Annotated in this window: 43 protein-coding genes (2 of these 43 cut by a window edge); 22 read left to right on the top strand and 21 right to left on the bottom strand. The window is 55.2% G+C overall.

Annotation, left to right across the window (positions count from 1 at the left end):
• From C2U68_RS03560 to C2U68_RS03530, 6 genes are all read right to left on the bottom strand, one after another.
• A protein-coding gene (locus tag C2U68_RS03560; RefSeq protein WP_140911119.1) for an NACHT domain-containing protein crosses the window boundary here: on the bottom strand, window positions 1-1,627 show its 5' portion. Its footprint begins 161 nt before the window's first position; only the first 1,627 of its 1,788 coding nucleotides appear in the window; it begins with the start codon at window positions 1,625-1,627; its stop codon lies beyond the left edge, outside the window.
• A 430-nt stretch (window positions 1,628-2,057) separates the two neighbouring features.
• Window positions 2,058-2,585 carry an SRPBCC family protein gene (locus C2U68_RS03550; protein ID WP_140911118.1) on the bottom strand — a complete coding sequence of 176 codons (528 nt, stop codon included), beginning with the start codon at window positions 2,583-2,585 and terminating at the stop codon, window positions 2,058-2,060.
• A 212-nt stretch (window positions 2,586-2,797) separates the two neighbouring features.
• Window positions 2,798-4,588, bottom strand: coding sequence for a sigma-54-dependent Fis family transcriptional regulator (locus C2U68_RS03545; protein ID WP_140911117.1), 1,791 nt, complete (start codon window positions 4,586-4,588; stop codon window positions 2,798-2,800).
• Window positions 4,585-7,227, bottom strand: coding sequence for a response regulator (locus C2U68_RS03540; RefSeq protein WP_186289483.1), 2,643 nt, complete (start codon window positions 7,225-7,227; stop codon window positions 4,585-4,587). Before C2U68_RS03540 ends, C2U68_RS03545 begins: the two co-directional genes overlap by 4 nt.
• The gene (locus C2U68_RS03535; RefSeq protein WP_140911115.1) at window positions 7,224-7,682 is read right to left on the bottom strand and encodes a hypothetical protein; all 459 of its coding nucleotides are present in this window, start codon (window positions 7,680-7,682) and stop codon (window positions 7,224-7,226) included. Before C2U68_RS03535 ends, C2U68_RS03540 begins: the two co-directional genes overlap by 4 nt.
• Window positions 7,679-8,800, bottom strand: a complete 1,122-nt coding sequence (locus C2U68_RS03530) for a hypothetical protein (RefSeq protein WP_140911114.1) — start codon at window positions 8,798-8,800, stop codon at window positions 7,679-7,681. The genes C2U68_RS03535 and C2U68_RS03530 overlap by 4 nt, the downstream gene beginning before the upstream one ends.
• Before the next feature lie 421 nt (window positions 8,801-9,221).
• Here C2U68_RS03530 and C2U68_RS03525 point away from each other — a divergent pair, with 421 nt between their 5' ends.
• Window positions 9,222-9,425, top strand: coding sequence for a hypothetical protein (locus C2U68_RS03525; protein ID WP_140911113.1), 204 nt, complete (start codon window positions 9,222-9,224; stop codon window positions 9,423-9,425).
• Between the two features lie 38 nt (window positions 9,426-9,463).
• Entirely contained in the window at window positions 9,464-9,643 is a 180-nt protein-coding gene (locus C2U68_RS03520; RefSeq protein ID WP_140911112.1) for a hypothetical protein, read from the top strand.
• Window positions 9,644-9,975: 332 nt separating this feature from the next.
• Here the strand turns inward: C2U68_RS03520 and C2U68_RS03515 are convergent, their stop codons facing one another.
• Window positions 9,976-11,997 carry a cache domain-containing protein gene (locus C2U68_RS03515; protein ID WP_140911111.1) on the bottom strand — a complete coding sequence of 674 codons (2,022 nt, stop codon included), beginning with the start codon at window positions 11,995-11,997 and terminating at the stop codon, window positions 9,976-9,978.
• A gap of 326 nt (window positions 11,998-12,323) precedes the next feature.
• Here C2U68_RS03515 and C2U68_RS03510 point away from each other — a divergent pair, with 326 nt between their 5' ends.
• The 3 genes from C2U68_RS03510 to C2U68_RS03500 all read left to right on the top strand — a co-directional run bounded on the left by C2U68_RS03510 (window position 12,324) and on the right by C2U68_RS03500 (window position 18,103).
• Window positions 12,324-14,501, top strand: coding sequence for a putative bifunctional diguanylate cyclase/phosphodiesterase (locus C2U68_RS03510; RefSeq protein WP_260839196.1), 2,178 nt, complete (start codon window positions 12,324-12,326; stop codon window positions 14,499-14,501).
• Between the two features lie 223 nt (window positions 14,502-14,724).
• On the top strand, window positions 14,725-16,512 hold the full coding sequence (locus tag C2U68_RS03505; protein WP_140911110.1) for an alkaline phosphatase D family protein: 1,788 nt from the start codon (window positions 14,725-14,727) through the stop codon (window positions 16,510-16,512).
• A 349-nt stretch (window positions 16,513-16,861) separates the two neighbouring features.
• Window positions 16,862-18,103 carry an esterase-like activity of phytase family protein gene (locus C2U68_RS03500; protein WP_140911109.1) on the top strand — a complete coding sequence of 414 codons (1,242 nt, stop codon included), beginning with the start codon at window positions 16,862-16,864 and terminating at the stop codon, window positions 18,101-18,103.
• Between the two features lie 204 nt (window positions 18,104-18,307).
• On the opposite strand, the gene C2U68_RS03495 is transcribed toward C2U68_RS03500, so the two are convergent.
• Window positions 18,308-19,480: a helix-turn-helix transcriptional regulator gene (locus C2U68_RS03495; protein WP_140911108.1), complete on the bottom strand. Its 1,173-nt coding sequence runs from the start codon at window positions 19,478-19,480 to the stop codon at window positions 18,308-18,310.
• Between the two features lie 172 nt (window positions 19,481-19,652).
• On the opposite strand from C2U68_RS03495, the gene C2U68_RS03490 reads away from it, so the two are divergent.
• The 8 genes from C2U68_RS03490 (at window position 19,653) to C2U68_RS03455 (ending at window position 28,831) form a co-directional block, all read left to right on the top strand.
• Window positions 19,653-20,402 (top strand): VPLPA-CTERM sorting domain-containing protein, encoded by a 750-nt coding sequence (locus C2U68_RS03490; RefSeq protein WP_140911107.1) that lies wholly within the window; start codon window positions 19,653-19,655, stop codon window positions 20,400-20,402.
• A 282-nt stretch (window positions 20,403-20,684) separates the two neighbouring features.
• The gene (locus C2U68_RS03485) at window positions 20,685-21,089 is read left to right on the top strand and encodes a hypothetical protein (protein ID WP_140911106.1); all 405 of its coding nucleotides are present in this window, start codon (window positions 20,685-20,687) and stop codon (window positions 21,087-21,089) included.
• Between the two features lie 59 nt (window positions 21,090-21,148).
• Window positions 21,149-22,120 (top strand): hypothetical protein, encoded by a 972-nt coding sequence (locus tag C2U68_RS03480; RefSeq protein ID WP_140911105.1) that lies wholly within the window; start codon window positions 21,149-21,151, stop codon window positions 22,118-22,120.
• Between the two features lie 1,074 nt (window positions 22,121-23,194).
• Window positions 23,195-24,187 carry an endonuclease/exonuclease/phosphatase family protein gene (locus tag C2U68_RS03475; protein ID WP_140911104.1) on the top strand — a complete coding sequence of 331 codons (993 nt, stop codon included), beginning with the start codon at window positions 23,195-23,197 and terminating at the stop codon, window positions 24,185-24,187.
• A gap of 58 nt (window positions 24,188-24,245) precedes the next feature.
• A complete protein-coding gene (locus tag C2U68_RS03470) occupies window positions 24,246-25,430 on the top strand; it encodes a hypothetical protein (RefSeq protein WP_140911103.1) in 1,185 nt (394 codons plus the stop codon).
• A 273-nt stretch (window positions 25,431-25,703) separates the two neighbouring features.
• Window positions 25,704-26,336, top strand: a complete 633-nt coding sequence (locus C2U68_RS03465) for a tetratricopeptide repeat protein (RefSeq protein WP_140911102.1) — start codon at window positions 25,704-25,706, stop codon at window positions 26,334-26,336.
• Between the two features lie 580 nt (window positions 26,337-26,916).
• A complete protein-coding gene (locus tag C2U68_RS03460; RefSeq protein WP_140911101.1) occupies window positions 26,917-28,119 on the top strand; it encodes a retropepsin-like aspartic protease in 1,203 nt (400 codons plus the stop codon).
• Window positions 28,120-28,156: 37 nt separating this feature from the next.
• Window positions 28,157-28,831 carry a hypothetical protein gene (locus tag C2U68_RS03455; RefSeq protein WP_140911100.1) on the top strand — a complete coding sequence of 225 codons (675 nt, stop codon included), beginning with the start codon at window positions 28,157-28,159 and terminating at the stop codon, window positions 28,829-28,831.
• Between the two features lie 94 nt (window positions 28,832-28,925).
• Here the strand turns inward: C2U68_RS03455 and C2U68_RS03450 are convergent, their stop codons facing one another.
• From C2U68_RS03450 to C2U68_RS03400, 11 genes are all read right to left on the bottom strand, one after another.
• Complete coding sequence (locus tag C2U68_RS03450) at window positions 28,926-29,657, bottom strand: PEP-CTERM/exosortase system-associated acyltransferase (protein ID WP_140911099.1); 732 nt, start codon at window positions 29,655-29,657, stop codon at window positions 28,926-28,928.
• Window positions 29,658-29,977: 320 nt separating this feature from the next.
• On the bottom strand, window positions 29,978-30,928 hold the full coding sequence (locus tag C2U68_RS03445) for a glycosyltransferase (RefSeq protein ID WP_140911098.1): 951 nt from the start codon (window positions 30,926-30,928) through the stop codon (window positions 29,978-29,980).
• A complete protein-coding gene (locus C2U68_RS03440) occupies window positions 30,925-32,121 on the bottom strand; it encodes a glycosyltransferase family 4 protein (RefSeq protein WP_140911097.1) in 1,197 nt (398 codons plus the stop codon). The genes C2U68_RS03445 and C2U68_RS03440 overlap by 4 nt, the downstream gene beginning before the upstream one ends.
• A gap of 15 nt (window positions 32,122-32,136) precedes the next feature.
• Window positions 32,137-33,003: a glycosyltransferase family 2 protein gene (locus C2U68_RS03435; RefSeq protein ID WP_140911096.1), complete on the bottom strand. Its 867-nt coding sequence runs from the start codon at window positions 33,001-33,003 to the stop codon at window positions 32,137-32,139.
• Window positions 33,000-33,791 (bottom strand): glycosyltransferase family 2 protein, encoded by a 792-nt coding sequence (locus tag C2U68_RS03430; RefSeq protein WP_140911095.1) that lies wholly within the window; start codon window positions 33,789-33,791, stop codon window positions 33,000-33,002. The genes C2U68_RS03435 and C2U68_RS03430 overlap by 4 nt, the downstream gene beginning before the upstream one ends.
• 7 nt (window positions 33,792-33,798) lie before the next feature.
• A complete protein-coding gene (locus tag C2U68_RS03425) occupies window positions 33,799-34,755 on the bottom strand; it encodes a class I SAM-dependent methyltransferase (RefSeq protein WP_140911180.1) in 957 nt (318 codons plus the stop codon).
• A gap of 54 nt (window positions 34,756-34,809) precedes the next feature.
• Entirely contained in the window at window positions 34,810-36,144 is a 1,335-nt protein-coding gene (locus tag C2U68_RS03420) for a lipopolysaccharide biosynthesis protein (RefSeq protein ID WP_140911094.1), read from the bottom strand.
• Window positions 36,137-37,378 carry an O-antigen ligase family protein gene (locus tag C2U68_RS03415; RefSeq protein WP_140911093.1) on the bottom strand — a complete coding sequence of 414 codons (1,242 nt, stop codon included), beginning with the start codon at window positions 37,376-37,378 and terminating at the stop codon, window positions 36,137-36,139. The genes C2U68_RS03420 and C2U68_RS03415 overlap by 8 nt, the downstream gene beginning before the upstream one ends.
• A 7-nt stretch (window positions 37,379-37,385) precedes the next feature.
• Window positions 37,386-39,737, bottom strand: a complete 2,352-nt coding sequence (locus C2U68_RS03410; protein WP_140911092.1) for a polysaccharide biosynthesis tyrosine autokinase — start codon at window positions 39,735-39,737, stop codon at window positions 37,386-37,388.
• Window positions 39,738-39,811: 74 nt separating this feature from the next.
• Window positions 39,812-40,915 carry a polysaccharide biosynthesis/export family protein gene (locus C2U68_RS03405; RefSeq protein WP_140911091.1) on the bottom strand — a complete coding sequence of 368 codons (1,104 nt, stop codon included), beginning with the start codon at window positions 40,913-40,915 and terminating at the stop codon, window positions 39,812-39,814.
• A 12-nt stretch (window positions 40,916-40,927) separates the two neighbouring features.
• The gene (locus tag C2U68_RS03400; RefSeq protein WP_140911090.1) at window positions 40,928-42,349 is read right to left on the bottom strand and encodes an undecaprenyl-phosphate glucose phosphotransferase; all 1,422 of its coding nucleotides are present in this window, start codon (window positions 42,347-42,349) and stop codon (window positions 40,928-40,930) included.
• A gap of 485 nt (window positions 42,350-42,834) precedes the next feature.
• Between C2U68_RS03400 and C2U68_RS03395 the strand changes: the two genes are divergently transcribed.
• Window positions 42,835-45,159 carry a PKD domain-containing protein gene (locus C2U68_RS03395; protein ID WP_140911089.1) on the top strand — a complete coding sequence of 775 codons (2,325 nt, stop codon included), beginning with the start codon at window positions 42,835-42,837 and terminating at the stop codon, window positions 45,157-45,159.
• A gap of 125 nt (window positions 45,160-45,284) precedes the next feature.
• On the opposite strand, the gene C2U68_RS03390 is transcribed toward C2U68_RS03395, so the two are convergent.
• Window positions 45,285-48,731 carry a hypothetical protein gene (locus tag C2U68_RS03390; protein WP_260839195.1) on the bottom strand — a complete coding sequence of 1,149 codons (3,447 nt, stop codon included), beginning with the start codon at window positions 48,729-48,731 and terminating at the stop codon, window positions 45,285-45,287.
• A 513-nt stretch (window positions 48,732-49,244) separates the two neighbouring features.
• Here C2U68_RS03390 and C2U68_RS03385 point away from each other — a divergent pair.
• The 7 genes from C2U68_RS03385 to yeiP all read left to right on the top strand — a co-directional run bounded on the left by C2U68_RS03385 (window position 49,245) and on the right by yeiP (window position 55,676).
• Window positions 49,245-50,705 carry a sensor histidine kinase gene (locus C2U68_RS03385; RefSeq protein WP_140911088.1) on the top strand — a complete coding sequence of 487 codons (1,461 nt, stop codon included), beginning with the start codon at window positions 49,245-49,247 and terminating at the stop codon, window positions 50,703-50,705.
• A gap of 7 nt (window positions 50,706-50,712) precedes the next feature.
• Window positions 50,713-51,288, top strand: a complete 576-nt coding sequence (locus C2U68_RS03380) for a hypothetical protein (protein WP_140911087.1) — start codon at window positions 50,713-50,715, stop codon at window positions 51,286-51,288.
• A gap of 5 nt (window positions 51,289-51,293) precedes the next feature.
• Entirely contained in the window at window positions 51,294-52,874 is a 1,581-nt protein-coding gene (locus tag C2U68_RS03375; protein ID WP_140911086.1) for an ATP-binding protein, read from the top strand.
• 12 nt (window positions 52,875-52,886) lie between these two features.
• A complete protein-coding gene (locus tag C2U68_RS03370) occupies window positions 52,887-53,615 on the top strand; it encodes a response regulator transcription factor (protein ID WP_278211193.1) in 729 nt (242 codons plus the stop codon).
• A gap of 82 nt (window positions 53,616-53,697) precedes the next feature.
• Window positions 53,698-54,387, top strand: coding sequence for a leucyl/phenylalanyl-tRNA--protein transferase (gene aat, locus C2U68_RS03365; RefSeq protein ID WP_140911085.1), 690 nt, complete (start codon window positions 53,698-53,700; stop codon window positions 54,385-54,387).
• Entirely contained in the window at window positions 54,351-55,106 is a 756-nt protein-coding gene (locus C2U68_RS03360; RefSeq protein WP_313901396.1) for an arginyltransferase, read from the top strand. The genes aat and C2U68_RS03360 overlap by 37 nt, the downstream gene beginning before the upstream one ends.
• A 3-nt stretch (window positions 55,107-55,109) precedes the next feature.
• On the top strand, window positions 55,110-55,676 hold the full coding sequence (gene yeiP / locus C2U68_RS03355) for an elongation factor P-like protein YeiP (RefSeq protein ID WP_140911084.1): 567 nt from the start codon (window positions 55,110-55,112) through the stop codon (window positions 55,674-55,676).
• A 14-nt stretch (window positions 55,677-55,690) separates the two neighbouring features.
• Here the strand turns inward: yeiP and C2U68_RS03350 are convergent, their stop codons facing one another.
• Window positions 55,691-55,900: a hypothetical protein gene (locus tag C2U68_RS03350; RefSeq protein ID WP_140911083.1), complete on the bottom strand. Its 210-nt coding sequence runs from the start codon at window positions 55,898-55,900 to the stop codon at window positions 55,691-55,693.
• A 643-nt stretch (window positions 55,901-56,543) separates the two neighbouring features.
• Here C2U68_RS03350 and C2U68_RS03345 point away from each other — a divergent pair.
• Window positions 56,544-57,671 carry the 5' portion of a 2-isopropylmalate synthase gene (locus tag C2U68_RS03345; protein WP_140911176.1) on the top strand. It continues 417 nt past the right edge of the window, so the window shows 1,128 of its 1,545 coding nt (coding positions 1-1,128); its start codon is at window positions 56,544-56,546; its stop codon lies beyond the right edge, outside the window.

The following is a 57,671-nucleotide window of genomic DNA, read 5'->3' as shown; positions in this document are numbered from 1 at the left end:
TCACATACTGACCAGGGCTTTTTTGATACTCCTTGTAATCATTAATATCACAATAACTAATATATTCAGCAATCTCCCTGCTTTTTGTTTTTAGGAAGCTTATGACCTGCCCCCTTAAAAACAACGAATAACCTTTATGGATTGCAGAATACAAAGTATCATCCCAATACTCCCTTAAAATTTCTCCATTATCATCTATCGCTATCATAGAATTGCCACCCAATAAATCGCGCACTGATGAATAGTCCATTTTAATTTTATTGGATTGATCCATGCAAAGAGCTTTCTTTTTTGCCGGAACAGAGAAATTCTTAACGTAGCTGATTTCATCAATGGTTTCCAGAAAAGCCAAAGTATTTTGCCACTTTCTAAACTTATTTATATCATTTATTATAGCCTGGTAAAATTCAATCTTTTTTTCTTCGCTTTGCTTTGATATAAATGTCGCTGCAAAGTATTCCTGAATGCTTTTGTGAGCATAGGAAAAACTCTCAAACCCATCAGGTACAACAAGCGCGGTTATTGTCGTAAAATCATCAATTAGCCTATCTTCAATATTCTCATTTATTCTGGTAACTGACGCGGATTTTGCGAGATATTCCCTGAATAACGATATTCCAAAGCTCGTATGATTATCGTTTAGAGAGATAAAACTTAGTACTTCAAAAACCCTTTGCATTTGTGAGTCAGTCAACTCTGATTTTCTTTCTCGTTCATACCCTAACTTTAACCTGTCGTGTCTATATAGCATTGTAGGAAATATGATGCTGTAGAACTCAGATAAGCTATCCGGATTAAACTGCCTCGCGTTATATGTGATTGCATACAAATTTAGTAACAAAGGGGTATTTGTTACTTCTGATAAAAACTTACTCTCTTTAAGCGTTCTTATTACATTTCGCGCCAGACCATTTTGTTTGTAAATGTGCTTTATAAAAGCAATCTGCTGCTTTGGCGTAAGATAATTTATTTTATATTTTGCAAAATGAAATGATGCCCCCATCCCGGAATCAGGCCTAGAAGAAACAATTATTTTTAAATCAGGATAAGCACGAGCTATATTTTCAAGATCTCTTGCAGCCTTATTTCTATAAGCGCCTGGTATTTCATCAAACCCATCCAATATAAACATGATTTTTTTTGATTTTGCCAGGTAATCAAAAACATCATTGTCTAGCTGAATTCCAAAATCACAAACTGCCTCCATGATCTCGTCTTTTAATGTCTTCTTGTACTTTAAATACCTTAACTCTATAAATATTGGTATATAACGACTACCCTTAGCCTCTTTGATGCACATATATCTTAAGAATAATGATTTACCCTGCCCAGGCCCGCCTTCAACCAGTACGTGTCTTTCTGGGAAAGAACTTATTGGTTTTTCGGAAAAATCAGAGAAGGCTATCGCTTTCTCGTAATATATGTCGTTTAACTCGACTATTGATTCAGGATTAAGAAAAGTTTTAACCTTTCCAATTTGGTCAATTTTATTCTTTAAAGCCTCCAGTTTTTGAAGGGCAAATGCTTGTTGAATCTTATTCTGTATCTTTGCGCTGGCAGCTTTCACAAGTTCTTTAGCGACTCCGTCTAGACCGCCCGCTGCCTTTTTTACTAAGTCTTCAAGCATAATTAAATATCTTCAGCCCGCTAGAGTGAGCACGATGTAGTGCCCAAGCAAAATTAATAGAAAACGCGGACAAATTTGTCCGACCTACGCATCAACTTAACTTTTTGCCCAATACAATACCGCACTACCGCGACGAGGTTAATCCCCTTATGCCGCGCCGAGCACCGGAGGGTTTGGGCGGATCAGCCCGTAGGGGCTGATGCAGGGATGCATCGCGTTTTCGGAGGGCTAGGACAGCCCTTCCGAAAACCCCGCTCAAACCCTTCGGAGCGCAGGATTAAAGCGGCATCGGGGTGGCCTTTTCTTTGGATACTTTCTTTTGGCCACGCAAAAGAAAGTATCTCGGCTGTCGGGCCGAGACCCGACATAAAAACAAACCCGTCGCGACAGCGACACAACTGACGCCTACAGACGGACAAAACAGCGGCCGCTACTTCTCCAATTTGGCTTTAAGCCCATTCAAACCGTCTTTAAAAAACCGGGCCATAGCCTCGACCGCGGCGGCATCGTTCAGGTTGTCCGGCGGGGTGTTGCCGGTGTCGCCGCGGTAGAAGCGGCTTTTCAGCGTGACGACAGTGGAATCGGCGCTGTCGCCGTGCGCGACTTTCAGATCGACGGTGTGCGAGCTGGTCGGCAAGGCTTTGACGTTTTCGGTTTTCAGCCGGTAGCTGTATTCGTGTTCGGCGTCGTTGTAGTAATCGAGTTCTTCGACGATGCTTTCGCCGTTTTGGAAGGTCAGTTTGCGGGTACCGCCGGACTGGTTTTTACCGTCGCCCTCGGCCGCCTTCAAATCCGGATGCCAATGGCCGATATCGTCGAAGTTTTTCACCGCTTCCCAGACCTTGGCGACCGGCGCCTGAATCGTCACGCTTTCTTTGGCCTTTTGCGGGGTCGGGCCGTGGGCCTGAGCTTGGCTGCAGAGCAGAGAGAATCCGAGGGCGTAAATGATCTGGCGCATACTAAATACCGGTAAAAGTTAAAACCGGCATTATCGGCAAGCGCGCACATTCTGCCTTGGGAAGAATGCCCGTTATGCGCTAGGCAATTTTCATTTATTAAACCAGCCCTGTGCTGTCTGACCTTGGATTCGGGGCTGTTTGAACCCGATGCGATGCCGCCCTCCCACACACTCGGGGCGAACGGTTTCAGGGCCGGCAAGCGCCGGCCGGCTCAGGCCGGCTTGCTGATACCCAAACGCTCCATCCGCGAACGCAACGTGGTTGACGGCACACCGAGGATTTTGGCGGCGCCCTGGTTGCCGGCGATGCGCCAGGAGGTGGCTTCCAGCGCTTTCAGAATGTGCTGGCGTTCGGCTTCGTCCAGCGTCACGATCGGCGCTGAGCTCGTCGCCCCGACCGGCGCGGTGGCGTGCACGCATTCGACGTTGGCCAGTTGCGAGCCGTTGGTCAGGATCACCGCGCGTTCAATGATGTGCTGCAATTCGCGGATATTGCCGGGCCAGATGTAGCTTTGCATGTCCGACATCAGCCGATCCGGAATCGCGGTGATCTTCTTGCCGAATTTGGCGGCGTATTTGTTGATGAAATGCCGCACCAGATGCGGGATGTCTTCCTTGCGTTCGCGTAGCGGCGGCAAATGAATCGGAAACACGTTCATCCGGTAATACAAGTCGGCGCGGAACCGGCCCTCTTGAGAGAACTGGGCCAGATCGCGGTGGGTCGCGGCGATGACCCGCACGTCGCATTTCAGGGTTTGAGTGCCGCCGACCCGCTCGTATTCGCCTTCCTGCAATACCCGCAGCAGTTTGGCCTGCATTTCCAGCGGCAGTTCGCCGATTTCGTCGAGAAACAGCGTGCCGCCGTTGGCCAGCTCGAACCGGCCCAGTTTGCGGTTGATCGCGCCGGTGAAGGCGCCCTTTTCGTGACCGAACAATTCGCTTTCCGCCAGGTTTTCCGGAATCGTGGCGCAGTTCAATTTGACCAGCGTCTTGTCCTTGCGCCCACTCAGATTATGGATTGCCCGGGCAATCAACTCCTTGCCGGTACCGGTTTCGCCGGTGATCAAAACCGTCGCGTCGGTCGCCGCCACCTGCTTGACCAGGGCCATGGCCTGACGCAGGCCGGCCGAGTTGCCGATCAATTCCTCGCCGTCGCGGCTGGCCAGGACTTCCTCCTGCAGGTAGGAGTTGATGCCGCGCAGGGTATGGCACTCGGCTTCCGCCTGCTCCCGCGCCTTGCGTTCGTTGATGTCGCGCAGAATCAGGATGTAGAGCTGCTGCCCGGAGGCTTCGACCCGCGATATCGTGGCTTCGATCGGGAATTCGCTATCGTCGCCGCGGCGGGCGGTCATGCCCTCGGAAATCCAGATCGCCTGTTTGGCCGGCACGCCAGCCCGAAAGTTGGTCACGGTCTTGTACAACTCCGGCGACAGGAAGCGATCCACAGAACGGCCGATGTTGTCGCCGGCCTTGCAGCGGAACATCTGCTCGGCGGCGGCATTGAACATGGTAATCCGCCCTTCCTGGTCCAAGGCCAGAATCGCATCCATCGCGTTTTCGAAGATGCGCGACAGGCGTTGCTCCTTTTCCTGCAGCTCGGATTTGAGCTTTTGCAAGGTCAGATGGGTTTGTACCCGGGCGATGACTTCCTCGTACTGAAACGGCTTGGTGATGTAATCGACCGCGCCGACGTGAAAGCCCTGCACCTTATTCGCGGTATCGGCCAGCGCCGTCATGAACAGTACCGGAATCTCGCGCGTGGCCGGATGGCTTTTCAATGTGGCGCAAGTGGTGAAACCGTCTACACCCGGCATCAGCACGTCCAGCAACACCAAATCCGGCTGCCGGCTTTTCGCCAATTCCAGCGCGGTTTCGCCGGTTTCGGCGCGCAGCACGTCGAAACCGGCATCGTTCAATAAAAACGCCAGCTCTTCCAGGTTCACCGGGTTGTCGTCCACCATCAAGATGGTGGGTTTGGCGTCGGACCGGGCGGGGTTTGTCATACGCTGTGCTCAGCCAGGAAGGTTTGAATTTCAGGCTCCAGACGCCGCATCGCCACGTGCAGCAACGGCAAATCGGTTTCGGCATCGTCGAATGCGGCTTCCAGGCCGCTGCTTTCCAGGCGCTGGGCGATCTGACCGAATTCGAAAGCACCGATGCTGTTGGCCGAACCTTTCAGAGTATGCGCCGACAGGCGCAAGGCTTCGCCATCGCGGCGTTTGATCGCCTGGGCGGCGTCTTCCAACAATCCCGACGACTGTTCCAGAAACAGCGACATCATTCTGCCCAGCAATTGGCCGCGGCCCCGTACCCGGTTCAACGCCTCCTGCCATTCCAGCGCCGGCGGTTCGGCCGCCGCCCCGCCATCCTGCGTACCAAGCTGTTCCGCTGCCATGTTCCAACACTCCACAGTTGCCAATAATTCCTGTTCCTGCACCGGCTTGGCGATGTAATCGTCCATCCCGGCGGCCAGACAACGTTCCCGGTCGCCCTTCAGGGCATGAGCGGTCATCGCCACGATGCGCTGGCGTTTGCCGGTTTGCGCTTCGGCGGCCCGGATCGCCTGGGTGGCCTGAAAACCGTCCATCACCGGCATTTGCACGTCCATCAGGATCAAATCGAATTGGTCCTGCTGCAAAATATCCAGCACTTCCTGGCCGTTATTGGCAACCTGGACGCTGTGGCCACGTTCTTCCAACAAGGCCACGGCCATGAATTGGTTCACCGGATTGTCTTCCGCCAACAAAATTTTCAGCAAGCGCGGCGGCTGGGCCAACATTACAGGCTGGTTGCCGGTTTGCCGGGAATCCGCCTTGCCCAGCGCGGATTGGATCGCATGCCACAATTCGGAGTGTTTGACCGGCTTGCGCACGTACAAATTGATACCCAAATCGCGGCAGCGTTCGGAATCGTCGGGACGGTCGGCCGAGGACAGCATCATGATCGTCACCGGCTCCAGCCGCGGGTCTTCCCGGATCGTTTTCGCGACCATAAAGCCGTCCATGATCGGCATCATCGCATCGAGCAGGATCAGGGAATAGGTGCCGCCGGTTTCGGCCATGCGCTGCAAGGCCTCGATCGCCGCTTCGCCGCTGTCGACCGTGGTCGGCGCCATGCCCCAATGGTGCAGGATCTCCTCGAACACCCGCAGATTGATGTTATTGTCGTCGACGATCAATACCGGCAGGCCTTTGACGTCGATCAGGGCCGGCGCCGCGGCGTCGGCTTCGCTGCCGGTATAACGCTCGAACCAGGCGCTGAAATAAAAGGTGCTGCCTTTGTGTTCCTCGCTTTCCAGCCATAACTGGCCGCCCATCAATTCGACCAGCCGCGACGAGATCGATAGCCCGAGTCCGGTGCCGCCGAATTTGCGGGTCGAGGAGGCGTCGATTTGAGCGAAGGCCTCGAAGATTAATTGTTGTTTGTCGTGCGGAATGCCGATGCCGGTGTCCTGCACCGCAAAATGCAGCCGCACCCGATCGTCGTTGACCGCCTCGGGTTTCACCTGCAATACAATCTCGCCGTGCTGGGTGAATTTGATCGCATTACCGACCAGGTTGATGATGACCTGATTCAAACGGCCGATATCGCCCATCAGATCGTCCGGGGTTTCCGGGTCGATACGCAGCATCAGTTCCAGGCCCTTTTCATGGGAATGGCCGCCCAGCAGCTTCAAGGTGTCGCCCAGACTCTCGCGCAATTTGAACGGTGCGTGGTCCAGTTCCAGCTTGCGGGCGTCGATCTTGGAAAAATCCAGAATGTCGTTGACGATGCGCAACAAGGCGTCGGCCGAACTATTGGCCATCCCTAAAAACTCGCGCTGTTGCGGCGTCAATTCGGTACGCAAGGCCAAACCGATCATGCCCATGATGCCGTTCATCGGCGTGCGAATCTCGTGGCTCATGTTCGCCAAAAACTCGGTCTTGGCCCCGGCCGCCTGCAACGCCGCATCGCGGGCCGATACCAAGGCCAGCCGCATTTTTTCCAGATGCTCGGTCAAGGCCAGCACTTCGCTGATCTTGGTGCCGGAGCTGAATTGGCGGGCGTGGTTGCCGGCGGCGATCTGTTCGGCTTCGTCGCGCAATCGCTCCAACGGGCTGACCAAACGGCGGCCGAACAAACCGACCACCAGCAGCGACAGGCCCAAATAAACCGCGACGAAATAGGCGCTGCGCTGGTAAATGACGACAATGTCGTGCCGCACCTGGCGTTCGTCGTAACCCAGCCGCAGCATCACCAGCGAACCGTCGCTAGGGTTGGCGACCGGCACGGCCAGAAAATAGATGTCGTCGCCGTGTTCGCCGAAAAAAAAGTCTTCCTGGAATTGCTGTTTGGCGTTGAGTTCGACGTCGGCGTGCAATTCGCCGCTCTCGCTAACGATGTCGGCATAGGCCAGGCGGCCGTTCAGCAAAAACTCGCCCAACAATTCCTGCAGCTCCCGGCTTTTGGCGCCGCCCAGGCGCGGGGCAATCAAATTCCCGAACAACAGCGCGTCCGACCGGACGAAATTAACGAATTGCTCTTCGACGCTGGGTTTGATCACCCGATAAATGCCGAACAACAATACCGGCACCAGCAACAGGTGGATACCGACTACCGCCAAAATCATCCGCCCGTTGAAACTGTGAAAAAACCGCATCATTCCGCTGCTCCTTGCCATAACACGTTAACCGCTTTGATACCTTGATTGGCCCGCACCTGGTCTTCCCATAAGTAGGTCACGGTGCCGGGGTGCTGTTGCAATGCCGCCAGCAAATCTTTCAGATCGCTATAGCTCTCCGGCCGCTTGCCGCCCAAGCGGAACACGACCGAGATCGTCTGGTTTTCATAAGCGTTGGCCGACATGAATGCGACTTTTTGCAGAAATACTTCGTAAATCAGCGGATCGCTGGTATTGAGCAGCGGCACCGGCCGTTCGCCGTCTTTTTCCAGCGGCACCCCGAGAAACAGTTTCCTGGCTTCCTGCACAGTCAGCACCGGAATCGTCGAGGCCGAGCCGGTCACCAGCACCAAAGATTGTCTGGTAACCGCCTTCAGGCTTGGCACGCCCAGCAGAATCACTAATCCGAACAGGTACAAGCCCCGGCGCAGTTTCATGGGAATACCGCGCTCCACTGAAACATCACCACACCGAAATGGTCGTCGCGCAAATGATCGCGCGAGGCCTCGACCTTCAACGCCATGTTGTTATTGACTTTGTAGCGTACGGCGCCCATGAAACGGTCGTCGACGAATTTGGGGAACATCGCCAGATAGGGGTCGCGGTTGGCGCCGAAAGTGCCCTCCACCCGGCCGACCAGGGTCCAGCGCGGCATCACCTCCCATTCCACCTGGCCGTAGGCGCTGAGAAAGTCGTCGTTCTTGGCGCCGCCGTGCGGATTTTCCAGCCGGTTATTGACGTAGACCAGTTCGCTGAGCAGCGTGACTGCATCGATCTGGTGATTGGCGTAGGCGGTGGCGACGTACTGGGTGACGTTGTTGACCGCCAATTCGTCGGAATGGATCTGGTTGTAAGCGCCGGAGATGCCGTACTCGTCGACGCCGAAACTGACCGGTTGATAACCGAGCCGGAACGAAGCGGCCGGCCGGTGCGAGCCGGCCGGTTCGACCAGATTGAAGGCTTCCAGGCCGCGGTTGATTTGCGGGCCGGCGCCGGCGCCGATCGTGTAATAAACCCCGCCTTCGCCGAGCTGGTGCACGCCTTCCCACAGAAACCCGGTCAGATGGTAGGGAATCACGCCGCCGGCGGTTTCGAAGGCCATGATGCCGGGCCGGCTGATCGTGGTCTGCAAAAACGCGCCGTGGTGGAATTGCATGTTCCAGTAACCGATCGGGTTATGAAACCGCCCCAGCCACAGGCTGGATTCGTCGCCGAGGTGCAGGCCGAGTTGAAAGCGTTCCAGGTTATGGGTTTTGCTGCTGACCAGCCATTCGCCCAGAAAACGGAAACGCTGGTAATCGGCGGTGTAAAACACGTTGATCGCGGGGATCACGTCGCCGGTACTGAGCTTCTTTTGCGGCTCCTGGTCGTAGCGGACGATGCCGGTCAAATCCGGAAACAGCAGCAGATCGCCCGGCAACAGGCTGGAATCGGAACTCGAGGGATGGCCGGCGTGACCGGCGTGGCCGAGGCCGGCCGCTTGCACCGAACCGCCAACGGCGGCCAAGCCGCAAATAGCCGCAGCCAGCATTCGCAGGTTACGGGAAAAGTTCACTAAACGGTTCGGTCGCCGCATGTTGGGGAGTCTCTGCCGAAAGCAGCCTGGCTCGATTGCTATTGGTTGAAAGTACAAGTCCGGGTAAAAATTTAGCGGAATGTATCACATTTCCAAACATTGTTAACGCGATTTCGTAATCGCCGCCGCCAGATACTGCCATCCCGTGGCTAAGCGATAATATTTACGAAATGTCGTATCCGCTACGAATATTAGTAACGACTTTCGCCATTCCCACTCGGCGCCGACCCCGAAACACCCCCACTAAAAACCAATAAAACCTATTGGGTTCAAACACTTAAAAAAACACAGCCCGGGACTGGGTTATTTGGCCCGAGATTTGCCACAAGTGAAATAGTTCTCTTATCCGACAGCGATAAAAGTTGTTAAATCCTATTCAACCGAACCGGAGCCGATTGCCATGACCAGATCACGCCATCCTCATTTTTGCGACAGATGCGGTGACCCGCTATCCCAACACGAACAAAGACTGTTCAGCGGCGACGAAGCTTTGTGCGGATTCTGCGAGCAAATGCGCTGCGAGGCTTTGGAAATCTACCAGCAAAATTTGGCACGGAAAGCCGAGACCCCGCGCCTGCGGCCGGTCCGAAACGCTTGCTTGTAAGCCACCGGCAAACCACCCGCACCACCAGGAGCCTGCAAATGAATCATTCCAAACTATTGGCAACTTGCCTGCACGAATTGAAACGCTGCGCCATCAGCCTGCTGTTCATAATCGTCGGTTTGTTTCTAGCTACGGCCAATGCGCCGGCGGCGGAACGCACCGAGTCGATCTATGCAGCACCATCAACAACCTTAAAGCCCCCATCGAATTTTGTTTAGTCAGCGGTAACAGCAACCTCCAGTCGGACGAACGCTAACCAGCGTCCGTCCGGTTTTTTTTGCAAGCTCCCGGTTTGACTGCGCCGATGCACGCGGTAAGCTGAAAACCACGGGGTTGGCGTCCGGTCAAGACTGTATCCCTCGTTGCGCATCCGAAGGCGATCGCCGCCATCCCCACCCGAAAACACGCCGCGACTTGACTACGCCAAGTTGCAAGGTAACTTTCCTTCGGTGGTGCTCGTGCTGATTCGGTTTAGGTTGGAGATAGCTAAAACGGACACATTAGCGCCACTGATTTTGCAAAAACAAGCCCGCGCCGGGCAACGCCGCGTTTACAACGGAATGAAAACGAAAGCCAACACATCGTTGCGGTAAGCGTCCGCGGTTTTGAATTCCCGATACCCCTTTCCGGCCGCAACTCCCAATACATAATTCGCCCCCTCGTGGCGCAACAGCGACGAGCTGGTCTGGCCGTTTTTCAGTGCAAAGTGGACGTCGTCCAGCAGCAAGCGCTCGCCGATGCGGTAGTGGTTGTGGTTGGCAAGCCCCAGAATTCGCCCTTGGCGATCGGTAAAAACCGCAAAACTGTTTTTCAGCGGCGCGCCGCCGGCTTCCTGCGGCAGGATTTCCCGCAGCATCGCGCTGAATTGCGGCTCGCTGTCGAATACGATGCCGATTCCGCCGACCACCCGACCGTTATCGGTCGGATCGGTCACCGCGGCGTTGTATATATAAGTGTGGCGACCTTGATAGAAGCGGGTCGGCCCGAAACCGGAGACCCCGTAATGCTGACTGTCCACGCGGCCCATGACGCTTCGGTAGCCGGTGGCCTCTTCGACCTTGCTGCCGATCAGCGATGTTTGCGTGGCGTCCGAGACCGCGACGATCTCGCCGTGGGCGTCGTACAGATACAGATTGGTATAGACCGTGTAGAGCGCATTGATATAAGCCAGAATTTCGCACATTTGCCGCTTCTCGGCAGCACTAATTTCGGCTTTCGCCAGATTGCGGCGGAAAGCCGAAGTCAAGGCCCACCAACGGCAATCGTTGGCCCGCTCGTACAGATTGCGGTCCATGATGTTGACCGCCAGCGACGCCAGGAAACCGGCGTTGTTCAGATGCGACGACATCACCGTCACTTCCTGCAAGCTATTCACCGACGCCGCGAAAATGCCGGCGATGTCGGTACCGACTTGCTTGATCGCTTCCAGCACCGGCATGAATTCGGCCGCGTTCTGTCGGGCGGAAGCGATTTTCCCGTTCAACACCAGCAGCCCCAAATCGGCGTTGATATCGACCGAAGCCTGACGGATTTCCTTTAACTCCTGCGGAAAGCTGTCCGATTGCCCAATAATCTCGCTATAGTCGGCACCGCCGCACCCGCCCGTCTCGCGGCCGAAGGCAACATCCAGCCGCGTCATCATCTGCCCGCGCCAGCCCAAACCGCAATAACCCTGATAACCGTTACCGGGCAGGCTATTGACGATGTAATCGTGACCCTGGAAATTGATCAGGCCGATCGCGTCGTCGCGATGGAAGCGGGTATCCACCGGCAACAACTGTTCGTTACTGCTGGCAATCACCCGCCGCTCGGTGTCGAGGATGGCAATGATGCCCCGGTCGCCCGCCGCCAACAGATCGGCAAAGATACCGCGCATCTCGTCCTCGAACCGAAAACACAGACACAGTACGCCCAGTACCCGCGAATTTTTTTGGTCGGTTTCGGTGATCTTGCAGGAATAGATCAGCGAGCGGCGGCGGTCGGCTTGCAGCGCACTGTAACGGAAGGTTTCCAGATAAGGGCTATCACTGCGTAACGTCTCCGCCACCAGCGGATCAGTATCCTTGATCCGGTTATCGGCGTCCAAATGCGCTCTGAGCCAACCTTGCGCATCGAATATGGCGATTTCGTCGTAGACGCTGTATTTTTTAACGTATTCGCGCAGCCGGTTTTCGATGAAACCGACCTGTTCCGGCTCCGGCTCGGCCTGAGCCAAAAACACCCGAATGTCGTCGTCGGTGGCCAGAAAGCCGACATCGGCGGTGCGCTCGAACAGGTTGCGCACCAGCAGGTCGATCGCCACCTGCGCTTTCGACGCATTGTCCAACACCAGTTTCTGCAAGTTTTCCACCAGCAGATTACGCGTCAGCTTGCGCTGCAACTCGCCGAATTTGTTCTGGGTGCGCGCCATGTCGTCCAGAATGGTCGGCGCGACATTGTGGCTGTTGATCTTGCCGATCAGTGTGATTTTTCCCCACCAATTGTTCAGTTTCGCCAGACGGGTTTCGAAATTTCTGACGTCGACCATTGCATTCAGCAGTTTGGGCGTGTGTTTCTCGATCAGTGCATTCATTGTGGTTCAATCCCTGCAAGGTTACCGGTTACGGAACGGCAGCCGCGAATTTGCCGCGTCCTCGGCGGAGTTTGGGAGCAGGATTTGTACCACTACCAATGTCAGCGGCTTTTGTGAAATGCATCTCACCCCCACCCAACAATGCACCAGACCGACGCATCACGCACCAACAATGACGCCGCTGCTTTGCCCAAATTTAGGCCCAAAGCACTATAACCGAGCAGAAAAGCGGGGATCGGATGTGATTTGCCGGCGCCAATGCCCGACTTTTGGGGCAGGTACGAAATGTGCTTGTCACCTAGCTGGTTTAATTACCGAACACCTGCATGGCAGCCGACTCCGAACCCGCTTCCGCTGTGGTCGAATTTTCGCCGCACCTCAGCCCGAAATTGCGCGCACTGATCCAAGACCGCGAGCGTATGCTCGGCATGTTGATGAGCAATTTGCAGGGCATCGTCTATTGCTGCCTGCTGGACGCCGACTGGACCATGGTCTTCGTCAGCGAAGGCTGCCGGGCGCTGACCGGCTACGCGCCAAGTGATTTGCTGTTCAACAAACGCATTTCCTACGAGGAATTGACTCTGGCGGAAGACCGGCGCTGGGTGCGCCAGCTGATCGAAACCTCCGCCCGGACCCGGAAAAAGTTCGACCTGGAATACCGTATCGTCCATGCCAACGGCAGCATCCGCTGGGTTCAGGAAAGCGGATTTCCGCTGTTCAACGAGCACGGCGAGCTGGTCGCTTTGGAAGGCTTCATTCAGGACGTGACGGCCCGCAAACACAGCGAGCAAGCGGCCCGCGACGCCGAAGCCCGTTACCGCTCGATTTTCGAAAACGCCATCGAAGGGATTTACCAGACCACGCCGAGCGGCCAGTACCTGGATTTCAACCCGGCCCTGGCCCGCATCTACGGTTACGACTCGATCCAGGATTTACGCAACAGCATTTCCGACATTCAACGCCAGCTCTATGTCGATCCGGAAAAACGCGCCGAGTACATCGACATCATGCAGGCCCACGGCGAAGTGCGTCACTTCGAAGCCCAGGTCTACCGCAAAAACGGCGACATCATCTGGATTACCGAGAACGCCCGCGAAGTGCGCGACCGCGACGGCCGCCTGCTGTTTTACGAAGGCACGGTGGAAGACATCTCGGAACGCAAATATTACGAGCAGCAAATCGAATACCAGGCCACCCACGACACGCTGACCGGGCTGCCCAACCGCACGGTGTTATCCGACCGGCTGCAGCAAGCCATCAATTTCGCCGCCCGCTACGGCAATATTCTGGCGGTGGCCTTCGTCGACCTGGACCAGTTCAAATTCATCAACGACAGCATGGGCCACCATGTCGGCGATTCGCTGCTGGTGGTGATGGCGGAACGGCTGTCGCAGTGCGTGCGCGACTCGGACACGGTGGTCAGGTTGGGTGGCGACGAATTCGTGCTGCTGCTGTGCAGCCTGCAAAAGATCGAAGACATCAGTCACAGCATGCAGCGAATCCTGGCTGCGGTGGCGGCGCCCTGCACCATCGACGGCCTGGAGTTTGTGGTCTCCTGCAGCATCGGTATCGGCGTCTATCCCGGCGACGGCCACGACGCGGCCACGCTGCTGAAACATGCCGACTCGGCGATGTACAAAGCCAAACAACTCGGCCGCAATAATTTCCAGTTTTACACCCGCGAGTTGAACCAGGTTTTGACCGAACGCATGGCGATAGAGTACCGGCTGCGCCATGCCATCGAAAATGCCGAGTTTTTGCTCTACTACCAACCCAAAATAGAATTGGCCAGCGGCCGGATTTGCGGTGCCGAGGCCCTGATCCGCTGGCAACCGCCCGATGCGCCGCTGGTGTCGCCGTTGAGTTTTATCACGATCGCCGAGGAAACCGGCCAAATCGAGCAAATCGGCCGTTGGGTGCTGCATCAAGCCTGTCTGGCCGCCAACCGCTTCCAGCACATCCTGGGCCGGCCGCTGCCGGTCGCGGTCAACGTCTCGCCGCGCCAATTCCGCCAGCGCGATTTGATCGACACCATCGCCGAGACCCTGGCGGCCACCCAAGTTGCCGCCCACACCCTGGAACTGGAAATCACCGAATCCTGCCTGGTCCACGACACCCCGCAATTCATCAAAACCCTGCACGGTTTGAAAGCGCTGGGTTTGACTTTGGCCATCGACGATTTCGGCACCGGCTACTCCAGCATGGCCTACCTGAAGGACTTTCCGGTAGACCGCTTGAAAATCGACAAGGCTTTCGTCGGCAATCTGGAACAGGAATCCACCGACGCCGCGATTCTGAAAGCCATCATCGCGCTAGGTCACAGCCTGGGCCTCAAAGTAGTGGCCGAAGGCGTCGAAACCGCCCAGCAGTCGGCATACCTACTGGAAAACGCCTGCGACGAAGCCCAGGGTTATTGGTTCGGCCAACCGCTGCCGGAAGCCGAATTTTGCGCCTTGCTGGCCGGCCGGATTGAAGCCGGCTCATGTTCGCAACGCCGGACCTAAAATCCTATCGGCGCTGCCTTCCGGGTTTAATACCGAACCATTGCCCTGATATTTAGCCGGCGCTGCCGATGCGCTGCCAATCGCAACAGCTCCATTCTCGACCAGCGACGCTCCTAGCGCGGCTGCCTCGCGTCCAGCCTTCATCAAATTGTCACCGAGCGCTTTTAGACTCCGAGCCTGCGAACTTGGTCACGTTTTTTGTCTTAAATCCTCGGAGACGTTCATGAAATTCCCTGCATTTCAACTAACTGCGGTCGCTGCCGTGCTCGCAATCGGCGGCAATGCACACGCCGCATTGCCCAACGGGGTCGCTGCCGGCGATGTCAGCCAAACTTCCGCCGTGCTGTGGGGCCGGTCGGATACCCCGGGCGATATATATTTCGAGTACGCGACCGACAGTGCTTTTACGCAGAACATCGGCTCCAGCTTTAAAGCGGTTAGTGACCCGTTGGCGCCGGTAAAATGGGATGTGTCCGGCTTATCCGCCGATACATCTTATTATTACCGTGCTACCGATAGCGTTGGAAATGTCGCTAGCGGCCAGTTTAAAACCGCTGCGGCACTGGGAAGCACTACCGGCTTGCGTTTTGGTGTATCCGGCGATTGGCGCGGCGAATTGCTGCCCTATCCGGCCGTGAAAAACGCCAGCCAGCGCAATCTGGATTTTTTCGTGGCGATGGGCGACACCATCTACGGCGACGTAGCCTCCAACGTCAACGGCGGCCAGCAACAAGCACAAACCTTGGCCGACTACCGTAATAAGCATGCGGAAGTCTATAGCGCCAAGGGCGGTTTGAACGGTCTGGCCGATTTACGCCAATCCACCGCAGTATTTGCCACGATAGACGACCACGAAGTGACCAACGACTTTGCCGGTGGTGCCGATGTGGCGATCGACGCGCGTTTCAATGCAGATCCGGCCGGCACCCGCATCAATGACAGCACCTTGTACAACAACGGCATCCAAGCCTTTCAGGAATACAACCCGATTCGCACCGAAACCTACGGCGCCACCGGCGACGCCCGCACCGCCGGCGAGATCAAGCTCTACCGCAATCAAACCTTCGGCAGTGACGCCGCCTTGATGGTGCTGGATGCGCGCTCGTTCCGGGATAAGGAGCTGGCCGATGCCAATCCGCTCAATCCGGTTTCGGTCGGCGGCTTTTTGGCCAATTCGTTCGACCCGAGCCGTACCATGCTTGGCAAGCAACAAGTCGCCGATTTGCAAGCCGACTTGCTGTCCGCCGAACAAAATAACGTCACCTGGAAATTCATTGCCGTGCCGGAGCCGATGCAGAATCTGGGCGTGGTTGGTGCGCCCGACCGCTTTGAAGGATACGCCGCCGAACGGACCGAAATTCTAAAATTTATCGACGACAACAAGATCGATAACGTGGTGTTTTTGTCAGCCGACATCCATGGCACTTTGGTCAACAATCTGACTTACCAACTCACGCCTTTCGGCCAGCAAAAAGCCACCAGCGCCTTTGAAATCACCACCGGTTCGGTGGCCTATGATGCACCGTTTGGCCCAACAGTTGCGCAATTGGCTGCAGCGGTAGGCTTGTTATCTCCGGCACAAAAAGCCTTCTACGACGCCTTACCCAGCATTGCCGCCAAGGATAGTTTCATCAAAACCGTTACCAATGGAGCCTTGACCCCGCTGGGTTACGATCCGCTGGGGCTGGACGCCAATTTGGCAGAGGCCGAAGGCAAAATCCAGGCCGAACTGCTGCAAGGCGATTATGTGGCGACGCATACCTTCGGCTGGACCGAGTTCGAAATCGACCAAGTTACCCAACAGTTGCTGGTTACCACTTATGGCATTCCGGCCTACAACGTCGGCGATATTGCCACCGATCTGACCGACATCCTTAATCGCAAGCCGCAAATCGTCAGCCAATTCAGAATCACACCAACCTCGGTGCAACCGGTACCGGTTCCAGGCGCGGCCTGGTTGTTCGGCAGCGCGCTGCTGGGTTTGGTATTTGGCAAGCGCAAAAAAGCTTAGTTAGACAGCAGGCTGAGGATGTCAATCAGTTAAGCGTTGGCGTTGTTTTCTCCCCTCTCAGCAAAAGAGGGGCCATGGGAGATTTTCTATATAAATCCCCCTTTTTCAGAGTGGGAAGCGCCTTAACTATACGGAGCTTTTAGAAATCCCCTCTCCCTCCGGGAGAGGGTTAGGGTGAGGGGGTAAAGAATTGATTTTAATCCCCTCGTCCCGCCTTCTCCCGAACGGAGAAGGTAATTGTTGAATTGTTGGGGGTAGAGGCTCCTTAAATGGCATTTGGCCTTATCAAACAATCGATTGGAAAAACTTTTAGATAAACAGCCAACTTAATTTAACCCGGAGAAACAACATGAAACTTAGCTATCCGCTGACCGCCGTAATGGTGGCCCTACTCGGCAACACCGCTCACGCCGCGCCTTTTTCCTTGGACTACATCGGACAAAACATTGTTACCAGCGGCACCGTGTTTAACGGCACCACGGTAGGCGGCTTGTCGGGTATCGACTACGACAGTGCTAACGGTAGATATTTGGCAATCAGCGACGACCGCTCGACATTCAATCCAGCCCGATACTATGACTTGAGCCTGAACCTGGCTCAGTTCAACAAGAATGTTGCGCCGGGCGCGGCGGGCGTGACATTTAATAGCGTTACCACTATTTTGGCCCCGGGCGGCAGCCCATTTGCGGCCAACACCGTCGATCCCGAGTCCATGCGTTTGCATAAAGGCAGCTTGTTCTGGACTAACGAAGGTCAGCGCTCAGGTACTGGCTTTCAAAATCCGACAGTCCGGGAAATGAATTTGAACGGCAGTTATGTGCGGGATTTTGCCGTGCCGACTTACTACAATCCCAGCGGTAGTGCCATCGCGCTGACAGCGGGCGACAAGGGTATTCGCAACAATCTGGCCTTCGAAAGTCTGACCTTTTCCAACAACGGTAACACGCTCTACACCGCGACCGAAAACTCGTTGGCGCAAGACGACCCATTACCGGCTACAGTTGCAAACGGCTCGGAAAGCCGGGTGCTGGCATTTGATGTCGCCAGTGGCAACGCAATCGGCGAGTATGTTTATATGACCGACGCTGTAGTGGATGCCCCGAACCCGACCAATGCTTTCGCCACTAACGGCTTGGTGGAACTGTTAAACATACCTGGTTTGAGCGATAGCTTTATTGCAGTCGAACGCTCATTTTCGGCGGGTATTCCCGGCACCGGTAACAACATCCGTCTCTACCTGACCAGCTTGAGCAATGCCAGCAACCTGCTGGGAGTTGACGATTTGGATAACACGCCGACCTACACCAGCATGAGTAAGGAATTGTTACTGGATTTAAGCACGCTGACCAACAGCGACGGCTCGGCCTTGGCGTTGGACAATATCGAAGCCATCACCTGGGGCGAAACCTTCAACGGCAATCCCACCCTGATCCTGGCATCGGACAATAATTTTTCCGCTACCCAATTCACCCAGTTCCTGGCCTTCGAAGTAAAGGCCGTCCCGCTGCCGGCGGCTTTTCCGCTGTTCGGCACTGCGTTATTGGGATTGGGCATGAATGGCTGGCGGAGAAAAGGCCGGAAACTAGCATAAGTTCTTTACCAGAGCTCGGGAAGGTGGGCAGGATGATGCGATTTAGTTAAGCCCAGCGGTTGTCTTAGAGCCGAATTTTTCTCGCACCCAAGCTCTTGCTTGGGTGCCATTTCTTGAAAGCTCCGGCTTTCATTCAACTTGAAGGGAAGCTAGAGCTTCCGAGATCGGGATTCCCAAGTTGGAGCTTGGGAATCAGTTGAGGCTTTACCGGAAACTAAAAAACAGCCGAACCAAATCCTTTTGGCTGTGACAGTCGGTTTTCTGCATCAGGCTGGTTAGTTGGGTACGCACGGTGTTGCGGCTGACGTCGTCGCGCTCGGCGATTTGCTTAGGCGACAGCCCGTCGGTCAAGCCTTGCAACACTTCCGTTTCTCGCCCGGTCAACTGATACGTTTTGGCAAAGCCGGCAACCGGATCGCATTTAGCCATGTCCATTGACGGCCAATCGCCAAAGTCCAGATCAAACGGCTTGGAGCCGCTCAGCATCTCGGAATTTTCAGCAATCAGCACCAAGGCCAGCGGCCTCTGCCAATCCTTGATCCATTGGCTTGCTGCTGGCAGCGGTGCCACCAAAATTCGAGCGCCAGGCAAGGCATGCAAACACATGCCGCCGCCAATAGCCGGATGTTTTGTTGCTTGGCGGACTAAAGCCGCCAATTCGTCAGCGGCGCTGGGCTCAAAGCAGCTTAAGTGACCAAACCGGCACGACAAGCCACCAAAATGCGCCGTCAAAAGCTGCTCCGCACGGGCGTTCAAGTGCTGGATGTGGGCATCGCCATCGACAATCAGTAAAGGCCATGCTATCGCCTCAATGGCCTGAGCACCAAGCTCGGCCTTGGCTTGCAGATGTTGCGTATGCGAATGCAGTCTGAAAGCCCGTTGTAAGTGAGGGCTTAAGCGCTTGGCAGCGGTTTGCTCTTGGATACCGAACGGCGATTGCTCCTGCGTTCTGAAAAAACCTAACATGATCTTGCTGTCATTTGACTCGTCGACCAGTCCGCCCATCGTGAATCGCACCCCGATTGGAATCAAAAACTCCTGGTAAAGCGGATTACGTGCCACAAAGCCTTCATCCAGGAAGGTGTGGCAAAATCGCCACTCATGAACGCCGATATTAGTCATCATTCCCGATGTCATGCGCGGATCTTCAAGCAAATAGCCATTGGCCCAATCAGTAAAATCCTGACTTTCGATATAGCGTCCGCCATAAAATTCTTTTTGTATCCTGCCGCTGGATTTATCGATTACCAGTAAATGGCCGCCATTCGCGCCGACGTAATTAGAGCAATACTCCAACGCGTCAGGCCAACATTCCGGCGCCATCACCGCCTCATAGAGCATTCCAATCAAATGCGATAGTTGTTCATCGTCCGCCATTTCGGCTATCCAAGTCCAAAGAAAATTTTCGTTTTTTCATGCAAATGCATGATGACAAGCATTTGTGGCCTGAATCACACTAGACCATGAAAGTTTAGCTTGACATTGAAATTAATGCGCCACGTCAGCGTGTATTGAAAATATGAAAACTTGATGACAAAAGGAGAAAAAGATGAAATCGTTAGGAAAAGCCTGGATGGCGGGCATGACGTTGAGCTTGAATATGGCGACGGCGGATGCTGCGTTGTTTGATCGTGGCGGTGGGTTGATTTATGACGATGCCTTGAATGTGACCTGGCTGCAGGATGCCAATTACGCCAAGACCTCGGGATATGACGCCGATGGTTTGATGACTTGGCAGAGCGCGAAAACCTGGGCAGAAAATCTGGTCTTCCACGACAGCGTGCGAAATGTCGATTACAGCGACTGGCGATTGCCGGGCGTATCACCTGTAAACGGCATTAGCTTTAACTATGACTTATCAAATGATGGCTCAACTGATAGAGGCTACAACATAACAAGTAGTCAACATGAGTTGGCCTATATGTACAGCGTCAATCTAGGGCTCAAAAGCCAATTCAACGCATCCGGTGTGGCTCAATCCGATTACGGAATATTCGGCAACGGAACTTGGAACGGGTTCAATCAAAATAGTTGGGGGCAAAATAACATCGGGTTAATAAATAACCTCCAAGCCTATGCATACTGGTCTGGCGGCGAATGGGCGCCCAATTCTGGCAACGCTTGGGATTTTGCTACCTTCGTAGGTTATCAAAGTGCTAGCCCGTTTTTTGCCCAAGAGTATGTTTGGGCTGTTCGTGACGGCGATGTTACCGCTGTGCCGCTTCCAGGGGCGATGTGGCTAATGGGTGCAGGCTTGATCGGTTTGAGTAGCCTGAAACGACGTTTGAAAGCTGCATAGGTTCCATTCTGGCGGTTGCTTTTTCGCCGGACGAATCCAAATCAGTTTCGTAGGCGGGTTGCGTAACGCGAAATCCAGAGTTGACCGCTTAAGCTAGATTTCATTTAACTCACCTAGCAGCCTAATATATTTACGATATTTTTAAGCCAGAATTAGCCACATGGTTATGTATTGCCTAAACTAGTTTATTACGAAGACTTTTATATTATTTTAAAGCAAACGCTTTTGGATTTTTCTAGAAAAACAAACAGTTGTTTATATAAAAATCGCCAGGACACTCCGATGAAAGAAATTATACCTGATTATATTATAGAAACACGCAATAGCTGGTATCGAAATTGCATTAACATCCAATCTGGTTTCATTATTTTAGGGATTGTTTCAATTCTTGCATCTTTAGTAGTGTCTACTTTTGAACCGGAGTTGGGCAGCTTTTGGACTAGAGCTGTCGCGTTCGTTGCGGCTGCAACATCAGGAGTTCTCTCCTCATTCAATATGGTTCAGAAAAATAAAGATGTATGGACCGCATGGCGAATGTTGACAGTAGCTATCCTGCGCTATGAGCGTCAACCCGAATTCACCATGCAACAGTTAATTGACGTTTACGAGCAAGCCGAGGCCATAAACGGGAATCCAAGCCTCGTTACAACACCCCCTGAAAACCGCGCGGATATAGACGCTCCTTAACGCCTAGTTGTTATAAGCCCGGTTTATTCGGAAAAATATTTTTTAAATGGAGAGATGTCGTGAATAATACCCATAAAGAATCGTTAGAAAATATTCAATTGGAAATTAGAGGCAAAGCGGAATTATTTGGACAAATCGAAAAAGTTAGAAATGATCGAAAGTGGTACAGGACTGCGCTCAAATCCACTACAAAGTTTTCTGTCTCAAATAATAGCAAAATATTGGCGCAAGGAGATTCATGGTTCGACTATTTGCCAGGCAAAGACTTAATCGATTGTCTGGAACTAGATTATGGGTATGAAATTGATGAAATTGCGGTCGCCGGATCGACCTTAAATGACATTGCTTACGGCAAAGTGCCGCGAGAGCTCTGGGGAATACCAGGCGTTGGCCCCCACCATGTGGACGCCCCGTCTCGAATCGCTGAACTTGTAATTAAAATCAACTCCATCAAACCACGTGCTTTACTGCTTTCGGCAGGGGGAAATGATATAGCAGGTAGCGAGTTTTTCCCCTACATCAATAATTCCCGTTCGGGTCTTCCCCATGTTAACGATGGGGTCATGAACAATTCTTTCGGCGCTCTTAAAACGGCTTATGAATACGTCATCGACATGTCTCTGAAAGCCGCATTAGAAAACCAAATTGACATGCCCATATTCATTCATGGATACAGCTACCCCTGGCCCGACGGCAGAGGATTGTTACAGTTTTTGGGTTGGAAAGTAGGTCCCTGGTTTGGACCGAGCTTAGAAGACAAGAATTTTCCTTACGACGAATCGCTCGACAAAAATGTCAGACATAAGCAACTAGAAATTAGATATGAAATCGTCAAGACTTTTATCGACGCTTTTAATGAAATGGTGCAATCATTGTCAGTGCAGTATCAAGAGGTTTTTCATATTGATCTTCGCACTGTACAAATTGCACATGAGCTATGGGATAACGAGTTACATCCCTATCCGGCGGGATTTGAGCTGCTTGCTGAAAAATTTGCTTTCGAACTTAAAGCCCACAAGATTATTCCATAACTTGTAAAGCGTATTTCCGTAATATGAGAGCGCGATGGGTAGATACAGCCGACGGAATTGATTTGTCTCAGATTGAAAGAGTGGCTCTGTCGGGTATCTCTGTGATACGAAATTAAGTGGCATTAAATTAATTAATCTCGGATAACCAATTTTCTATTGTTAATTATTGCCGTAAGCTTGATAACTATTGCCACAAAGCAATTGTCGACCATAATAATCCATGAGGATCAGGCAGGTTATTTAAACTCCCCTAAAAACGTTGCCGGTTATAGATGCTTCAAGAAAACCAATCTTTCAGGTTGGGTTGACGTAAGAGTTTTAGTTGATGAATCAGGGAAATTAATTATATCACACTAGCAGGTTGGTGAAAAACCATATTTCAGGCGCTAATTTTGGTCAGCTTAATCAATATATAGTGTCTGCAGTATCATGCTTCAACTAAATACAGACTGAATCAGGGTCAAAAATGAGTTTTTCACCAACCTGCTAGGCAACAAAAAACTTGCTAAAACAAATCCGTTGCGAACTTTCGAACAGGCGATTGAGCAGTTTTTGATAGACAAATTATTTAAAAACCCGTGAGCTAAATTATTATGAATAACCATAATATCGTTTGAAAAAGTGTTGACAGCCTTCAAAACGCTTACAGTATTTATTTAATATTGGGTATTTTGGCTTACATCTTTACAATGTATAAATTAAATTGGTGGCCGTAGATAAAGGCTGGATGGGAGAAAACGCCCTATTTATGTTTTGGCCTGCCTTGCGCTGCAATCGCATCGTTTGGCATTGTTTTAATGCTTGAGTTGTCTGTAAAAGAACCTGGATATATTCAAATTTAAGTACTCGGCATTGATTTAAGACCCTGCGCCCCGGCAATGTTTTGGATTAGTTGTTTTGGTGTCTTTGTTTGGGCCATCAAAACATTGGCTAAATAAGACGGAACGCGCCGTGATTCTGCCGTATGGCGGCTCCCCGGAGTAAGCTAAGAGCCTTGAGTCAAGTCATAATCAGCAGCGCTCTATAAAAAGACGCGAATAATATCTGCCTGCCCAAAGTTAGGAGGAAATAAATATGAGTGACAACCAAGTTACTACTGAATCAAACGACCGGTTATCGAAAGCATTCTCGGGTATCGTGCCGGATAAATATAAGGATAGCGATGCGTTTTTAAACATAGTGCAATGGAATATTGAATGGTTCGGCGCAAGAAAATCAACAACCAAGGACAAGCGCAGAGTAGCCTTGGTTACCGATATACTCGAAGCGTTTAACGCCGATTTGTTCGTTTTTCAGGAAGTCGCCGGTCCGTCGGAAGATGGCCGCTATAAGGGAGTTTTTGACGCGATAGCCGACGAATTGACCGGTATTCGCGGTGCTGGAGATTATGTCGTTTATTATACGCAGGCGGGCGGCGAACAGCGTGTTGCGATGATGTGGGATCGGGATTTTATTAGAGCAAAAACTGCTGTGAAGGATTTATTTCCTGTCGGCACGCACAGAACCGAGGATGGTAAAGACGCTTTCGCAAACAGAACACCTTTGCACGGGCATTTCGAAGCGAAAGTAGGGGCAGCGGGACGGTTTGATTTTCAAACTGTTGGCGTACACTTAAAAGCCATGGCCGAAGGAGCTAGCCGGCGCCGCAAATCGGCAGAGGTTTTAGCTGATTGGATGGCGCAATCCATACGGGAAGTCGATGCGGACATTTTAGTAGTCGGCGATTGGAACGCGCCACCGACTGCCGATGAATGGGAGCCGATAAAGTCGCAAGAAGGAGTTAACTTCGAAGCGATCAATGATCCTTCTGACTTTTCTTATTTATGGCTGGAAAACTCCACGAACAAATATGTTTCTAAAATTGATCTAGCGGCTTTGTCTTTGTCTTCTGAAACACCACCTCCTGAACACGTAGCCAAAACTGTTCGCTGGCGGCCTATTGAAGAGGCATTGGCTAGATCTGCTAATTTGAAGGATGCTGAGGTTAGGTCAATATTGGCGGAAATCAAAGACAATATCAGTGACCATTTGCCAACAATTACGCAATTTTATTTTGATAAAAAATAAAACATTGCCGCCCTTTGCCTCCTTGCATTGTTTAAAACCCATTTGACTGGAGAATGTCATGAAAATAAACCGCATCGGTTTGTTGCTATTGTTTTTTGCGTCGATTAACGCCAACGCGACCCAGCAAATTTCTTATACCGGCCATATTATTTCAAGCGAAGGTAGTGTGGCAAATATAGGCAATTTGTTTTCAGGTCAATTTTTGTTCAATCCCGAGCAACCGGATAATAGTCGATTTAATCCAGACACTCTGCCTTATACCGAGTGGGAAGGGGATTATTGGAACAACGCTTATTTGTCGACAGCGATTACAAACAAATTTTCGTTTGTCAGTAACAGGGGCATAGGCTTTGCCTTCCAAGATAACAGGGATGTTACACAGGCGGAAATCGACTTAAACGGTTTTCATGGGGTTGTGAATCAGGGAAATTACGACGTTATTTCGTTTGAGGCGATTAATCTGGGAAATGACACAGCGGCCCTCACAGGCTCCGAGTTTTCTATAACTGCCTTATTTGATCCATCTCAATTCGGTATAGGGTCTTTTCAAACGAACGATCTGAAAAGCGTATTTCAAACGCAACCGCTTAAATTTGGATATCAAATAAACAAAGTGACCAATGGTTTGATGGATTTTCGTATAACGGGCCTGATTGATAGTTTTTCTGTTAGCGATTCACTTTCAGGGGTGGCGTTACCCACCACTCCAGTCCTACCAGTATCCAGCGGTGACGGATTTAGTTTTGATGCGCCCCCACAACCAACTTTGGACCAAAATGGAAAGCCTAAGCCCGGCGGATTCTATGATCCGGATGTTGCTGTTGCCTATACCTACGAAGCGTTGAATCAGGATACGTTGTTTGGTGATGTGATGATTCCGAACCAATATGGTGATGGCAAATTTGAACTGCTGATTTGGGATGAAACCAGTGGTCAATACGTGGACAGCGGTATCCGATTGCTTGCGGGTGTCTGGTTCAACTTCGGCGAACTTGGTTTTCAAAACGGCATTGGCAAGTTCCGCATAGCCGGCATCGAAACATCCGCCGTGATCGATCCCGGCGACCCGCTGGGTTTTGTCACCGGATTGACGTTTACCGGTAGTGGCAGCTCTTTCAAAATGACGCCGTTGAGTGCGCCCGTTCCGGCGCCGGCGGCTTTCTGGTTATTTGGTAGCGGACTGTTGTGGCTGATGTCTAGCAGTAAAAGAGGATTTTTACGCGCCGTTCGTCGTTATTCCTAGTGATTTTCTGGTCGCGCACTTGTTCTCTAAATGTCGGCAATAATCCCTCTTGGTTCCAGCCTAGCAGGTTGGTGAAAAACCATATTTCAGGCGCTAATTTTGGTCAGCTTAATCAATATATAGTGTCTGCAGTATCATGCTTCAACTAAATACAGACTGAATCAGGGTCAAAAATGAGTTTTTCACCAACCTGCTAGGTTTGGCTAGTTGAAGATTAAATTATTCAAGGTCGACTAATTGCTGTGTTCTCAAATTCTCGATTGGAACTTACTGATGCGGAGATTATTCTTTTTTATTCATTGCTTTTCGATTTTGATTGGCACCTTGCCGGTTCGTGCGGATGAATTTGAATCTAAAGTGGTTTCAATCAAAGCTATGGCAAACCTCGGTGACGCGAAAGCGCAAACTAAATTGGGTGTAATGTATGCTAAAGGCGACGGAGTGCCACAGAATCTTGATGAATCAAAAAAATGGATTGAAAAGGCTGCAAACCAAGGATTTGAACCAGCCCGATTATTACTCGATGTAATTGATAATCACGGCAAACCAAGCGATCCTAAAAAATCAAGAGCTCTGATTGAGGAAGCAGCTAGAAATGGCAGTGTTTCGGCTTACTACATTTTAGGAAAAATGTATTTGAACGGTGAAGGAGTGCCCGAAAATCATCAAGCGGCAATAGTATGGTTAGAAAAAGCCGGCGTAAATGGGCACTTAAAGGCGCAAATCATGCTTGGAGAAATGTACTCCGAAGGAAGAGTTATTCCTCAAGATTCAATTCAAGCATACAAGTGGTTCAGCCTTGCTGCCAACCAAGGCGATGCTGATTCCGAAAGATTTAAAGAGCAGGTAGCTCAAAAACTGACCCCAGCACAAATTGCAGAGATACAAATCCTATTGCGGAAATAAACTCGTCGATAATCCGCCAAAACATAGAAGCCACGCGGCTTTTTCTGGCGCGAAACTGCTGTAAGGCTTATTGTTCTGAACAATACAACAATCTTCCCTGGGGACAATCATAGTTGAAATCCCACCAATCAAACGCATCGTAATTTTAAAAAGTAAAGTGGTCTTGAAATCTCAAGCTCTCAGTCTGTTATTTGATAAGCAAGAACTTCCGAGCCGCTTGCGCCTGAGTTGGCGCTTAAGCGATACACCACTGACACAGACTTGCTGTTAGAATGCGCTAAATCTCAAACAATTGCATACTTATGTTTTGTTACAACTGCGGCGAAAAAAATAAATATATTGCTATTTTTTGCAAAAGATGTGGCGTTAAAATGGCAATTGAAGAATCTATTTTAAACGTTAAAACTAGTAAGGATAGTTCTGGATTTTTGGGGGAAATTTTTAGCTTTTTTCGTAACATGGTGGAGTACACGATACAAATTATCATATCTGCAATAGTGTCTTTTGCCGTGCTATATGGTTTACTTTGGGCGTGGGCCAAATACGGTACTCAGAACTAGAAAGCCGGACCTTTAATAATATGAGCAACACAATATATTGTTCTAAATGCAAAAGCGAAAATGAAATCGACGCCAATTATTGTATATTCTGCGGTAATAAAATTCAGATATCGGTAACGAGAAGATATTCGGAAGCACCGGTAAATACACGCACTCAATTCAGACCGAAAGCCTTTTTGTTAAACCAATGTTACGGGTGGATAAAATCCAATTCACTTGTTGTTACAGTGGGTACGGTGCTGATACTGTTTATGGCCATTGGCAGCCAATATAACTTTGCTAAAGAGATTCGCACCAAAGTCCGAGCCAAACCCGGCGGTTACGGCAGTAAACTACAAGATAAACCAGCGGAATTGTGCGATCGAGCGGCGGTGATAAGACACTGTAACGACATGATTTTGACTGATGACTCTCGATCCTGCATTAATCTGAGCGAGCATTTTTTCCAAAACTGCGGCGAATATGATGAATTGCATATTTACCGAAATACCGCCGCCAGAAGACTTTCAGACTGGAAGATTGCGATGGACTCGGCCGATAAACTAGTTGAATTGTTTCCACTGCAGCCTAATCCCCATTTTATTCGTGCGCAAACACAAAGCGAAATGGGGGATTTTAAAGCAGCGATTGGCGAATACGAGCAAACACTGGCACTGATGCCGGGAGAAATACAAACGCCGTTTGAACTAGCCAATCTGTATCAAAGAATCAATCAACCTTGTGCCGGCATACCGCCGCTTGAACAGTATGCTTATCTGCATCCCAACGACGCCGTAAACGCGGAAAACCTGTTGAGTGTTTTATACAAGAATCCGCAATGCTCAGAAATGCACGGCAAGGGTAAAGCCAAAATACGACTTAACAAACAAGGCGCGGCCATACTTTCTCAAGTTAGTGTTAACAAACAACAACGAGGCAGTTTTGTGGTCGATACCGGCGCTACGCTGGTCACTCTTTCCAAATCGTTTGCGGATCGCTTGAAGCTGGATTATGCAAGTTGGCCTAAGATGCTAACCCAAACGGCCAATGGCATCGGAGTGGCTTACCGGGGTTACGTCGACTCAATTTCCGTGCAAGGTCTTGAGGCCAGACATATCGAAGTTGCTATAACCGAGGAACTCGGTTCATCAGATGGATTGCTCGGGTTGAGTTTTCTTAACCGATTTAAAATTGAACTGGATTCCGATAAAGGCTATATGCTTTTAACTGCTAGATCCGGTTAGAAATTTCCATGCTTTGTCTAAACTAAAAAACATTCTTATGAGCCCGAAATATAGCGTGATGCTAGCCTGCTTGTCGGCTTTGATGTTAAGCGCATGCCAAACCGCACCGCAAAAGAGTGTGGAAAAGCCTTTAGAAACACAATCCAAAGAGTCTGACTTAGTCATAATGCCAAGCAAGGCTTCAGGTAAGAAGGTCAACTCGTCTTACCAATTAAAAACCATGACACTTGATGAGTTAAGAACTTGCGCCAAAACTTTATACGACATTAAAGAAATGAGTACCGCTTTGACGGTGAAAAACACGGAACTGGAAAAGCGTAAATTAAATTTGAGCCAAACGGAACAAAGCCTGATAGATCGCAGATTAAAAATTGATACACACAATACCAAGCTGATCAAGGAGTTTAACCAGGATGGCAAGAAATATATGGAAAGTGTTAAGCAGTTACAAATGGATATTAATAATTACAACAAGCAGGCAAATAAAACTAATTTAGAAAATAATGCTTACTCCGCTAACTGCACTAATCGCACTTATAAAGCATCTGATTTGAATCAACTCCCTCCCGATTTGATCGCTGTAATGCAGAGCGCCTCTCAAACGCTGGATATTCCAATTTTTGAAAATACTTCATCACATAGGGAAAGCGATAACTCCACTAACAATGGACAAAACTCGACACTACATTTGCCGGGTTCATCCAGAAAATAACGGTCTGTTTTCACCAACCGGACCTACAACAGGTCGTTTTGAATGTGGCCGGCGGCGATAACTCGATAACCGCCGCGGCCAAGCAGAGTAGCCGCTAAGCCCTCTGGCGAACGGCAAACTCGCCTTGCTCCAGTTCTGAATAAAGTCGGTAGCCGATTTGGTAGTCCTCGTCCCACAGCGGATTTTGCAGAATGTGGTCGACATCCAGCATATACGGCGTGCGCAAACCGCGGTGTTCGCAGGGTTCTGCCACTTGGCGCATGTCGAAACCCTGTTTTTTCACGGCATAAGCCAAAGCCGGCGCCACTAGAATGAACCAGTGCTTGATGCCGTTTTCCGCCGAGTAGTCGACCGCAGCGCGGTACAGGCCCCACATGATGCTGCGGCTTTGCTGGCGTAAGGTGTTGAGGTACTTGACGTTGCTGGCCGGATCGGCGTCGACGGCGGCTTGGGAGCGGGGAGCGAAGCGCCGGGCTTCGCGCAGTACGCAAAGGCGGGAAATTTCGATAGAGTCGCGATGATGGGCATCGGCCAGCGGCTCGTCCTGTTCGTATTTTTCCGCGAACGGAAAGGTTTGCCCCTGCGGACTGACTACGCGCAATGCACCCAGCCATTGGCCGGTGAAACGGTGGCGGACAATGAAATGCACCGCATGCTGGTCCCAATCGTCGAATTCCAATTGCTGCGGAAACAGTTCCTTATCCTCGTATCCGAGTTCGTCGCAGTAAACTTGATACCTGAGGTGGTAGTGGATTCGCTTGCTTTCCGGCGTATCAGCTAAAAAAACCTCAAAACAGTTGTCGAAAGAATGCTTTTCAGAAATCAAGGTGAAACTCCATAACAAAATTAATCAAATCCCTTATGTTCAGGCGCTGGTACAACGCGTCTCTGTCTTGACCGCAAAGCGGCTTTCGCATGCGCCGTGTCGGGGAATAATGTTTTCCATTCAGCTATTTGCGTGTAGTTCTGCCGATAAATCGCGATAGCGGTTTGTAAACTACAGGCCTAAGATTAAAGAAATCCTGCAATTTTGATTAAGGAAAGATTAAGAAACGGTATTTTCTAAGCAAAAAAGCCCGTCAGGAGTAGGAAATTTACTAGAGCTGCAAGCCTTGTCCGACCTGGGTTTGCAGCGAATTGCCGGAATCAGTCCGCTTCCGGCGGTATGGATGAGGCAAACGGACTCGACCAGTAAGCCCGGTGCAAACTGAAATAGCGGTTGAGGCCGGCCGGCAGACGCCGGTGGCAGGAACGGCCGATTTTATAGCCCGACCATTTCAACAAGGTTCTGACAAACGCAGACGGCAGCATTGCCGGAGCGTGTCGCAGTAAATAGCGGATTTCCGACACGACAAAACGCTTGCCCTCGCCGGCAGCGCCGCCGAAAGTCCGCTGCAACCACGGCACCCGGTTATGGAACACGCCGATATCGAAATAGCGGCGGAACTCGTCGGCAAAACCGTAATCGTGGGAATGAAACACCCTGGCGTCGGCGCAATATTTTATTTTCCAGCCGCACAGCAACATCTTCCCGGCCGCGAAGGTATCTTCGTTCATCACCGTATGCCGGGGAAAGCCACCGGCTTGCACCAGCGCGCTACGGCGGTAGCCGGCAAAAGAATTGGAGATGAATACGGTCTTGATGCCGAAGCGGTCGCGGTCGGCCAGACCGCGCAACTGGCTGTGCTCGGGATAATTGAACAACCGGGCGTGAGCGCCGATCGGGCCGGCGCCGACGTGCGGCAATTGCCGGCCGTAGGCGGCACCTACTTCCGGATTCTCGAACGCCGCCAGCAAATTGGCCAAAGCCTCGGGATCGGCCAGCAAGGCATCCTGGGTCAGAAACAGCAAAATCTCGGCATCCGCCAGATAGTCAACCCCAAATTGGCGGGTACCACCGTGATTGAATTCCTGGCGGGCGATGATTTTCACTTCAAATCCGGCCGCCCGCGCCAGTTCGACGGTCGCGTCGCTGGACGACGAATCGATCAGCAACAGATAGTCCGGCTTGCGGCTTTGCCCGGCCAGCGCCCGCAACCATTCCGGCCACATCTTGCCGGCATTCAGCGTCGGCACGATCAGTCCCACTTTGCTCATGGGCGCTGCTCCGCCAAACCGGCAACCGGACCGAGTTCGGCCGGTTCGGTCAACGCCCGCCAGACCCGGTCGCCCAGCGACACGGCATCCAGCGCTTGTTCGGCATGGCGCCGCGCGGATTGCGACATCTGCCGCCAGCCGTCGGCGTCGGTCTCTTGCGCCGCCCGCAATACCTGGCAAACGGCAGTGTGGTCGCGTTCGAACACCCAGCCGGCGCCGATCTGCGGCAGATGATCCCAGGCCAAACCTTTGGCAACCAGCGCCGGCCGGCCGCAAGCCAGGGCTTCGGCGACGACGTTGCCGAAATTCTCGCGCATGCCGCCGGCCTGCTCCAATCCGGACGGCAACACCAGAAAATGACTTTGCGCCAGCAATGCCTTGACTTCGTCGGCCGCCAAATAACCCCGGTACTCGATCGCACCGTCGGCTGCGGCGACCAGTTGCAAAAACTCGTCGAAATAGGCGCCGTCGACGCTACGACCAGCGACCACTAACCGGTCGTCGCTACGCCGGGTTTGCAACCAGGCGCGAATGAAGCCATTGATGCCTTTCTCCTGTTGCACGTGGCCCAGAAAGCATAACTGCATGCCGGGCCGGGCCGGATAATCCGCGACACGAAACGCCCGGCTGTCGATGCCGTTCGGCACCAACAGTATCCGCCCCTGCCCGGCCAAGGCCGCGCTAACGCCGGCAGCTTCGGTATCGCTGGTGCAATGCACCGCCAGCGCCCGGCGTAAGCTCGGGAAGGTCAGCCAGCGGTAAAACAGCCATTTATGCGGCTTGCGGCTTTTGATCAACTCGACGTGTTCCGGCATCAGACCGCCGTGCACCGCAACGATGAACGGCTTGCGCAGCAGGCGGCAAAACAAGCCGGCCAAGGTCGACGGCCAGGTGGCGATGCCATGAATGTAAACCCGCGGCACTTGCCGGCATAGATTCCAGATTGCCGGAATCGCCCCCAAACCGAAGCCCCAGCGGCGCCAGCCGTAACAGCGATAGAGCCGGACCGCGACCGTATCGCCCAATTGCACCTCTTCGGCGTGCAAGCGGCCGGAAATCGACTCGTCGGACGCGACCAGCGCCATGCGATGGCCGCGCTCGGCCCAGGCCTGGGTCAATACGCCGCAAGTCACGGCTACTCCGCCGTAGCCCTTGGCCGGCGGCACGTGCGTCGCGATTATTCCCACATCCATCCTCTTCTCCTCAAACTAAAGGCAACCGCTGTTGCGGTAAGCAAAAAATCCGCGCCAGACGCCGACCAGGCTGTAATACCAGTAAGCCAGCTTGGCGCGGTTGCCGGACAACACCGCCAGCAGCATTTTCAAAACCGGCGCCAGCAACATTTTTCTGGCGATGTAATAAGCGATGAACCAATCCCGTTGATTGGCGAATTTGCGAATATAGGCACCGATACCGGTCGAGTACATCAACATCCGGGCGTTGCCCAGGCGGTAGTGGTCCTTGTCCGGATGGTAGATGCGGATCTCCGGCGTATAAAACGCCTTGCCACCGGCGCGTAGCAGCCGGTACAGCATTTCAAAGCCCTCGCCGCCGGCATATTTGGCGCCGATCCCGAAATCGTGATCCAGATAAAACTGGCTGCGATCGAGCCGATCGAGCGCGAAGAACTGGGTAAACTCCACTCCCATCATGCCCAGGCGCGAAAAATAACCGGCTTTGCGGCTGTTGACGCCGATGCTGAAGCCGCGCGTGTCGGCGTCGTAAGACGCCCCGACCAGAATTGCCAACTGCGGCCGCCGCTCGAATTCGGCGACTACCCGCTGCAACACATCGGCGGCATAGCAGCAATCGTCGTCCGGAAAGGCCACGATAGTCCCTTGCGCCAGGCCAATGCCGTAGTCGCGGGCGCGGGCGTTGCCGGTGAAATCGACTTTGACGTGGACGATGCGCAGCGCCGGCCGAAACGATTCGACGATCGCGTCAATCTTGCCGTCCCGGTTCTGGTCGATGACGATCAGTTCGAAGTCTTGCAAGGTTTGCGCTTGCAACCCAGCCAAAAACTCGGCGACCTGCCAGTCCCGTCCCAAGGTCGCCAGAATCAAGGATACGGTCACGGCCGCGGCTCCGCCCATTTACCGGCTTTGGCTTGCAGATAAATCGTCGCCTCGTACCAGGTAAACATCAACGCAAACTCCAGACCGGCCGCACCGTCCAGAAAACCGCCGCGCAGCAAATAGTGGTAAGCAAACCGCGCCACGATCCGCAGCCAGGAACGCCCCAACCAGACGCTAATCCGGCCACGCGCGGTCATCAAGGCGCCGGCAGTCGGTTGCAACTCGATTTCCTGTGCGGCCTTGCCGACGTGTTTGTGCATCCAGGCCACGATCTCGCCGTGGTAAAAATAATGCTGGTAGGGAATATCGGTCACCGCCACCCGGCAGGTGTCCAGCACCGCCTCGCCATGGCCGGTGTGGTTGCGGACGAACCCTACCGTCTCCCGCCGCACCAGACGCGGATGGTAAATCGGATAGCCCGGCGCGTGTTTCAGGCATTTGCCGCGCAAATACAGCAGCGACGGCACCATCAACACATCCATCTCGCGCGAGGTGGCCCATTCCGCGTCGAATTGCTGGTAAAACAGCGGCGGATAGATTTCGTCGGCATCGACGAACAACACCCACGGCGTCTCGATGCCGCACTGCTGCAACGCAAAATTGCGCTGCTCGGCAAAGCCCGGCCAGGGATTATGCAACACCCGACAACCGCGGCGTTCGGCGATCGCAACGGTATCGTCGCTGCTGCCGGAATCGACCAGCACGATCGGGTAGCGCTCCGGAATCGCCGCCAGACAGCGCGGCAGGTTCGCCGCTTCGTTACAGGCCAGAATCACCACGGTCAGCATAAACGCCTCACTCGCCGACCGCGGTCTTGACCGCATAGACGTTCAGGTAAATACCCATGCCCAGCAGATTCATCAGGCCGTTGAACGGCATTTGCGCATATTTGACCAAACCGTTCAGCACCGCCGCCAGTCGGCCTTTGGCGCCCAAGCGTCGGGACAGCGCATCGAACGGGATCCGGGTAATCTGCTCGGTCTTCACCACCTGCAAACCGTTGCGTTCGAACAATGTGCGCAAGCCCTGCTCGGTAAAGAAATTGACGTGCTCCGGCACCCACAGGCAGGCATTTTCGTTGGCGCCCAGCAGCTTGACCAGAAACGAGGCGTAATTCGGCACTGCGCAGGCCAATACCCCGCCGGTCTCCAACAAGGCCGCCACCTTGCGCAGCGCTTGCTCCGGCGCCAGCAGATGCTCCAACACCTGCGACATCACCACCACGCCGAACTGCTCGTCGCTGCGGTAGTCTTCGAACATCACCGGCAACGGCAAATCGCCGTTCATTTGTTCGAATACATTGTTTTCGTAGGCGCCGGGGTTGATGCTGACCGTGCGGTATCCCAGCAGGCGCAAGGCCCGGGTATAAAACCCGAATCCGGAACCGATATCCAGCGCGCGGTAATTCAAGGTATTGTTGTAGCGGTCGGCATAGTGGGCGATGCGCTTCGCGTCCAGTTTGCAATTCGGATAAAGCTGCTCGCGCCGCAACACTTCGTCCAAGCCGATCTCAGCGGTCAGAGCCTGACCGGAATGTCGATAAATCTGCTGCAACCACTCCCGGTGCGGCGGCTGATTCAGAAAGCCGGTGCCACACACCTGGCAGCGGTAAATCCGAAATTCTTCGGCATCGGCGTCGGCCGTGTACTGGTAGTGTTTGTGTCGCCAAAAGCGGATGCGTTCTCCGCCGCAGGCGACGCAATGGTGCAACAATTCGCCGTAAGTTCGGTTAGCCATGCTGGCATAAGTCATCGTTTTCACAAGCATCCGCCATAAGTCGAAAAGATTTAATGTCAAAAAAACCCATCAGGCCGGCACCCGTAGCGCCACGTCGGCGGCAGCCGAATCAGCCGGCTGCGGACCGGCGTCGCGCAGCCGCCAAGGTTTGGCCAACCAGGCCAATACCAAGGCTTCGATGCCGAAATACACCGGGTTGGCCCAGGCCGCACCGGCCAAACCGTATTGCAGAATCAGCAACGGTAAGGCAGTGATAGCCGCCAGAGCCCCGCACAAGCGCCCTTTCAGCAATACCCGCGTGCGTTTTTCCGCCAGCAGCGGCTGCGCCCAAACCGTACCCAACGCATGCAGCAAACAGCCGCAGCCGATGGCCGGCAACAGGGCCGCGACCGGACGGTAGGCCTCGGCCAACAGCAGACTCACCAGCCAATCGCCCAACCAGGGCAAGGCCAGCAGGCCCAAGCCGCCGCCGGCCAGCAAACTGCGGGTCCATAACCGCAACACGGTATGGGCGCGGCGGTACTCGGCGGCGGAAAACGCTTGAAAATAAGCCGGCTGGAAAGTCCTCAGCAACACCATCGCGCCGCGGTTGAAGGCTTCGTTGACCAGGGTGTAGCCGGCCGCGTACAAACCAACATCGGCGGCGCCGAGGAAGTAGGCGATCGCATAACGGTCCCCCACCCCATTCAGCCAAAACACCAGCTCCATCGGAATCAAAGGCCAGGCGTAATTCCAAATCTTGCCGACAAACCGGCGCACACAGCCCCGAGTTACCGCCCCGCCTGCGCCGGCGCCATCAGGCCGCCACCAGAGCAGATTGGACAACAGGGTCGCCGCGGCATAGCCGGCCAGAATCCACTCCACTCGCGCGCCCAGATAGCTCACTGCGGCTACGGCCAACGCCGGCCTTAAAATTGAGTCGCCGGTTTGCCATAACGCGGCCCGACGTTGGCGGCGGCCGCCGATCGCCAGTTGCACGCCGAATTCGCGCCATACGGTTACCGCCAGCAACGCGCCGGCCAACAAGAACGGCATCATCTGCGTTTGGTTCAGGTGAGCGTAGTAGCCGCCACCGATCAGCAACAAACCAAGTGCCAACAAAGTCGCCTGCAAGGTCAAGCCGGCGACTGCCCGGTGAAGTTGGGCGCTTTGGGCCGGACCGGTACACTCCGGCAGCCAGCGCATGCCGCCGCAGATAAACGGGTAGGAAAACGCGGCAACACCCAGCGCGACGCAGCCGTTCAATAGTGTGACCTGGCCGAACACGTCCGGCGCCACCCGCTCGGTCAAAAGCCGGGTCCCCGCCAACAGCGCGATCGCCGAGGCCAATTGGCCGAACAAGGCCCAGAATGCGTCGCCGCATAAGCGCGATTGCCGCAACCGGATTAGCCTGCGCTTAACCATAAACCCTCGCCGGTTGCAGCCCGGCGTCCGCCGGCGCCGTCGATTCGGGCTGACGGTGGCGTCCCAGCATCGCCCCCCATAAAAACATCAGCACCGCGTTCTGCGGAAAGTACTCCCATAAATTGAAGGTCAAACCGGCGACGAAAATGAACATCGCGACCAAGCCTTTGGCAGGGTGGACCGACATCCTTGTCGTTGCCCATAAAAAACCCAGATAGGCCAGCAAACCGATCAGGCCGTAGCCGTTCAATAAAAACAGATACAAACTGTCGGAATCGAACTGGCCGGGAAAATGCTCGGCGCCGAACAGCAAGTTAACGGTATTGGAACTCAAACCCAGGCCCCAACCGAACAGCAAATCGGCGGCATCGTGCACGTGGTTGGCGAATACCCGTTGCCACAGGGCGATGCGGCCGTCCTCGGTCGGATCGGCATCGTCGCGACCGCTCAACAGCGGACTGGATGCCAGGATCAAGGCGCCGACCGCCAACATCGGCGCCGGCATCCACAAGGCCCAGCGGTCGCGTGGTCGCAGCGCGGCATAAATCTGAAAAAACACCACCAGCAAGCCGCTGAGAAATGCGGTGCGCGAGCCGCTCAACAACGCCAGCAACACGCTCAGCGCCAGCCAGCGGCGCATGCCCGGAACCACGGCGAATACCAGCGCGCAAGTCGCCATCGCCGCGCCGAACAGATTCGGGCTGACGAAGGTACCGAACGGCCGGCCGCCGCCCAGCATCGACACGCCGAACAAGGGCGGCGCCCACAATGCCTGGGCCAGGGCCAGCCCGGCCTGTAATACCAGGTAGTAACGCAAACAGCGGGCGAACCGGCCGATCACCCAATCGGCAACGCCGCGCCGACCGCAGACGAAGCCGATCAGCGCCAACGGCAAATATTCGAACACTCTGAGTCCGGTCAGCGGTACCACCAGCGGCAAGTCCAGATAGAGGGCGTAGCCGATTTCGAACAGAACATATGCCGCCACCACGCTCAAAAACGCCAGCACCGGACCGCTGACGATACCGTTGCGCAAACGCGGTTCGGCCCAGGCGTAGCAAACCAGCAGCGCCAGCATCGCTTCGCGCAGCAAGCGCAGGCCCATGTCCTGTTCGCCGTAGACTTCCTTGATGCCGGCCCAGGCCGACTGCACCTGCGGCAACGCGGCGACGGTGGAAGTACAGACCAAGCCGAACAGCAACAGCGGCAGATCTTTTTCCAGCTTCAGCGGCATGGGCGCCTTAACCCCGCTCGTCGGTTTCGGCGGCGGCTGGTACCCAGTCCCGCTCCAGTTGCTTGGTCAGCCAATCGCCGACGGCATGGTATTTGTCGGTCCATCCGGCAGCGGCGACCGGCTCCTGGTCGGCACGTTGGTAGGCGTAGCCGTAGTAGGGGTAGTAGGACGAGCCTTCCTTCATGTCGTTGATGATGAAGCCGTTCGGTTTGATGCCGACTTGCTGGAAACGGCGGGCGCTGACTTCCAGCTCCTGCGCGGTATAACGGCCTTCCTTGACCACCAGGAAGGTGGCGTCGGCATGCTTGCCCAGAATCGCGGCGTCGGTGGCGCCCAGAATCGGCGGCGAGTCGATCACGATGTGGTTGTAAAAGCTTTTCAGTTGCTCCAGGGTCTCCGCCAGTTCGCCCAGCACCAGCAATTCGGCCGGATTCAGCACCATGTTGCCGCGCGGAATCAGATCGATACCGACTTCCGGCAGACTGACGATGACTTCGCCCAGGCTGGCGCGGCCGGCCAACAGATCGGACAAACCGGGCTGTTTACCGATGCCGAAAGTTTCGTGCAGGCGGCCGTTACGCATGTCGGCGTCGATCACCAGCACCCGCTTCTTGATGCTGGCCAGCAGTGCCGCCAGGTTGGAGCTGACAAACGACTTGCCCATCGCCGGCGCCGGACTGCTGACCATGATGACCTTGCTTTCATGGTTGGCCAGCGTCGCCTCCAGCGTGGTGCGCAGGCCGCGCAGCGATTCGACCGAGATATCCAGCGGATCTTCGTTGACCAGAATGCCGCCGTCTTTGTCGCGGCCGAGCAGACCAGCCAATTTGCGTTGTTTCTTGCTATGCGGGATGGCAGCGAACATCGGCAGCCCGACCTGGTATTCCAGCAAGGCCGGATAATTGTCGTGGCGCTGCAGCGAGTGGCGCAGAAACACCCATGCCGATCCCAGGCTCAGACCCAACAGAGTGGCGATCGCCAACAGCAGGCCCGGCTTCGGCCAATACGGTTTTTCCGGCGTCACCGCGAAATCGACGATCCGCGAGTTGCCCAACGAGCCGGCGGCGGCGATGCGTTGCTCCTGGGCGCTGTTCAGTAACGAGGTATACAGTTCGGTATTAACCTGCACATCGCGCGACAGGCTCACCATGTTTTGCTGGGTTTTGGGCAAATCCTTGATGCGTTTTTCCAGGGCCGCCAACTTGCCATTCACTCGCTTGATCTGGGCGTTGGTAGCCATCATGTCCGGATGCTCGGACTCCAGCCGCTGGCTTTGTTCGTCGTATTTTTGCTTGAGCTGGATGCTCAGGGTTTCCATGTCCGAAGCCTGCTTCAACAGAATCTCGGCCTCGGCGGAAATGTCCACCGCGCCGTGCTGTTGCCGGTAGGCGCTCAAACCCTGCTCGGCTTTTTCCAGGCGCTCTTTGACGATCGGCAGTTGGCTTTCCAGAAAAGCCAATTTTTGCGAGGCTTCGGCCGATTCCCAATTCACCGTGGCGTTGACGTAAATCGCGGCGATGTCGTTGACCGATTTGGCCAATTGCTCGGGATCGCGGCCTTTCAGTTCCACACTCAAAATGTCGGTATCTTTCGACACTTCCTTGACGGCAAAGGCTTTCTGCAGGGTTTCTATCGCCGATAACGCCGTGCGCCGCACCAGCTCGAAATGGGTGCCGGGATGGGCGTCCAGGACTTCGATTTTAATCGCCACCGGGGTTTTCTCGCCGATTTCGGCCGTGACGACCTGGCCGACTTCGCCGCTTAACAACTCGGCGCCGTTCGGTGCCAGGATCTGGTAGCGGCCGTGTTCCAGTGCGATCAGCGTAAATTCCTGTTCCAGGTAACGGTCCGGAACCTCGAACGCGGCCACCTTGGCCTTCTCGCCGCCCCAGGCCCAACGGCCGAAGCCCCACCAAGCACCGGCGACGCCATCGTGGCGATCGTGTTTACGGGCCAGGGTTTCGCCGATCAGCGGAAAATAACTGGGCTCGATTTCAATCGCCAGATTCAGATTGTCGACCACCTTACCCAGCACCGAACGCGAACGCAGAATCTCGACTTCGCGCTGCGCCCGCGGACTCTCGGCTTCGGCCGGAGTCTGATTGTTGTCGCCGTGCAGATTGGCGGCCAGCAGGGCTTTGTTCTTGTCGATGCGCAGTAAGGCATCGGCTTTGTAGGTCCGCGGCGCCAAAACCAGGTAGACCAGCGTCACGGTCAACACCGCGGCGAGAGCGATCAAGAGGGTTTTACGGCCTTCGATCAGCAAATCCACGTAGTCGCGAATGCTGACGCTCTGCTCTTGCAGGCGGTTTGGATTCGGCAACGGTAACACCGGAACGGCTTCATTGGGTGGATACATACTTTTCACAACCTTTTCGCTTGAAAACATTCGATTCCCCTCTACGCACACCAGCAGCCGGGGGCGATTTTTAACTACATTCCCATCAGTGCCGCTTGCGACATGATCGCGGTAAACGATCCGGGCAGAATCTGGTTCAACACCCGCGACCACTGGGTAACGCCGGCAGTACCGACAAACAAGGTATCGTGGGCTTGCAGCGGAAATTGCTCGGCCAGGATCATCGCGTCGGGCGATTCGGCATTGAGCTGGAAGATTTCCGGTTTCATGTCGCCGGCGCGCACCACATAAATGTCGCCCGGACGCGAGGTGTTGAAATCGACGCCGTAGGCCTCGGCCAATGCCTGGGCCAGACTCATCCGGCCTTTGTTGATCTGCACCGCCTGTTGCCGGCCGACCTCGCCCATCACGTAGACTTTGCTGTCCTTCTGGTCGCCGACATTGAGCACATCGCCGTCTTTCAATAGCACGTTCTGCGTGGTCAACCCCTTTTCATACAGGGCTTGCACATCCAGTTTGTATAGTTTGCCGTCGCGAGCCAGGGCAACATTGTTCATGTCCGAATCCTTGGTGGCGCCGCCGGCGCGGCTGATGGCCTCGGCCACGGTCAGCGGGGTTTCGTTCATCGCCAATACCCCCGGTTGCTTGACCTCCCCGACCACCGCCATCCGGTGAGCCTGAAACGACAACACCCGAATGTCGAGTTTGACCTTCTTGAAAAAACGCGACAATTCGCGGGTCAGCTCTTCGCGCACTTCCGGAATGGTCTTGCCGCCGACATGAAGATTGCCGACATAGGGGTAATACAGATCGCCGTTGTCGTCGACCACCTTACCTGCCATCTCCGGCAGAATTTTTTCACCGCCGGGATCGTTCAATTCCGGGTGCTCCCACACCGTAATCTGCAACCGGTCCTGCGGTCCGATCCGGTAACTGGTCTTGGTATTGTCCACCGGCAGCAACTGGCCGACCGCCTGTTGCCGGGCCACTTCCTTCTCGATGATCAGGTCGGCGGTGATCGGCATGACGCGGACTTTCTCCTTTACCAACTGGCCGTCCTTTCGGGCCGGCAACTCGATTTCGGTCAAGCCGTTACTGTCGGTGTTCATGTCCATGCCCGGCGCCAAAAAACAGCCCGGTAGCGCTAACGTCAACAGGATGGGAAGCAGTCTGTACATGCTCAGGTTTCCTTAATAGGCGTTTTTGTTGACAAAACCGGTCAGCACGGTGCGGAAAGCGATCTCGATATCGAACCACAACGACCAGTTCTGGATGTAATACAAATCGTGCTCGATGCGCCGGTTCAAATCGGTGTCGCCGCGCCAGCCGTTGACTTGGGCCCAGCCGGTGATACCGGCCTTGACCATGTGTTTTTTCATGTAGTTGGGCACTTGTTCCTTGAACACTTCGACGAAGTCCGGACGTTCCGGGCGCGGGCCGACCAGGGACATGTCGCCGCGCAAAACGTTGATCAATTGCGGCAATTCGTCCAGGCTGGTTTTGCGCAGGAAGCTGCCGAACGGAGTAGCCCGATTTTCGCCGGGCTTGGCCCAGACCGCGCCGGTTTTGGACTCGACATCCACCGGCATCGAGCGGAATTTCAGCATGGTAAATTTGCGGTTGTTCCAGCCCACCCTGACCTGGCGGTAAAACACCGGGCCGGGCGAACTCAGCTTGACGCCGACAGCGATCAGCAGCATCAGCGGGCTGATCAGCACCAGTAAAATCAAAGCCAGCAAACGGTCTTCGACTTCTTTGATGTAGCGGTTGACGCCGTGCAACGGCGACACCGAAAAATCCAGAGTCGGAATGCCGGCCACGGTGTTCAGGCTGAGAAACTTGCTTTGTTTGAAGGCAAAGCAATCGATCACCAGCCGGATGCTGACCGGCAAATGCCGCAATTGGTATTGCGCCCGCTCGGTCAGGGATTCGCCTTGATAAGCCACCCAGACCTCGTCGATAGCGTGCCGGTCGATCAGGGCCTGCAAGTCAGCCAATCTGCCCAGGCACGGCAGGTCATGGTCGTTCAGCGGCTGCCGGCCAGCGCCGCGGTCGTCAACATAACCCACCGCCTGCAAACCGGCCCAGGGCGAATGGTTCAACTGCCGCGCCACCGCCACGGCCATTTGATTCAGGCCAACCATGATGATTTTGCCCTGCGACCAACCCCGTGACCGCAGCCAACGCAAAACCTGCGACATCACCGAGCGCGCAGCCAATACGCAGACCAAACCCAGCACGCCCCAGGAGGCAATCCAGCGGTAACTGGAACCGAACCAGACATGCAAGCGCACTAGAAATACGATGGAAACCACCGCCAGCAGCGCCAGCAGCCAGGCTCTAACGATGCGGGCGATCTCGCCGCGCATCGCGTCGTTGCGCCAGGGCCGGTAGACTTGGCCGATCTCGAAGAAAATGATCGCGCCGAGTACGCCCAACGCAGTTACGATCCGGTAATGCTGGTCAACCGCATATTCGCGCAACCAGAAATAGTGCGCTGCCCAGGCAGCGGCTAACAGCATGGCCACGTCGATGATCCGTAACAGCAGAATCACGGTATGACCGTATTGGCGAAAGAGTCCGTTGAAGATATTTCCGAAGCCGAGTGGCATAGCGGCGTTCCCCCTGTTGCGTCTAGTTCCGAAGACTTAAGGACGCCATCCTTGGCATCCTCAACCTGTTGCCGGGTTTGCGATTCAGCAGTGCCGGCTTGGGTACAAAGCTTACCGGCGCAAAATGAGAGAAAACCTGGGGGTTTAATTAAGAGCAGATGAGAGGGAAATTAGAGTTGGATAAGCGCGCTGAACGGTTCAGCGTCATCGAGCTCAACCCAATCGCAGGCCCGGAAATGAACCGCTCCCGCTCAGCGAACGGACAGCCAAACATGCATTGAAATGGGCAGTTGCGGGAGCGCCCCTCGAATTCGGCGTTATTTTGTGCAGCGTCACATTGCCGAATCTCGGTTTTGCGGGATGCCCAAAAGCCGGACACAACTCTCAATAAATTGAGACTTAATTTTCTTAAATATCTCCCGAACAGCAACTTCGCCAAAGCTGCAGGCCGATTCCGGCGCAGCAATTTTCAGGGGGATACATCAATGAACAACCAAACCTTCATCGCTTCCGCGCTACTCAGCTCGCTGTTGGGTTGCGCCGCAACGTCCGAACCGACGGCGTCGATAGACGCCGACCCCAGCCAAAGCTTACCGGCCACCGCAGCCGGCATTCCGACCGAGACTATTTACTTTGCGTCGCGCGAAGACGCAGAAAAGGCGTTGGTCGGCTATAACTACGGCCTCACCATGCTCGCTGACGGTCGGGTACAGGCCTTTGTCTCCGGGCTGAACGGTTCCGGTCAGTCCAATCCGTTATCGGATATCAAGGACACTGCCCAAAAATCCTTGTCCAAATCTACCCAAGCTACGCAAGCTGCGGAATCCGAAACCCCGTTTCCGACGATTACCCTGCCCGGCAATGTGAACGGCCAAGCCGCCATCGACGCATTGGGCAGTAACTTGCCGCTGGTGGCTCAGGCTTACGACATGTCCGCCGAACGCCTGGAAAACATTCTTAAAACCGATCAAACCGCGTGGATAGACCAAGGCGGCCGCTTGCTTTACGTCGAATCCGATACCAAACCGGTACCCGCGCCCCAAGACGGAAACAGCGCCGCTAACGAAGCCTACGCAACCGCGGCCGAATCTTCGACCTTTTCGTCGTTGGCAACCTCGACGGCAGATCCGTTTGCATTGCACAGTAAACCCAGCTCGAACCGGGTCATTTATCTGGATTTCAACGGCCACGTCGCCAGCAACACGGCCTGGAACAGCGGCACGTTGACTGCGCAGGCCTACGATACCGACGGCAATCCGGGCGCCTTCAGTAGCGCGGAGTTGAGTAATATCCGCGAAATTTGGCAACGCGTCGCTGAAGATTATGCGCCGTTCGATGTGGACGTCACTACCCAAGAACCGACGGCGGACGCGCTGCAGCGCACCAGCAGCAGCGATACCCAGTACGGCACCCGAGCCGTGATCACCCGCTCCATGCCGGAACTTTGCAGCCAGTCCTGCGGTGGCGTGGCTTATGTCAATGTTTTCTCATACTATTCCTCCACCACGCCGGACCGTTACCAACCGGCCTGGGCGTTCTTCGATAAATTAGGCAACGGTTTTCCGAAATATGTTGCCGAAGCGGTATCGCACGAAGTCGGGCATAACCTGAACCTGAATCACGATGGCACATCGACCGTCGGCTATTACTCCGGCCATGGCAGCGGTGCCACCGGTTGGGCGTCGATTATGGGGGTCGGTTATTACAAACCGGTGTCGCAGTGGAGCAAAGGCGAGTATCCCGACGCCAATAATCTGCAGGACGATATCGCGGTCATCAGCGCGGCCGGCGCTCCGATCCGCGCAGACGACTATCCGAGCACAACCGCAAGCGCCGCGCCGCTGTCGGGCGATGCCGCTGCCGTATCGCAAACCGGCGTGATCGAGCGCAATACCGATGTCGACGTGTTTACCTTCTTTACCGACGGCGGCAACGTGCAGTTCAACGTCGGTTCCGGTTCTGTGGCTCCGAATCTGGATATTTCGCTGAAACTGGTCGACAGTGCCGGCAATACCGTGAGCGCGGCAAATCCGGCGGATAGCCTGTCCGCGGCAGTAACCGCGACCTTGCCTGCCGGCCAATATTTTCTGCAAGTGGAAGGCGTCGGATTCGGCGATTTGACGACCGGCTACTCCGACTACGGCAGCGTTGGGCAATATCAAATCACCGGCAACTACCCGAAAAGCTCGACCACGCTGGTTTCGCCCACCGCGGTAATTTCCGCATTGCCGACCAGCGGCGATGCGCCGCTGACCACCACCTTCAACGGCTCCGGCTCCAGCGACCAGGACGGCAGCATCGTCAGCTACGACTGGAACTACGGCGACGGCAGCAGCAGCGGCAGTAGCAGCAGCGCAAGCCACGTCTACAACACACCGGGCAACTACACGGCAACTTTGACCGTAACCGACAATAGCGGCTTGAAAAACAGCACCACGCAAACGGTTAACGTGACGCAAACACCGGTCGCGGCGAACATGACGGTAGGCAGCACAAAGATCTCGCGTAAATTATTGAGCAGGGGCAAGTCGCAGTGCGTGGCCAGTGTCACGGTCAACTACGACACGTCCGGCGTCGCCAGCGCGACGGTATATGGAAACTGGAGCGGTTCGGTCGCCACAACTTCGGGCTCCACTGCGGTAACGGGCAAAACGTCCGGAACCACGGCTACCAACGGCAGCGTCAGCATCAGCAGTTCGACTTTGCCGAGCAGCACCTCGGGTACCTGCGCGTTCGCGGTCACCAACGTCGTCAAATCCGGTTTCAATTACGACGGTAGCGGTCAAGTTGCTGGCAGCTTTTCCTGGTAAGGCGCCAGCAGTATGCAACGGGCGCGGTTAACGCCGCGCCTAATTTGCGATTCCACTCGCCGCCAACGGGTATCCAAACAGATACCCGTTGGCCTCCAACATTCCGGACTCAACGGCACATCCCCTTAGCCCGCAGTTAAAAGACGGTAAACGGCCTCGGGTAGGACATACACCGGGCTAGCCGAGATCGACACGCCGACGATACCTGACGCATCGGTCGCCAATTTCCGCATCTTCCCGACCACATCCACCAAAACCCATTGCCGCTCAGAGTCGAGTTGTACCGACCACACACCCTCGCCTTGCTCGCGCCAAAGCATCAGGGTTTCGCCGAAATAGCCGGCCTGGACGTTGGCGTCGTGAGTATCGACCGGCCGGTACGGCAGACCGTCGATCAGCGCGCTGGCGGTGTACAGCGCCGCTTCGCCGGGTTTGTGACCGAGCGAATAATCCCAGATTCGGCCGTAAGCCAGGTCGTATTCATGGGCGATGCAAAACGCCACGCCCAGATAATCAGGGCGGCTATTCACCCAAGCCACGATTTTTGCCACCTGCTCCGCCTGCCAGCGCCGACCACTAAAGCCGTGCATGGCCTTGGCGCCGGTTTCGCCCAGCCAGAACGGCAATTTATTGGTTTTACCTAAACTAGCATAAGCCGCCAGCACTCCGCGCTCGTCTTCCAACTCGCCGTTGCCGATCGGCCCGCCGAAGCGCGGCGGCCGTTGCGGATAGGCGTGCACGTCCCAGGCATCCTGGTGATTATCCAAACCCAGTTGCAACACTTGTTTAAACCAGCCGCCCTCGCCCGGCCGCACCAGGCTGCCGCCCAGGTAATGGGCATCGTTGCGGGCTTGATGGACCATTTGGTATTCCGATTTAGCTCGTTCCAGCCAATGCGTAGGTTCGCGCAGTTTTTGCCATTCCGGCTCGTGGCGAATGTCAATCTCGTTGCTGGCTTTGAAGAAGCGGGTAAAACCGGCGACAGCATCGACAAAACGGCGGCCGTCTTCAGGTTTGTCGTTCAGCCAGTGGCTGTCGCCGGCCGAGTCGGCAAACAGGTCCAGACCGCGCTGTTTGGCTTGCTCCCACAATAGCCGGTATTGCGGATCGAAGCCCGGATAACTAGCCAGGCTTCTGAAAATGCCCATCCGCTCCAGCCAATCGAAGTAAGCGCCGGTTTGGCGGAAACTTTTGTCGCCGTCAGCCAAGGCATAGTAATCGTTGTTCCAGACTTTCTTTTGCACCAGCCGTTGCTTTTGGGCGTTGTTGCCGGCGACGACGCTAAAACCGTCGGCCGGATAGTGCATGATCGGCCGGCCGTCTTCGGTGTACAAAGACGGATATATGGCGTAATAGCCGGGCTGGTCGAGTTTGCCGAAATCGGCTTCGACCTGGCCGGGGAAGCGGCTGCGAATCTCCCGCTCGGCGATTTGCCGACCGCTGTAATCGAGCAACCGCAGACGCAATTTGGCCGGGAAGCGCGGCAGCGGCGTCTCCAGTTTGGCTTCCTCCAAAATCGGCTGCCAGCGCAGATCGATACTCAGCTTGATCGGCGCACCGGGATGCGGCAGATTGGCCGGGGCAGTATTGAAAATCACCGGCCTGAGTTTGGCGGCGATCTGGTTCAGGGCCAGATCGGCATCAGGATCGGCGGTTTGCGTCCGCAAGCCTTCGAGAGGCTTGCCGCCGGCGTCGGTGAACAGCCCGGCAAAGTAAAAGCGCTGCCCCTGATCGTGTTGCATCACCAGTTTTAACAGCAAGCTATGCCAACCCGGTGCCAGATTTAACGCGGCCACTTGCGGCGCTTGCAGCCGCTCGGCGTGGGCGGTGGCCAGCAAACCTTCTGTGGTCAAGCCGTGCAGCAGGGCTTGAGCTTGAGCGCCCAGCGAGGCCTTGAAGCCCGCTGGCGGTAGTCCGTCGTCCGCCAAGATCAAGGGGCGGCCGTCCAGCCAGGCTGCCGCTTTAATGCCGGACTGGGGCAGATGCAATTGCGCCTGCAGAGGACGGTCGGCGTGCAGATAAAGTTGTGCGTAGCCGGTGCCGCGCGACCAGCCGTAGGCGTGTTCGGTGCTGTCCAGAATCGTGGTTTCACCGTTGGCATCGGTCGCCGCCACCCGCCATTTGCGTAGTTTACCGCCCATCATTGCCAGGCTCAGGAAGGGCTGATCGGGATTGGGCCTCGATATCGTTTCGGTGTCCAAACCAAATACCGACAGACCGGCTTGGCCATCCTGCAAACCGCCGACCAGCCAGGCGGCCGGGATGCCGTTTTTTAACAGCGCTGGCGTTGGCGCCGGGATTGCGACAGGTTGCGGCATCCAGCCGATTTGGTCCGGCTCGGCTAGAAATTTTGCCACGCTTGCTGCGTCGTCCGGCTGCGTCAAAACGCCCAGCACGGTGTGATGATCGTCGGTGACGATGGCCGCCGGCAATGTCGGCAGATTCAAATTGCGGGCCATCGTCTCGGCGGCTTGGTCGATCAAATAAGTCACCGGCATGGTTTGATAATGCGCTCGTGCCGCATCGGCGGCCAAACCGCGAAACAAAGGCTCGCCGTGTGCGCCGCTACCGTCCAGCACCAACAAACGCCGCGGGCCTTTGGCATCAGGTCTGGTCAAAGCCAAAAACCGGTTGCGCAGTTGCGCCTGCTCGCCGGTCATCGCCGCGGCCAGCGGCTGTTGCAGTTGCAGCACAAAGGCGTCGAACACCTTGGCGCCGTCGGCCTTGCCGCTGTTTTCCAGAGTCAGCCAGCGATCGCCGGGCAACAAAGTCACTGTCTCGGCGGCGGGCAGCCATTGGTACTCCCACGGCGTGGTGTTGGTCAGGGCAAATTCGCCGCGGCTCGCCAACTCCTCCGGCTTGGCACCGGCCTTGACACTAAAGCGCTGCTCGACTTGCGAGACCTCGCCGCCGCTTTTGTAGCGCGCCCACAGCCGGTATTGGCCGGGCTTGCTGTCTGGAGGCAACGGAAAACGGAAGCTGCCGCTCCAGTCGCCGAAACCGGAATGGAACAACAAGGCTTCGTCTTGTTCAATCGCCAACGCACCGGTATTGGTGCCGGCCTCGGCCGTGCCCTGCACCACCGTCAAATGGTCCGGTTTCGGCAAATCCAGCAAAGCCGGCGCCTTGCCTAATTCCAACAGCAACACCGGCTGGTCGGCGGTCGCGGTCACCGGCAACTCCGCCCACGGCGATGCCAGCAAAAACGCATCGAACACCTTGGCATCGTGGCCGGCGCCGCTGTTGCGCACTTCTACAACCCGGTCTTCTGCTTGCAATTCGATCAGCTCCGGACCGCTCAACCAGGCGTACTCCCAGCCTTTCGGCGTCAGTTGTACGCTGCCGCGTTGTTGCAGATGGTTAACATCCGGCCCGGACCACAATTCGAAAGTTTGCCGGCACACCGCCGGATCGCCGCCCTGACGCCAGCGCGCCCAAAACCGAAAATCGCCGGAGACGGCCCGAGTCAATTGGAAGCGAAACGCCGCCCGCCATTGACCAAAGCCCGCATGCAATACGTTGACCGCCTCCGGCTCGACTTGCCAAGCAACCCCGTGCTGAAAATCTGGCAACAGTTGGCCGGAAACAGCTAGTACATTCGCCACTAAGCGGGATGGAGCGCTTGCCGCGCTGCCAAGTTCGAGTAACACGACCGGCTGACCGGTTAGCGCCGAAACCGGTATCCCTGCCGCCTCGCCTCCATCGGCAATCGCCGGTCGCGCACCGGCGATTGCCAACCATGCGACAACCAGTATGGCCGCGCGCCTCCCCCGAATACGGGGGGATGGGAATGTTCGCCAAGACACCAGATAATGCGAAATCTCGGCGGCGAATTGCCGTAGAACGGCCAATGAAAAAATCAGCATGCGAGTCCTTGTCGATTAGCAACACTCCGGGCAGCCCCGGAATCGTAAACATCCCTGTAAACTGCATCATATGACAATCCGCATCGTTTTCCGACAACCGGGAAACGCCAAGGCCGACGCAATAGCGCTGGCAGCGCAAATACGATTTTTTGCAGGCCCCGTCACGAATTTCATCAGCCAAGCTATACTATTGCGGATTTACAGACGCTGTCGCCAAGGATGAAATTCAAAAACCTGCTGTCTCTGAAATCCCTGATTGTGCTGGGATTTGTCATTGCCGTGATCCCGCTGTTCCTGGCCGTGATGTACGCTGCATTCGGCATGCGCCAGACTTCGGCTTTGGGCCGAACCGTCAATTCGCAAGTATTCGAACAAACCAAAACCATCCGCTTGGTATTGCAACGAGCCTCCGATATCGAGCGCAAAGCCAAGTTGTTCGTGCTGCTATCCGACCCCGAATTGCGCCAACCTTACGAACGCCAGTCCTACGAAACCGTCCGCGCTTCGTTCAAACAGGCATTGAGCGATCTGTTGAAACTGCAGGTCGACAACCGCATCGCGTTGCTGGTCAACGAATTGTCGGAAAAGGAAAACCTGATTTACCAGCAAATCATCGGTTCAGAGGGCGACAACAACCTGAAACTGCCGCTGGACGAGGCCTTTCAAGGGCTGCGCGAATCGTCATACACGCTGTCGCGCGAGTTCGAAAGCCACGTCGATCATGAATTCAACGAGCTCCGGCAAATGTCGGAATCGCTGGAGCAAGGCTTGTTAATCAGAGGCGCCGCGCTGTTGGCCTTGTCGTCAGCCGCAATTGCGCTGCTGTTGCTGGTGATTTCGCGCTCGATGCGGCAGTTGGATTCCTCGATCCGACGTTTGGGTGCCGGGGAACTGAAGGAGCCGGTAGCCGTCAGCGGTCCGTCCGATTTGGCCTTTCTCGGCAACCGCCTGGAATGGTTGCGCACCCGGCTGATGGAGCTGGAATCGTCGAAGCAGCAATTCATACACAACGTCGCCCACGAAATCGAGGCGCCGCTGGCCGGCATCCGCTATGGCGCCGAACAAATGGCCGACGAGGCCGAACTGGATGGCAATCTGCGCCAACAGGACATCGTCCGCAAGCTGGGCGCCAACATCGACAAACTGCAAGCCGTTTCGGACGACTTGCTGCTTTACAGCAAATTGAGCGCGCAAAGCGAAGCCAAACGCAAACAAACTTTGAATATGAAGGAGTTGCTGGAAACGGTGGTCGCCGAGTTTCAACCGGCGCTGGCAACCAAATCGATCGAAATGCGCATGTTGTTGCGGCCGGTGCATATTTCCGGCAACGCCCCACAGCTGCGCGGCATCATTGAGCAACTGCTGGACAATGCGGTGAAATTTTCGCCGCCGAAAGGCGAAATCCGCATCATGCTGCGCGATACCGGCACTCAGATGGAGCTGGAAGTCGAAGACGAAGGCCCGGGAATTCCACTGGACGAACGGGCCCACGCCTTCGAACCGTTCTACCGCGGCAAGGCGGCGCAGGCCGAGGACATTCCGGAAGGTCCGGGCCTGGGGCTGGCCATCGTCAAGGAATACGTCGCCAACCACCAGGGCAATGTCGAAATCATCGACGCCCGACAAGACCAACACGGCGCCCGTATCCGGGTGCAATTGCCGCTAAACGGGGAGTTCTAAACCAACCATGACGTTTTTCAACCCGCGCCTGTTACTACCGGCGCCGCTGATTCTATTATTCGCCGGCTGCGCCGAAGTCGATTCCAACGTGCGGCAGGGGCCGCCGGTGGCCGCCGCCGCACCGACCGTCCATTCCGACTTCGAGGATTTGCTGGATTTCGGCGCCAACCTGGCGGCGATGAACAGCCAAGGCCGAAGCGAAACCTGCCGCGGCCTGGCGAAACGGCATAAGGAAAACCCGGACAAGACCATAACCCTGCAATTGATGACCGGCCGCCTGTTGTCGGACGCCTGCGGCGACATCCCGAAAATCCTGGACGAATTGGCCGACATCCCGCCGGAAAGCTACGCCGATGACCGCACCCGCCGACTGGTGGCGATCCATACCGAAGCCTTGAAGCGGATCAACAGCACCAACAAGAAAGTCGGATCATTGGAACGCAAGCAAAAATCGGTGCAGAACGTGCTGGATGCCAAGGAAACCGCCGGTTCGAAAAAAACCCAATCGCACCTGCTGCGGGAAAAACTGGAAGCCATCCGTTCCATGGAAAAACAGTTGGACGAAACCGGCGACGCCAAATAGCAGCCATGTTTCGGTTTCGGCTGGCCATCGTCATGTTCATTTCGTTCGGCTTCGTCCTCAGCCTGGGCGTGGCCCTGTATCTGGGCGCCGACGAAATGGCCCTGCACTTCCAGCACAGCCAGACTGCTTACGAAACCTTCGACGATTACGAACAGTTGTCGCAGGAAGCCTACCGCCATTTCAAACAGCGGATGGATAGGCTGATTACCGCGAATCCGAATTCGGAAACCGGCGTCGAATCGTCCAAGCGGCGGCTGCAAGCAGCGATCCAGGCGCTGAGGGACACCGCGGTCAAGGAACCGGTGATCGGCGGCGAGACTTGGGTCGACAAGCCGGCCGAGCTGGAACGCGTCGCCCATTTGACGGCGTTTTTGGAAGCCAGCGAATACCGCTTCGAAGAGGTGGAGCGCTTGCGCCTGCAAGGCAAACTGGCGAACGCCGTGCAGGCCTTGACCAAATTTACCGAAGAGGAAATCGACGGCAAATTTCAGCCCTTGATCGATGCCGCGATCGACGCCGAACGCGAAAAGGCCAAGCAAGCCAAGCGCGAATTGGAAAGCCTGGTCCGCCAGTCGCGACTGACCGCTATCCTGGCGTCCGTGACGGCCGCGCTGTTCAGCCTGATGTCCGGCATCCTGTTGATGCGCCGCTTCCGCCGGCCGATCCAGGCTCTGATGAAAGGTACCGACGAAATCGCCAGCGGCAATCTGGAATACCGGATCAAACTCGATACCCGCGACGAATTCGCTTATCTGGCCAGCCACTTTAATCAAATGGCGCAAGAGCTTGAAGTTCAACAAAACAAGTTGCGCGAAAGCCGGGCGGTACTGGAGCAGCGGGTAGCGGAACGGACCTTGGAATTGAATCTGCTGAACGAGGAATTGAAGCGGATGGATAAAGCCCGCCGCGAGTTTTTGGCCGACATCAGCCACGAATTGCGGACGCCGATCACGGTGATCCGCGGCGAGGCCGAAGTCACCTTACGCGGCGAAGATCGCCATACCGAAGAATACAAGGATGCATTACAACGCATCGTCGAGCTGGCGATGCAGCTTGGCAAATACGTCAACGATTTGCTGTTTCTGGCCCGTGCCGAAACCGCCCATCTCCAATTCGAGTGGGGCAAGGTCGATCTGGCCGAGCTGGTCGGCAATGCGGTCGAGGACTTTCAGGTCATGGCCGAGGAGCGTTCGCTCAGCGTATCGTTCTCGGGTCCGGAGCACCCGGTCTGGGTACGCGGCGATAAGCAGCGCTTAAGACAGGTGCTATTTATTTTGGGAGAAAATGCGTGCCGCTACTCAAATCCCGGGGGGCATATTTCGGTAGCCTTATGGGTGCAGGGTAAGGAAGCGAGTTTCAGCCTTACCGACCAGGGGATCGGTATTCCCAGCGGAGATTTGGAACGCATTTTCGAGCGACACTTCCGTAGCGATAACGCGCAAAGTTCGCGCGACGAAGGCTCCGGCCTGGGCCTGCCGATGGCAAAATCGATTACAAAAGCGCACGGCGGGCGCGTTGCGGTGGACAGCCGGGAGAACCTCGGCTCGACCTTTACCGTAACTTTGCCGTTGCTACCCAGTACATAGGAATAAGCACACATGAGCGATAAATACACATCATCCGGTAATTTGAGCGGCATGGGCTACATGCGCGTGCTGCTGGTGGAAGACGACGAACGCATCGTCGATTTCGTCCAGCGCGGCCTGAAGGCGGAAGGCTATTCCGTGGAAGTGGCTCGTACCGGCCAAGAGGCGATTGCCCTCGGCGGCGAAGGTTCGTTCCAGGTGATCGTGCTGGACCTGGGGCTGCCGGACATGAACGGTCGCCAGATTTGCGAACGCCTGCGTGGTAACGGCGTCGATACGCCGGTATTGATGCTGACTGCGCGCGACACCGTGCAGGATAAAGTTTCGGGTCTGCGCGCCGGCGCCGACGATTACATGACCAAGCCGTTTGCTTTCGAGGAATTGCTGGCGCGGATCGAAGTACTGTTGCGCCGCCGCGGTGGCGACATTAAATCGGAAGCCAAAGAACTGCGTATCGCCGATCTGGTATTGAATGGCGAAACCCACGAAGTACGCCGCGGCAATACCGCGATCGAGCTGACGCCGAAGGAATTCGCCCTATTGGAATGCTTCATGCGCATGCCCGGCAAGGTCTTGAGCCGTACCCGGATACTGGAGCAGGTTTGGGGCTACAGCGCCGACCCGCTGACCAATGTGGTCGATGTTTACATCCGCCAGTTGCGCCGCAAAATCGACGACGACTACGAACAAAAACTGCTGAAAACGGTACGCGGTTTCGGCTACAAACTGGAAGCGCCCTAAGTCCTGCCTCAAGCCGGCCGGGCGCAGACCGGCCGGGCCGAATTGTCTATAATCCGCGTACCTGACAGCCGCGGCTTATCGCATGCAACTCACCTTACTCGACTCCGACCAACCCGAACAGGCTTTTCCGCCTTTACATAAGGCACTGAAAGAACCCAACGGCCTGCTCGCCTTCGGCGGCTGCCTGTCGCCGAAACGGATCGTCAATGCCTACCGGCACGGCGCGTTTCCCTGGTTCAACCCCGGCGAGCCCATCCTGTGGTGGTCGCCGGACCCACGCCTGGTGCTGTTTCCGGAGCATTTGCAAGTCTCGCGCAGCCTGACCAAAACCCTGCGCAAAGGCCGGTTCGAGATCCGGTACGACACGGCGTTCAAAGAAGTAATTGCTGCCTGCGCCGCGCCGCGTAGCGACAGCGGCGGCACCTGGATCACCGACGACATGCGCCGGGCTTACCTGACCTTGCACCATCTCGGTATTGCCCACAGCTGCGAAGCCTGGCTGGACGGTAAGCTGGCCGGCGGGCTCTACGGTCTGGCCATCGGCCAAGTCTTCTTCGGCGAATCGATGTTCCACCGCGAAACCGACGCCTCGAAAGTGGCATTCGTCAATCTGGTCGAACGCCTGAGCGGCTGGGGTTACCGTTTGATCGATTGCCAAGTGCGTAGCGAACATCTGCTCAGCCTGGGTGCCGAGGAAATTCCGCGCCAACGTTTCGCCGAATTGCTGGAACAGCTTTGTCGGCAAGCCCCCGCAGCCGAGGCCTGGCGCTGATGGGCAACTTGCCGATTTGGCTGGACGACGAACGCGCGTGCGGCTACCTGTCCGACCGGCAGGCCCGCTCCGGCTTCGTGCATCCGTCGGTAACAATGACGCCGCAACTATACTCGCAACTGATCGCGCTCGGCTTCCGCCGCAGCGGCGACTACGTTTACAAACCTTACTGCCGGTCCTGTAAAGCTTGCGTGCCGACCCGGCTGCCGGTCGCCTCGTTCGCGCCCGACCGCCGGCAGAAACGTTGCCGCAAGCGTAACGCCGATACCCGTAGCGTCATCAAGCCGGCCGAGTTCGACCCCCGCCATTTCGACTTATACCGGCGTTACCTGGCGGCCCGCCACGACGATCCGCAGAAAGAGCCGGTGTCGGCGGACGATTATTTGAGCTTTCTCGGCAGCCGTTGGTGCGATACCCGCTTCGTCGAATTTCTGATTGGCGGACGTCTGGCTGCCGTTGCCGTGGTGGACATCGTCGACGACGGCTTATCGGCGGTCTATACCTTCTTCGATCCCGAGTTCGCCGACTACAGCCCAGGCGTCTATGCCGTGTTATGGCAAATCGAAACCGCCGCGCAATGGGGCTTACCTTACGTTTATCTGGGCTTTTGGATCGAAGACTGTCGTAAAATGCGCTACAAAATCGAATATCAGCCGCTGCAGGGCTTGATCCGCGACCGGTGGCAACCCCTTTCAAATCATACAATCAACGAGGAATAAGCAGTGCCGAAAGCCAACGAACTGAAACTGGGAACCGCGATCGAAATCAACGGCGAACCGTATGTGGTCAAACACATCGACGTGCGCAACCCGACCTCGCGCGGCGCGACGACGCTGTATAAAGTCCGCTTCAACCACATGAAAACCAAGCAGAAGCTGGACGAAACCTTTAAAAGCGACGACATGCTGAAAGCCGCCGATTGTTCGCGCTGCAACGTGCAGTTTTCCTACCAGGACGGCGACACCTACTACTTCATGAACAGCGAGACCTACGACCAATACGCGCTGTCGGCCGAGGATTTGGAAGGTCAAACCTTATACCTGACCGACGGTCTGGACGGCATCATCATGTTGCTGATGGACGACGCGCCGCTGGGCATCCAGTTACCGACCACGGTAACGCTGCAAATCGTCGAAACCCCACCGGCCATGAAAGGCTCCAGCGCCACCAAGCGGACCAAGACCGCCAAACTTACCACCGGCCTGGAAGTGCAGATTCCGGAGTACATCGAGTCCGGCGAACTGATCAAGATCAACAGCGAAACCGGCGAGTTCTCCTCGCGCGCCTAAGTGCTTGATGCTAATCAGGCCACCACGTTACGGACGCATTGCCGGGCGTAGGCATTGATGGGCACGTTACTGTCCAGATAGTGATTAAACAATTCATTGATCGTAACCGGATTCAAAAAGGCATAAATGCCGCAGCCGGTTATGGCAATGAATTGCCGGCTCAAGGTTTCGATGAACACAATCCGCAAATTGTTGATTTCGTTAGTTTGATGCATAGTTTCCATGACACTCTCCCGAGGCTGTTGATCGAATTCGATCAAGTAAATGCATTAGTTGCGCCAGCAGAAAAACCCCTATAAAAATCAGAATCATAAATTCTGGTCGGTATTATCGGCGGCCCATTCGGTGACGACCTGCCGTCATGGCGTACGGCATTTCGTACCGGCGCAGTTTTCGCTTCACTCCGGCGTCATCCGCCACCCTTGTTCGCACCGAAAATCCAGGTATCGATCCGGGTCGGTTTGGCAGGCCTGGCATGTGCCGGGAATTGAGGCTTGGATCAAGGGTAATGGTGGCAGTGATGTTTGTCGGTGGCGCGCACCACTGTCCGGCGGTGACTTTTTTCACAGTGACCGGGCCAAAACGGCGGGCGCCAGCGCCCGTGGTCCGGCGATATCCAAGACCGGGGATATTTAGATACCGCCGCAGTTGAGCGCCACCGGGCAATGCAGTATAGTGCCGCGGCATGAAGATTCGGCCGATGTTTACCGCACCCACAGCAAGCCGCGCGCCGGCTGCCACCCGCTTGCCGTCCGGGCTGCCTCTAAGACTGCTGCCCTGAGGGGCGTGCAATCTTTCTTTATCAAGTAAAATCACCCTTTTCCATATTCTCGGCTCGAGGCCGAACATTTCATGAACGGAGCCCTCATGAAAGACCAATTGATTATTTTCGATACCACCTTGCGCGACGGCGAACAAAGCCCCGGCGCGTCGATGACCCGCGACGAAAAAGTCCGCATCGCGCGGGCGCTGGAGCGAATGAAAGTCGACGTCATCGAGGCCGGTTTTCCGGCCGCCAGCCAGGGCGATTTCGAGGCGGTCCAAGCCGTCGCCGATGCGATTAAAGACAGCACGGTCTGCGGCTTGGCGCGGGCGCTGGACAAGGACATCGACCGCGCCGGCGAAGCCTTGAAAGGCGCGAAAAGTTCGCGGATTCACACCTTCATCGCCACTTCGCCGATCCACATGGCGAAGAAACTCAACATGCAGCCCGACCAAGTCATCGAATACGCGGTCCGCGCGGTCAAACGCGCCCGCCAGTACACCGACAACGTCGAGTTTTCGCCGGAAGACGCCGGCCGCTCGGAAGAGGATTTCCTGTGCCGGATCTTGGAAGCGGTGATCGACGCCGGCGCCACTACTCTGAACATCCCGGACACGGTCGGTTACAGCATGCCGCAACAGTTCGGCGCCACCATCGCCAATTTGATTCAGCGGATACCCAACTCGGACAAGGCCATCTTCTCGGTGCATTGCCATAACGACTTGGGTTTGGCCGTGGCCAACTCGCTGGCGGCGGTGATGAACGGCGCCCGCCAGGTCGAATGCACCATCAACGGTTTGGGCGAGCGCGCCGGCAACGCCTCGCTGGAAGAAGTGGTGATGGCGATCCGCACCCGCCAGGACTTCTTTAAATGCGACACCCGCCTGGATACCCGCGAGATCGTCACCTGCTCGAAACTGGTGTCGTCGATCACCGGCTTCCCGGTGCAGCCTAACAAAGCGATTGTCGGCGCCAACGCCTTCGCCCACGAGTCCGGCATTCATCAGGACGGCGTGCTGAAAAACCGCGAGACCTACGAAATCATGCGCGCCGAAGATGTGGGTTGGACCACCAATCGTATGGTGCTGGGCAAGCATTCCGGCCGCAACGCCTTCAAGACCCGGATGGCCGAATTGGGCGTGGAGTTCGCCGGCGAAGCCGATTTAAACGACGCTTTTTACCGTTTCAAACAACTGGCCGACAAGAAACACGAGATTTTCGACGAAGATCTG

Source organism: Methylomonas koyamae (genome assembly GCF_006483455.1).
GTDB lineage: Bacteria > Pseudomonadota > Gammaproteobacteria > Methylococcales > Methylomonadaceae > Methylomonas > Methylomonas koyamae_B.
This window is presented reverse-complemented; position numbering and strand designations above follow the sequence as displayed.

Excerpts from the sequence above, each read along its gene's own strand:
- C2U68_RS03550 (WP_140911118.1), bottom strand. The coding sequence starts at position 2,585 with ATGCGCCAGATCATTTACGCCCTCGGATTCTCTCTGCTCTGCAGCCAA.
- C2U68_RS03545 (WP_140911117.1), bottom strand. The coding sequence starts at position 4,588 with ATGACAAACCCCGCCCGGTCCGACGCCAAACCCACCATCTTGATGGTG.
- C2U68_RS03540 (WP_186289483.1), bottom strand. The coding sequence starts at position 7,227 with ATGATGCGGTTTTTTCACAGTTTCAACGGGCGGATGATTTTGGCGGTA.
- C2U68_RS03535 (WP_140911115.1), bottom strand. The coding sequence starts at position 7,682 with ATGAAACTGCGCCGGGGCTTGTACCTGTTCGGATTAGTGATTCTGCTG.
- C2U68_RS03525 (WP_140911113.1), top strand. The coding sequence starts at position 9,222 with ATGACCAGATCACGCCATCCTCATTTTTGCGACAGATGCGGTGACCCG.
- C2U68_RS03520 (WP_140911112.1), top strand. The coding sequence starts at position 9,464 with ATGAATCATTCCAAACTATTGGCAACTTGCCTGCACGAATTGAAACGC.
- C2U68_RS03515 (WP_140911111.1), bottom strand. The coding sequence starts at position 11,997 with ATGAATGCACTGATCGAGAAACACACGCCCAAACTGCTGAATGCAATG.
- C2U68_RS03510 (WP_260839196.1), top strand. The coding sequence starts at position 12,324 with ATGGCAGCCGACTCCGAACCCGCTTCCGCTGTGGTCGAATTTTCGCCG.
- C2U68_RS03505 (WP_140911110.1), top strand. The coding sequence starts at position 14,725 with ATGAAATTCCCTGCATTTCAACTAACTGCGGTCGCTGCCGTGCTCGCA.
- C2U68_RS03500 (WP_140911109.1), top strand. The coding sequence starts at position 16,862 with ATGAAACTTAGCTATCCGCTGACCGCCGTAATGGTGGCCCTACTCGGC.
- C2U68_RS03495 (WP_140911108.1), bottom strand. The coding sequence starts at position 19,480 with ATGGCGGACGATGAACAACTATCGCATTTGATTGGAATGCTCTATGAG.
- C2U68_RS03490 (WP_140911107.1), top strand. The coding sequence starts at position 19,653 with ATGAAATCGTTAGGAAAAGCCTGGATGGCGGGCATGACGTTGAGCTTG.
- C2U68_RS03485 (WP_140911106.1), top strand. The coding sequence starts at position 20,685 with ATGAAAGAAATTATACCTGATTATATTATAGAAACACGCAATAGCTGG.
- C2U68_RS03475 (WP_140911104.1), top strand. The coding sequence starts at position 23,195 with ATGAGTGACAACCAAGTTACTACTGAATCAAACGACCGGTTATCGAAA.
- C2U68_RS03470 (WP_140911103.1), top strand. The coding sequence starts at position 24,246 with ATGAAAATAAACCGCATCGGTTTGTTGCTATTGTTTTTTGCGTCGATT.
- C2U68_RS03465 (WP_140911102.1), top strand. The coding sequence starts at position 25,704 with ATGCGGAGATTATTCTTTTTTATTCATTGCTTTTCGATTTTGATTGGC.
- C2U68_RS03460 (WP_140911101.1), top strand. The coding sequence starts at position 26,917 with ATGAGCAACACAATATATTGTTCTAAATGCAAAAGCGAAAATGAAATC.
- C2U68_RS03455 (WP_140911100.1), top strand. The coding sequence starts at position 28,157 with ATGAGCCCGAAATATAGCGTGATGCTAGCCTGCTTGTCGGCTTTGATG.
- C2U68_RS03445 (WP_140911098.1), bottom strand. The coding sequence starts at position 30,928 with ATGAGCAAAGTGGGACTGATCGTGCCGACGCTGAATGCCGGCAAGATG.
- C2U68_RS03440 (WP_140911097.1), bottom strand. The coding sequence starts at position 32,121 with ATGGATGTGGGAATAATCGCGACGCACGTGCCGCCGGCCAAGGGCTAC.
- C2U68_RS03430 (WP_140911095.1), bottom strand. The coding sequence starts at position 33,791 with ATGCTGACCGTGGTGATTCTGGCCTGTAACGAAGCGGCGAACCTGCCG.
- C2U68_RS03425 (WP_140911180.1), bottom strand. The coding sequence starts at position 34,755 with ATGACTTATGCCAGCATGGCTAACCGAACTTACGGCGAATTGTTGCAC.
- C2U68_RS03420 (WP_140911094.1), bottom strand. The coding sequence starts at position 36,144 with ATGGTTAAGCGCAGGCTAATCCGGTTGCGGCAATCGCGCTTATGCGGC.
- C2U68_RS03415 (WP_140911093.1), bottom strand. The coding sequence starts at position 37,378 with ATGCCGCTGAAGCTGGAAAAAGATCTGCCGCTGTTGCTGTTCGGCTTG.
- C2U68_RS03410 (WP_140911092.1), bottom strand. The coding sequence starts at position 39,737 with ATGTATCCACCCAATGAAGCCGTTCCGGTGTTACCGTTGCCGAATCCA.
- C2U68_RS03405 (WP_140911091.1), bottom strand. The coding sequence starts at position 40,915 with ATGTACAGACTGCTTCCCATCCTGTTGACGTTAGCGCTACCGGGCTGT.
- C2U68_RS03400 (WP_140911090.1), bottom strand. The coding sequence starts at position 42,349 with ATGCCACTCGGCTTCGGAAATATCTTCAACGGACTCTTTCGCCAATAC.
- C2U68_RS03395 (WP_140911089.1), top strand. The coding sequence starts at position 42,835 with ATGAACAACCAAACCTTCATCGCTTCCGCGCTACTCAGCTCGCTGTTG.
- C2U68_RS03385 (WP_140911088.1), top strand. The coding sequence starts at position 49,245 with ATGAAATTCAAAAACCTGCTGTCTCTGAAATCCCTGATTGTGCTGGGA.
- C2U68_RS03380 (WP_140911087.1), top strand. The coding sequence starts at position 50,713 with ATGACGTTTTTCAACCCGCGCCTGTTACTACCGGCGCCGCTGATTCTA.
- C2U68_RS03375 (WP_140911086.1), top strand. The coding sequence starts at position 51,294 with ATGTTTCGGTTTCGGCTGGCCATCGTCATGTTCATTTCGTTCGGCTTC.
- C2U68_RS03370 (WP_278211193.1), top strand. The coding sequence starts at position 52,887 with ATGAGCGATAAATACACATCATCCGGTAATTTGAGCGGCATGGGCTAC.
- aat (WP_140911085.1), top strand. The coding sequence starts at position 53,698 with ATGCAACTCACCTTACTCGACTCCGACCAACCCGAACAGGCTTTTCCG.
- C2U68_RS03350 (WP_140911083.1), bottom strand. The coding sequence starts at position 55,900 with ATGGAAACTATGCATCAAACTAACGAAATCAACAATTTGCGGATTGTG.